This is a genomic window from Nostoc sp. FACHB-280 (assembly GCF_014697615.1).
Taxonomy (GTDB): Bacteria; Cyanobacteriota; Cyanobacteriia; order Cyanobacteriales; family Nostocaceae; genus Nostoc_B.
Genome location: NZ_JACJSD010000009.1, coordinates 115343 through 173013, shown reverse-complemented (window position 1 = coordinate 173013; position 57671 = coordinate 115343). Strand labels below are relative to the sequence as shown.

46 protein-coding genes (1 of these 46 cut by a window edge) are annotated in these 57671 nt (G+C 40.2%); 22 read left to right on the top strand and 24 right to left on the bottom strand.

Annotated features, from left to right (window positions below; genetic code table 11):
- A protein-coding gene (locus H6G75_RS09340; protein WP_190979662.1) for a hemolysin family protein crosses the window boundary here: on the top strand, window positions 1–221 show its 3' portion. The gene continues 1108 nt to the left of window position 1, outside the view; only the last 221 of its 1329 coding nucleotides appear in the window; the start codon falls outside the window, past its left edge; the stop codon is at window positions 219–221.
- 107 nt (window positions 222–328) lie between these two features.
- Here the strand turns inward: H6G75_RS09340 and H6G75_RS09335 are convergent, their stop codons facing one another.
- Entirely contained in the window at window positions 329–1450 is a 1122-nt protein-coding gene (locus tag H6G75_RS09335) for an aldo/keto reductase (RefSeq protein WP_242051490.1), read from the bottom strand.
- On the opposite strand from H6G75_RS09335, the gene H6G75_RS33495 reads away from it, so the two are divergent.
- Window positions 1449–1571: a hypothetical protein gene (locus H6G75_RS33495; RefSeq protein ID WP_277884084.1), complete on the top strand. Its 123-nt coding sequence runs from the start codon at window positions 1449–1451 to the stop codon at window positions 1569–1571. The genes H6G75_RS09335 and H6G75_RS33495 overlap by 2 nt on opposite strands.
- A gap of 425 nt (window positions 1572–1996) precedes the next feature.
- On the opposite strand, the gene H6G75_RS09330 is transcribed toward H6G75_RS33495, so the two are convergent.
- Window positions 1997–2230: a hypothetical protein gene (locus tag H6G75_RS09330; protein WP_242051489.1), complete on the bottom strand. Its 234-nt coding sequence runs from the start codon at window positions 2228–2230 to the stop codon at window positions 1997–1999.
- Between the two features lie 406 nt (window positions 2231–2636).
- Complete coding sequence (locus H6G75_RS09325; RefSeq protein ID WP_190979660.1) at window positions 2637–3860, bottom strand: HhoA/HhoB/HtrA family serine endopeptidase; 1224 nt, start codon at window positions 3858–3860, stop codon at window positions 2637–2639.
- Between the two features lie 602 nt (window positions 3861–4462).
- Here H6G75_RS09325 and H6G75_RS09315 point away from each other — a divergent pair.
- The 3 genes from H6G75_RS09315 (at window position 4463) to H6G75_RS09305 (ending at window position 6347) form a co-directional block, all read left to right on the top strand.
- Window positions 4463–4678, top strand: coding sequence for a hypothetical protein (locus tag H6G75_RS09315; protein ID WP_199337783.1), 216 nt, complete (start codon window positions 4463–4465; stop codon window positions 4676–4678).
- Between the two features lie 152 nt (window positions 4679–4830).
- Entirely contained in the window at window positions 4831–5214 is a 384-nt protein-coding gene (locus tag H6G75_RS09310) for a metal-sensitive transcriptional regulator (protein ID WP_190979659.1), read from the top strand.
- A gap of 896 nt (window positions 5215–6110) precedes the next feature.
- Window positions 6111–6347 carry a DUF4327 family protein gene (locus H6G75_RS09305; RefSeq protein WP_062297131.1) on the top strand — a complete coding sequence of 79 codons (237 nt, stop codon included), beginning with the start codon at window positions 6111–6113 and terminating at the stop codon, window positions 6345–6347.
- Between the two features lie 629 nt (window positions 6348–6976).
- On the opposite strand, the gene H6G75_RS09300 is transcribed toward H6G75_RS09305, so the two are convergent.
- Complete coding sequence (locus H6G75_RS09300; protein ID WP_242051488.1) at window positions 6977–8041, bottom strand: LacI family DNA-binding transcriptional regulator; 1065 nt, start codon at window positions 8039–8041, stop codon at window positions 6977–6979.
- 490 nt (window positions 8042–8531) lie between these two features.
- Here H6G75_RS09300 and H6G75_RS09295 point away from each other — a divergent pair, with 490 nt between their 5' ends.
- The 5 genes from H6G75_RS09295 (at window position 8532) to H6G75_RS09275 (ending at window position 15854) form a co-directional block, all read left to right on the top strand.
- Entirely contained in the window at window positions 8532–9557 is a 1026-nt protein-coding gene (locus H6G75_RS09295; RefSeq protein WP_190979657.1) for an ABC transporter substrate-binding protein, read from the top strand.
- 150 nt (window positions 9558–9707) lie between these two features.
- Window positions 9708–11261 carry a sugar ABC transporter ATP-binding protein gene (locus tag H6G75_RS09290; RefSeq protein ID WP_190979656.1) on the top strand — a complete coding sequence of 518 codons (1554 nt, stop codon included), beginning with the start codon at window positions 9708–9710 and terminating at the stop codon, window positions 11259–11261.
- On the top strand, window positions 11258–12256 hold the full coding sequence (locus H6G75_RS09285) for an ABC transporter permease subunit (RefSeq protein ID WP_190968003.1): 999 nt from the start codon (window positions 11258–11260) through the stop codon (window positions 12254–12256). The genes H6G75_RS09290 and H6G75_RS09285 overlap by 4 nt, the downstream gene beginning before the upstream one ends.
- Window positions 12257–12336: 80 nt before the next feature.
- Window positions 12337–13779 carry a sugar porter family MFS transporter gene (locus H6G75_RS09280; protein WP_277884083.1) on the top strand — a complete coding sequence of 481 codons (1443 nt, stop codon included), beginning with the start codon at window positions 12337–12339 and terminating at the stop codon, window positions 13777–13779.
- A gap of 455 nt (window positions 13780–14234) precedes the next feature.
- The gene (locus H6G75_RS09275) at window positions 14235–15854 is read left to right on the top strand and encodes an iron uptake porin (protein WP_242051487.1); all 1620 of its coding nucleotides are present in this window, start codon (window positions 14235–14237) and stop codon (window positions 15852–15854) included.
- Between the two features lie 202 nt (window positions 15855–16056).
- On the opposite strand, the gene H6G75_RS09270 is transcribed toward H6G75_RS09275, so the two are convergent.
- Window positions 16057–22296, bottom strand: a complete 6240-nt coding sequence (locus H6G75_RS09270) for a trifunctional serine/threonine-protein kinase/ATP-binding protein/sensor histidine kinase (RefSeq protein WP_190979654.1) — start codon at window positions 22294–22296, stop codon at window positions 16057–16059.
- 230 nt (window positions 22297–22526) lie between these two features.
- On the bottom strand, window positions 22527–22874 hold the full coding sequence (locus tag H6G75_RS09265) for a histidine triad nucleotide-binding protein (RefSeq protein WP_190979653.1): 348 nt from the start codon (window positions 22872–22874) through the stop codon (window positions 22527–22529).
- A gap of 77 nt (window positions 22875–22951) precedes the next feature.
- Between H6G75_RS09265 and H6G75_RS09260 the strand changes: the two genes are divergently transcribed.
- The 6 genes from H6G75_RS09260 (at window position 22952) to H6G75_RS09235 (ending at window position 31022) form a co-directional block, all read left to right on the top strand.
- Entirely contained in the window at window positions 22952–24481 is a 1530-nt protein-coding gene (locus tag H6G75_RS09260; protein WP_190979652.1) for a YifB family Mg chelatase-like AAA ATPase, read from the top strand.
- A 262-nt stretch (window positions 24482–24743) separates the two neighbouring features.
- The gene (locus tag H6G75_RS09255) at window positions 24744–25658 is read left to right on the top strand and encodes a YihY/virulence factor BrkB family protein (protein WP_190979651.1); all 915 of its coding nucleotides are present in this window, start codon (window positions 24744–24746) and stop codon (window positions 25656–25658) included.
- Between the two features lie 29 nt (window positions 25659–25687).
- On the top strand, window positions 25688–26194 hold the full coding sequence (locus H6G75_RS09250) for a DUF421 domain-containing protein (RefSeq protein ID WP_190979650.1): 507 nt from the start codon (window positions 25688–25690) through the stop codon (window positions 26192–26194).
- A gap of 23 nt (window positions 26195–26217) precedes the next feature.
- A complete protein-coding gene (locus tag H6G75_RS09245; protein WP_190979649.1) occupies window positions 26218–27081 on the top strand; it encodes a DUF6671 family protein in 864 nt (287 codons plus the stop codon).
- Between the two features lie 541 nt (window positions 27082–27622).
- Window positions 27623–30142 carry a cyclic nucleotide-binding domain-containing protein gene (locus tag H6G75_RS09240; protein ID WP_190979648.1) on the top strand — a complete coding sequence of 840 codons (2520 nt, stop codon included), beginning with the start codon at window positions 27623–27625 and terminating at the stop codon, window positions 30140–30142.
- Between the two features lie 169 nt (window positions 30143–30311).
- Window positions 30312–31022 carry a sugar transferase gene (locus H6G75_RS09235; RefSeq protein ID WP_190979647.1) on the top strand — a complete coding sequence of 237 codons (711 nt, stop codon included), beginning with the start codon at window positions 30312–30314 and terminating at the stop codon, window positions 31020–31022.
- Window positions 31023–31027: 5 nt separating this feature from the next.
- Here the strand turns inward: H6G75_RS09235 and H6G75_RS09230 are convergent, their stop codons facing one another.
- The 7 genes from H6G75_RS09230 to H6G75_RS09200 form a co-directional block, all read right to left on the bottom strand.
- Complete coding sequence (locus H6G75_RS09230) at window positions 31028–31867, bottom strand: carbohydrate ABC transporter permease (RefSeq protein ID WP_190979646.1); 840 nt, start codon at window positions 31865–31867, stop codon at window positions 31028–31030.
- 81 nt (window positions 31868–31948) lie between these two features.
- On the bottom strand, window positions 31949–32524 hold the full coding sequence (locus H6G75_RS09225; protein ID WP_190979645.1) for a 5-formyltetrahydrofolate cyclo-ligase: 576 nt from the start codon (window positions 32522–32524) through the stop codon (window positions 31949–31951).
- Between the two features lie 90 nt (window positions 32525–32614).
- Window positions 32615–33193 (bottom strand): ankyrin repeat domain-containing protein, encoded by a 579-nt coding sequence (locus tag H6G75_RS09220; RefSeq protein WP_190979644.1) that lies wholly within the window; start codon window positions 33191–33193, stop codon window positions 32615–32617.
- 96 nt (window positions 33194–33289) lie between these two features.
- Window positions 33290–34234 (bottom strand): GDP-L-fucose synthase, encoded by a 945-nt coding sequence (locus H6G75_RS09215; protein WP_190979643.1) that lies wholly within the window; start codon window positions 34232–34234, stop codon window positions 33290–33292.
- A gap of 26 nt (window positions 34235–34260) precedes the next feature.
- Window positions 34261–35340, bottom strand: coding sequence for a GDP-mannose 4,6-dehydratase (gene gmd, locus H6G75_RS09210; protein ID WP_190979642.1), 1080 nt, complete (start codon window positions 35338–35340; stop codon window positions 34261–34263).
- 499 nt (window positions 35341–35839) lie between these two features.
- Complete coding sequence (locus H6G75_RS09205; RefSeq protein ID WP_190979685.1) at window positions 35840–36598, bottom strand: sugar transferase; 759 nt, start codon at window positions 36596–36598, stop codon at window positions 35840–35842.
- A gap of 113 nt (window positions 36599–36711) precedes the next feature.
- Window positions 36712–37854: a glycosyltransferase gene (locus tag H6G75_RS09200; RefSeq protein ID WP_190979641.1), complete on the bottom strand. Its 1143-nt coding sequence runs from the start codon at window positions 37852–37854 to the stop codon at window positions 36712–36714.
- 288 nt (window positions 37855–38142) lie between these two features.
- Here H6G75_RS09200 and H6G75_RS09195 point away from each other — a divergent pair, with 288 nt between their 5' ends.
- On the top strand, window positions 38143–39075 hold the full coding sequence (locus H6G75_RS09195; protein ID WP_190979640.1) for an NAD-dependent epimerase/dehydratase family protein: 933 nt from the start codon (window positions 38143–38145) through the stop codon (window positions 39073–39075).
- 4 nt (window positions 39076–39079) lie between these two features.
- Here the strand turns inward: H6G75_RS09195 and H6G75_RS09190 are convergent, their stop codons facing one another.
- Entirely contained in the window at window positions 39080–39826 is a 747-nt protein-coding gene (locus H6G75_RS09190) for a Uma2 family endonuclease (protein ID WP_190979639.1), read from the bottom strand.
- 95 nt (window positions 39827–39921) lie between these two features.
- Between H6G75_RS09190 and rfbB the strand changes: the two genes are divergently transcribed.
- Window positions 39922–40995: a dTDP-glucose 4,6-dehydratase gene (gene rfbB, locus H6G75_RS09185; RefSeq protein ID WP_190979638.1), complete on the top strand. Its 1074-nt coding sequence runs from the start codon at window positions 39922–39924 to the stop codon at window positions 40993–40995.
- 135 nt (window positions 40996–41130) lie between these two features.
- Here the strand turns inward: rfbB and pgsA are convergent, their stop codons facing one another.
- A complete protein-coding gene (pgsA, locus tag H6G75_RS09180; protein WP_190979637.1) occupies window positions 41131–41643 on the bottom strand; it encodes a CDP-diacylglycerol--glycerol-3-phosphate 3-phosphatidyltransferase in 513 nt (170 codons plus the stop codon).
- A gap of 20 nt (window positions 41644–41663) precedes the next feature.
- Window positions 41664–42230, bottom strand: a complete 567-nt coding sequence (locus H6G75_RS09175; RefSeq protein ID WP_190979636.1) for a Uma2 family endonuclease — start codon at window positions 42228–42230, stop codon at window positions 41664–41666.
- Window positions 42231–42367: 137 nt separating this feature from the next.
- On the opposite strand from H6G75_RS09175, the gene H6G75_RS09170 reads away from it, so the two are divergent.
- Complete coding sequence (locus tag H6G75_RS09170) at window positions 42368–43786, top strand: aspartate ammonia-lyase (RefSeq protein ID WP_190979635.1); 1419 nt, start codon at window positions 42368–42370, stop codon at window positions 43784–43786.
- A gap of 149 nt (window positions 43787–43935) precedes the next feature.
- Here the strand turns inward: H6G75_RS09170 and H6G75_RS09165 are convergent, their stop codons facing one another.
- The 4 genes from H6G75_RS09165 to H6G75_RS09150 form a co-directional block, all read right to left on the bottom strand.
- The gene (locus tag H6G75_RS09165; RefSeq protein WP_190979634.1) at window positions 43936–47502 is read right to left on the bottom strand and encodes an eIF2A-related protein; all 3567 of its coding nucleotides are present in this window, start codon (window positions 47500–47502) and stop codon (window positions 43936–43938) included.
- Between the two features lie 351 nt (window positions 47503–47853).
- Window positions 47854–48234 carry a hypothetical protein gene (locus H6G75_RS09160; RefSeq protein ID WP_190979633.1) on the bottom strand — a complete coding sequence of 127 codons (381 nt, stop codon included), beginning with the start codon at window positions 48232–48234 and terminating at the stop codon, window positions 47854–47856.
- Window positions 48235–48401: 167 nt separating this feature from the next.
- Window positions 48402–49514, bottom strand: coding sequence for a hypothetical protein (locus H6G75_RS09155; RefSeq protein ID WP_190979632.1), 1113 nt, complete (start codon window positions 49512–49514; stop codon window positions 48402–48404).
- 175 nt (window positions 49515–49689) lie between these two features.
- Window positions 49690–50319, bottom strand: coding sequence for a response regulator transcription factor (locus tag H6G75_RS09150; RefSeq protein WP_190979631.1), 630 nt, complete (start codon window positions 50317–50319; stop codon window positions 49690–49692).
- 344 nt (window positions 50320–50663) lie between these two features.
- Between H6G75_RS09150 and H6G75_RS09145 the strand changes: the two genes are divergently transcribed.
- The 3 genes from H6G75_RS09145 (at window position 50664) to H6G75_RS09135 (ending at window position 53443) form a co-directional block, all read left to right on the top strand.
- Complete coding sequence (locus H6G75_RS09145; protein ID WP_190979630.1) at window positions 50664–51635, top strand: DUF362 domain-containing protein; 972 nt, start codon at window positions 50664–50666, stop codon at window positions 51633–51635.
- Window positions 51636–52477: 842 nt separating this feature from the next.
- Window positions 52478–52669 (top strand): hypothetical protein, encoded by a 192-nt coding sequence (locus tag H6G75_RS09140; RefSeq protein ID WP_190979629.1) that lies wholly within the window; start codon window positions 52478–52480, stop codon window positions 52667–52669.
- 411 nt (window positions 52670–53080) lie between these two features.
- Window positions 53081–53443, top strand: coding sequence for a KGG domain-containing protein (locus tag H6G75_RS09135; protein ID WP_190979628.1), 363 nt, complete (start codon window positions 53081–53083; stop codon window positions 53441–53443).
- Window positions 53444–53691: 248 nt separating this feature from the next.
- Here H6G75_RS09135 and H6G75_RS09130 read toward each other — a convergent pair whose 3' ends face one another.
- The 4 genes from H6G75_RS09130 to H6G75_RS09115 all read right to left on the bottom strand — a co-directional run bounded on the left by H6G75_RS09130 (window position 53692) and on the right by H6G75_RS09115 (window position 56992).
- Entirely contained in the window at window positions 53692–54480 is a 789-nt protein-coding gene (locus H6G75_RS09130) for an SDR family oxidoreductase (RefSeq protein ID WP_190979627.1), read from the bottom strand.
- Window positions 54481–54565: 85 nt separating this feature from the next.
- A complete protein-coding gene (locus H6G75_RS09125; RefSeq protein WP_190979626.1) occupies window positions 54566–55387 on the bottom strand; it encodes an NADPH-dependent oxidoreductase in 822 nt (273 codons plus the stop codon).
- Window positions 55388–55490: 103 nt separating this feature from the next.
- Entirely contained in the window at window positions 55491–56612 is a 1122-nt protein-coding gene (locus H6G75_RS09120) for a sulfonate ABC transporter substrate-binding protein (protein ID WP_190979625.1), read from the bottom strand.
- A 125-nt stretch (window positions 56613–56737) separates the two neighbouring features.
- Window positions 56738–56992, bottom strand: coding sequence for an RRXRR domain-containing protein (locus tag H6G75_RS09115; protein WP_190979624.1), 255 nt, complete (start codon window positions 56990–56992; stop codon window positions 56738–56740).
- Window positions 56993–57671 lie beyond the last annotated feature (679 nt).

Below are 57671 nucleotides of genomic sequence, written 5' to 3'. Positions count from 1 at the left end.
AACTATTTGAGATGGAAGAATGGGAATCTGACGAACGCGGTAGCTATCAAACCTTGGGAGGCTTTGTCATTACCCATTTAGGCCGCATCCCCGCCGCCGCCGATCATTTTGAATGGGAAGGGATGCGAATCGAAGTTATGGATATGGATGGTAATCGAGTCGATAAAGTGCTAGTTGTCCCGATGATTGATAAAGCAGAGGTGAAGAAAGAATCTGAGTAGAGGTTAGTGGCTAGAGGTTACAGGTTACAGGTTACAGGTTATAGGTTACAGGTTAAGTTGTTACATTAGTTCCTAGCCTCTAGTCTCCAGCCCCTAACCTCTAACTTCTAAGATTGAGATAATCGCTTCACTTCTTCACCGCCTAACATTTCATGGGCTTTTGCCAAAATTTGGGGAATTTTCTGGGCTTGGGGACTCAAGGTAAGACATTGGCGTAAATCTAATTCGTGGAGTTTATCTGCTTTGTTTCCTGGAAACCAATGACTAGCATTACCCATGAGGTTGTAACGAGTTTTGGCATAGTCTATCAAATCGTAAGCATGGGCTAAATTCCATAACCACAAAATCATTGGGATATTGATACCGCCGGGAGTGTGTTCCCAAGTGGGTAAGTTGAGATGCCAAGTTTTTACCCAATCTTCGCCGAGAGTAGCGATTGCTTCTTCTTCTAGTCTCGCTAAAATTGGCGGTAAAATTTCGCAAGATTCATCTAATAACGCTAATGTCTTTAAGTGTTCATCGAAATCTTGGGGTTTGGCTGCACCTAAACTCAAGGTATGCACCTGCGAATGACTCAGACAAAACAAGTCATTAAACACCATCGGACTCAACGGCGCACAAAGATTCACTAATTTTTGTGGTGGTTTATATAACTTTCCACCTTTATCAGAAGGACTAATAATAAACACACCCATATCCAGGCGAGTAGCAGCTAAAATAGCAGGCCAATTCCATTGATTAATGTAGTACCAATGCAGATTTACATAATCAAATTGATTGGTATTAATTGCCTGCACAATTAAATCTGTAGCACCGTGGGTAGAAAAACCAATAAATCTGACTTTACCCTCAGCTTGTAATTGTCTGGCAACATCCAAACAACCACCAGGACGAATACCATAGTCTAGTAACTCAGTATTATTTATTCCATGCAAACTAAACAAGTCTACATAATCTAACTGAAGATACTGGAGTGATTTTTCAAATGTTTTGCGAAATTCTTTGGCATCAGCTACAGGTGAAACTTTAGTTTGGACAATTAATTGTTCTCGCGGAAACTTGGGCAGAATTTTACCCAATTGCATTTCGGAGCTACCATAACCACGAGCAGTTTCAATATGATTAATACCGAGTTCGATTGCTCTGTGAATTGTGGCTTCGAGATTTTTCTGGTTATCTGAAGGAATATCTGGCCAAGCAACATCTTGCCATTTGAACTGATATCTCATGCCGCCGCAAGAAAACACCGGCATCTGTAATTCTGTGCGTCCAAATCTTCTGTATAGCATTAGTGGATTGTGGATTTTTGGTATCAAGTCTCAGTTAAGCGATCGCTATATCTATTTTTAAGTCCTGACACTGGTAATATCCATCGAGCCATAAAATTAGTCAGGTGTTTGGTTGTCAGATAGCGAAGTGTTTTCAGTCCCACAAGACTAATTACCACATCCTGCCCACTACTAGCAAGTGATTTTCAACTCAAAAACATCCCATTATTTAGGGACAAGGGAGACAAGGAAGACAAGGAAGACATGGGGGATAATACTTTTCTTTGGTCAATAAATTAGATAATTTATTTTTTGGATTAACTGTTTTATTTCTAACTATCTACTTCTACGCAAGAAATTAGACCAACATATCTCAAGGATTTGTTAGTCTAAATCTTTAAAAACCAACTATTTCAGCAATTGCTTATTGTTCTATCTAATTACGGTATTTGCACCCAGTTTCTATCTGCTATTATGCAACTTTATTACAGATGAATCACACATCAATTAATATCTTTCGTAGTGACCAGGAACCCAACGCCGACCGCGTGGTGTTCTTTCCCAGTGTGCTGGAATCCATCTCTGACGAACAACTTTGCGGACAACAGGTTTACGTACAACAACAGTTCTGTGGTTATCACGTCTGATAATCACTGGTGCTGCTGATGCTTGGGTTTGCACAGCAAATATTGAAAGTGGTAACGCTACTAAAGCTCCAGCAAGAATACGTTTTATCATCATCTTGATATCTCCTGAAGTTTCTTTTGGTTGAGTTATCTACAGCCTTATTGAAAAATTTGTAAATTACACCCATAATCAAAGTATTTATACTGTTAATTTAGGTATAAACTATTTTTCAAATCTCAATAAGATTGCTGATTAACTTTCATATTTAGTTTAGAAAACTCCGCAGAAATTCGGATGTGAAAAAAGTCGTGATTATAAGGTGACTAAAGTCATAAACAAATACGGATTCAGTTAAGAAAGTTTTCCTGTAGAGATGAGTGAACAGTAAAAGATAAAAAATGATTTACAAACATCTTTCTCCCTTGTCTCTTCCGTTCCTATATCCAAATCGCCATCACTCAAAAAAATACGGGGATAAGCCTAAGCCTATCCCCATTTTTCAGATATCAGAAATTAGCATTTACGAAGTCGCATTTTGTAACTCAGCAGTGCGTACTGATAGCTGTTGTGTTTGAGTACCTCTTTGGATTTTTACTTGTAAGGCTTGACCAAGGTTGCTATTTTCCACAAAGTTTTGCAGCTGTTCAGCATTGGTAATAGCTTGGCCATCTATTTGCAGGATGACATCACCACGGCGAATACCAGCTTTAGCGGCTGGGGAATTGGGGACAACTCGCATCACTAAAACTCCATTCACTTCTGGAATTTCAAATGTAGAGTTGGGGTCACTGTTATTTTGTTTCGCTAATTCTGGGGTTAATGTGACCATCTGCACACCTAAATAGGGGTGAGCAACTTTACCATCTCTTTCCAGTTGTGTGGCGATCGCTTTAGCTTTATCAATGGGAATCGCAAAACCAATACCCATCGCATCAGCACGAATCGCAGTGTTAATCCCAATCACTTCGCCACGTTCATTCAACAACGGCCCACCAGAGTTACCAGGGTTAATGGCTGCGTCAGTTTGAATGAAGTCTAGGCGTTTATCCGAAATTCCCACTTGGGCGCTAGAACGCTTGAGGGTGCTGACAATACCTAAAGTCACTGTGTTATCAAAACCTAAAGGATTACCAACTGCGATCGCCCAGTCTCCCACTTGTACAGCATTAGAAGAACCTAAAGGTGCAACGGGTAAATCTTTCCCAGCGTTAATTTTGACAACCGCTAAATCTGTCACTTCGTCAATACCTTGAACTTTGCCATCAAAGGTACGACCATCCTTGAGGCGGACTGTAACTCTATCGGCTTTATCTACAACGTGGGCATTAGTTAAAATCAAACCACTTTTATCAATAATGAATCCCGAACCTAAACCACGCATCTGTTCTGGTGGTAATTGTTGAGAATAAGCATCACCAAAAAACTGCCGGAAAAATGGGTCTTCCAAAAATGGGTCAACACGACGGCGCGTAATTGTACGTTCCGTGTCAATTCTCACCACTGCTTGTCCGACGCGATTCACCGCCGCAGTCACAAAACTACTATTACCGATAGCAGCAGTCGCTGGTGATTGTTTTTGGGCTATCAGTTCTGGTGTATCACCAACCTTCACTGAACTGGGTGCAGGTTCCGCTTGGGAAGGTAACACCCGCAAAGTGCTAACTGTGAGCAAAACTCCCAAAAATATGGCGAAAATATGGGTACTAAGTCTACGTATAGAAAGGGTTATTTTGGACAATCGCATAATCACAACCTAAATTTAACAAGCCGAATTTTTGCTTAGTCGTGACAAATCTATCTAAAGTTATTTTTACAGCTAGGATGAAATTCCTGTGTACTAACTTTATTGTTACTGCTTTAGATACTCCATACGGGTGCTAAAGCATGGTATAGGCTACCTGTAATTTAAATTAATTGAAAATTTCCCTTGAAAGCTATTACGGAGATTTACCCTATAGAGGTTCGGATATCACCAGGATTTACGCACAAAGATTGTCTGTGGAAGTTGGGTATTGGATGATTGCATATTGCTGCTATCGGTTCTAATTCCGTCACTCAGACAGTCAACTCTGGATTGACAAAGCTTTCAGGCATCAGTCAGCGATAATAGTTAGTAATTCTTTGGTCGGAGTAATTTTGTGATGACTGAACTACTGGAAAAAGTAATCGCCCAACTAAAAGCTCTACCAGCTGACGAACAAGATGCGATCGCGGTTCGTCTTTTAGCTGAAATGGAAGATGAACGCAAATAGAAAGCTCAGTTTGAATCTACGACAGATGCTCAGTGGGAGCGAATAGCTGACATGGTACGACAGGAAATTGCTGCTGGAGATATCACCCCTTTAGATGAGGTTTTTCCCTCTGAGTCTGAGTTATGCAATCTGGCGCTCAGATCCCTATCACAATAGTCTTCAGTTCAAACAAGTTAGCCAACGTCAACCAATTTATTCAGCTCGCGTAAGTTTAGACTATCGAGTCCTCGGTTTGTTGGAAGATAATCACATTTATTGGTTTTGGATTGGCACACATACAGAGTATGAAGAGTTACTTCATCGGTTATAGCACCCACCATCAACTTCATAGGAAAGTTACCGAGGTTGACGAAAATTTTTCTAACTACAATTTCCTACTGCGATCGCTCCTCAGAGTAAATAGAAATAACACCTACTCACCCCTCTAGGCTAGGATCTTAGTACTGCCAGTGCTTTAATACCATGAATGGATCAAACCGATTAAAGTCCGAATCCTTGTCTATCTCTCAGTCAACCGAACAAATCCACTCCCATGATATAGATCATCATGAGCATGGAGAGTCCCATCATTCTCATGTTCATAGTGAAGAGTCTTTACGCAAAATTGTCAATCGGTTGTCACGCATAGAAGGACATATTCGCGGTATTAAAACAATGGTGCAACAAAGCAGTCCCTGTCCGGATGTATTATTGCAGATTGCCGCAGTTCGGGGCGCGTTAGATCGAGTTGCCCGCATTGTCTTAGATGAACACTTAACTGAGTGTATTGCCAGAGCAGCCAAAGACGGCAATATAGATGTTGAAATTGAGCAATTAAAAGCAGCTTTAGATCGATTTATGCCTTAATCTGTCTTTCGCCGTTAGTCAGGTTGGGAAAAAACTGAAATTTCAAGCTTGTTACAAATCTCAATATATTCTGACTGCCAAGAATTTTCTGTCAGCGAAAATTAATAACTCAATAAAAATTCATCTTTTTGGGTTCAAGTATATATCTTGGGACTGACGCAGGAAGACGGAAAATCAAGGGTTTTGGGAAGAGTGTCAGGGCAAAATCAAGTCAAAAGTCAGAGAATGTTTGACTTTGAACTTTTAACTTTTGACTTCCCTATAGAAGTCTACTTATTCAAAACCCTTACATCCCACACCTTTTCACCCTGAAACCCCATCATTAGTGAGTGAATTACAGCCGTAAGTCTTGCCGTAGTGCTGCAATTAACAAGCATAACTGCGGTTATTTTTTAAGAAATGATTAATATATGCGGCTGTGCAAGTTTTCGTGGTGTACGTTAGCGCATATATTTTGCAACAGTTTATACTTCAATTCTTACCGAATAATTTTTCGGGTATTTAGCTATGGACTTACATCAGCATCTTTAAACAAGACTTGCTGGTTATGAATTACATAACTAAATTTACAGTATGAACTATAAGTGTCTGCTGAATTATGCTTGAAGGCCGTTGCAGTGAAGCTTTACAACTTCTTTAAGGCAGATAAAACAACCGTTACAAGAGGTTAATTTCACTACGATGGGATTTTTTGTATTAACTATATGGAAGACAAATGTCAGAAAACGTTGACTTTTGCAACATTTCTTTAGATAATTTGAGGGTATGTAGCGTCAAAATGAAATTAGTTCCGTATAGCAAAATACAAAACCCTAGCTACAAGTCTAATCTCTGTCATGTTTGTTTCCCATGATAAGTGGGAATACTATCTACGTATAAATGTGTGAGAACAAATCATGAGTGTGAATACGGTGCCCTCTATCAATTACTACTCTCTAGATGTAATCCAAGACGAAGCACGCCGACTGGTGCAGAAGGGGATGGTTAGCCGACAACAGCCAATATATACACTCTGCCAATATATCCCTGCAAGAGAGTGGGTGTGCGTTGAATGTGAGTTGGAAAAATGCGATTTTCTATTGCGCGATCGCATTGGCGACCTCATTGGTCGTGAACAATGGGACAATGACTAATCAGTCTATGATTTCGGATTTTGGATTGGGAGTATATTTTTTAGATGTTTAACTTGGACACAGAAAAGTCTACCGCCCACTTCACTGAAGCTATAGCTATAGTCTCTAGTTTTTTACTACAAATATTCCCTGATCCAGAGTCTTCTATTATTTTTCTTGGCAAATAAAGATTGCAGAACAATTAAAGTTTGATTTAAACAACTTTTCTCAGCAGCATTGACGAAATCATAGCCTAGAGTGAATTTATCAAGAAAAGTTGTTGCGTAAATCCACTTCCAAGACTGTGAATATTTTATTCAAATTAACTTACCGGGGCGGTGTTTTATATCTAACTGCTCCGGTAGTTTTTTTTGAGAGACGGAGTTTAACTTAGAGACAAGGAAGACAAGGAGGAGAGGGGAGACAAGGGAGAGATGTTTGTGAATCATTGAGAATTACTCTGTCACCTGTCACCTGTCACCTGTCACCTGTCACGAGTAGGAAGTAGAGAAAAATATTCTACGGTTTTTACATAGATGTTTTGATATATGAAAAATCGCCAGAACAAGATATTACGTACAAAGCTCATCAAAGCAGCTCACGAATAACCGTAAAGTTTTTGTTACATACTTATAAACTTTACCACCAAGCTAGATTTTTACCTCGATATAATTACTGGTTTTTTTAGCTTTACTAACTTTGGTGGTAGTACCCCGTTTGACTAAAAACGGAGATAGAAGAATATTATTCACAGCTTTTTCTTCAAATAAGTCAAGCAACATTGTCATAGCCAATTCGCCCATTTCTACCATACGTTGACTGACTGTTGTGAGTGGTGGTGTGATGTAACTGGCAAGGGCAATATTATCAAATCCCACAAGGCTCAAGTCTTGCGGGACGGAAATACCTAGTTCTTTACAAGCCAAAAGAGCGCCAACGGCAACCATATCGTTGTAACAAAAAATGCCAGTTACGCCAGCCGCTACTAATTGAGGTAGGAGTTGTTTCCCGATATCAAAATCGCTGATTGTTTGACTGTCTCGCTGGGGAATGGCTACCCAATCTTGATTTGACGGTAACTCTGCTTGAGATAGCGCCAGGTGATATCCTTCTAGGCGTTGTTGGTCTGCTTTGCTACCGTCACCTACTCCTAAATAGCCAATCCGAGTGTGTCCTAAATCTAGGAGATGTTCTACAGCTACACAGCCACCGAAGCGATCATCGATGGCGACGGAGTGAAAGGTTTCGTTGTGATCTTCCGTATCGATGTTAATCAGAACTGTTGGAACAGTCAGTTGGGTTAACTGCTTGTTGTGGTTTTTGCCAATGCGGGAGTCCGCGACTAAAATTCCATCGACTCGGCGGTAGTGAAAATTTTCAATAGCGGCTATTTCTTGCTCAAAATCTCCATGTGACGCATTTAACAACACATTTAAGCCAGCAAGTCTCGCAACTTGTTCAATTCCCTCTACCAGTTCGCCAAAAAAGGGATCAGCGATGGATGTGACAATTACCCCAACGGTATAAGTTCGCTGATTTTGTAAACTTTGAGCGATCGCATTTGGTACATAGTTCATTTCCTGCGCCAGTCTTTTGATTTCTTCCCGCACCTTAGAACTAATCAACGGACTGTCTCGTAAAGCGCGTGAAACCGTGGAATGAGAAACACCTGCTTTGCGAGCAATATCTTCAATGGAAATCTTTCGTTTACTCATGTTCAGCACTATCCTAAGCAACTTAAATAAAATTAACACAAATTTTATGCACAGGTGTGCAAGAATAAAAGACATCAGAAATGCACACCTGTGCATAACATCAGTTTAAACATTAAGAAAATCAGATTTAACAACATTTTCTCCCAAAAGAACCTGTTGCTGAAATTTGAATAAATGCTTGAAGTCTTGAGATTACAGGATTTTCACCAATAGTTACTTAATGCTGAAAGCCTTCAGAACAATATCAGGGATCAATCTAAAATTCATCTAAAAATGTTTGCCGACTTAAGTAAATTTTTTTCACACACAGACTCAACTTTTAGCAAAATCGAAAACAATGACAAATTTTTCAAGTTAAGTCTGAGTAAATATCTATCGTTAGGAGAAAGCAGAAAACAAAAGGCAGAAGGCAAAATTAAAAGATGATTTTAGCTTAGTTAATATTTCTACACATATTTCCGGTTTTACCAGCTTTTTTAAGAGGATGTGGATGAATGTGAAAAAACAGGCGATGGCAGCGACCTTATTAAGTATTGTCAGTGGTACTTTGGTCAGCTGTAGTAATATTTCTCCCAATGGCAACACAGCCATTGACACTGAGGTCAAGAATGTTACTGATATAAATACTCAGTCCAGCGTAGGCGATCGCAATACTAAATTACGATCTGTTGGTGTGACGTTGGGCGATTTAAGTAATCCTTTCTTTGTGGTCATGGCCAAAGGCGCGGAGAAAGAAGCGAAAAAAATTGGTGGTAATGATGTCAGAGTCACCGTTGTTTCTAGCGGATATGACCTAAACCAGCAATTTAATCAAATTGAAAACTTCGTGGCGGCGAATACTGACATTATTATTTTGAATGCGGCTGACAGTAAAGGTATCAGACCAGCAGTTGAGCAAGCCAGAAAAGAAGGCAAGATTGTGATTGCGGTAGACACAGGCGTAGACGCAGAGGTAGATGCTACCGTTACCACCAATAACTTGCAAGCAGGAGAAATTAGTTGTCAATATATTGCCGATCGCCTAAAAGGTAAAGGTAATGTCGTTATAGTCAACGGGCCGCCAGTAGCTTCTGTAATTCAGCGAGTTGATGGCTGCTTAAAAGTTTTAGCCAAATATCCCGATATCAAAATCCTTTCTAAAGACCAGAACGCCGAAGGTAGCCGGGATGGAGGACTGAGAGTTATGAGTGACTTGCTAGTAACTTTCCCCAAAATTGATGCTGTTTTTGCCATCAACGACCCCAGTGGCGTGGGAGTAGATTTAGCCGCCAACCAAGCCAAACGCAAAGAATTTTTCATAGTGGGAGTGGATGGTGCGCCAGAAGCAATTGAAGCGATCGCTGCTAACGATAGCTTATATGCTGCTACCGCCACTCAAAATCCTAGAGGGATGACTGCAACAGCAGTGCAAGTTGGCAACGATATTTTAAACGGCAAAAAACCCACATCACCGGACATTTTGATTCCTGCCAAGTTGATTACGAAAGAGAACGTTAGTACTTCTACTGGCTGGTAGAAGAGGCAGGGGACAAGGGAGACAAGGGAGACAAGGGGGAGAAATATTAACTCAGCACGTACACTTCGACTTCTCCTGTCGGAGACGCTGCGCGAACGCTCAGTGTACAACACTCAGCACTCAGTACTCTCAACTCAGCACTTAATAATCATGACAACAAATATTGAAACTGATTTTCTGCCGGCGGCGACTGCCAACCCTGTACTAGAAATGCAGGGGATTGCGAAACGATTTCATGGTGTTCCGGCTTTGCAAGGTGTAAATTTGACCATTTATCCCGGAGAAGTTCATGCCTTGATGGGTGAAAATGGGGCAGGTAAAAGCACATTAATGAAAATTCTTGCTGGGGCTTACATTGCGGATGAAGGGGAGATTCACATTAATGGTCAACCGGTGAAAATTACCGACCCAGGAACAGCCAGACAAGCGGGTATTAATCTGATTTATCAAGAATTGAACGTCGCACCCAACTTAAGCGTTACCGAAAACATATTTATGGGGAGTGAGTTGCAAAAGGGTCAGTTTTTAGACCGCAAAACGATGGAACTCGAAGCCCAGCAGGTGCTAGATAGTTTGGGAGCGACTTTTACACCACAAACTATTGTGGGTACATTAGCGATCGCGGAACAACAGCAAGTCGAAATTGCCAGGGCGCTGAAAGATAACAGCCGGATTTTGGTGATGGATGAGCCAACAGCCGCCTTATCTGACCGCGAGACGGAACGCTTATTTGAAGTAATTCGCAAACTCCGCAACGATGGCATTGCCATTATTTATATCAGTCATCGGATGGAAGAAATCTATGCGTTGGCTGACCGCATTAGTGTGTTGCGTGATGGTCAATATATTGGCAGTCTGACTCGTGATGAAATTTCGCCCCAGCGATTGGTACAGATGATGGTCGGTCGTTCCATGCAGGACTTTTACGAACATCAACGACAAAAGAATCCTGGTGCAGTAATGCTGGAAGTTAGAAATATTACTGACGGACGCAAAATTCAGCCAACGAGTTTTCAACTGCGGGCTGGTGAAATTTTGGGACTTTCTGGGTTAGTAGGTGCAGGACGGACAGAGGTATCGCGGTTAATTTTTGGTGCCGATCGCAAAGCTAGTGGTGAAGTATTCCTGAATGGCAAGAAATTAGAGATTAATTCGCCCAGTGATGCGATCGCCGCAGGTATTGGCTACGTCCCCGAAGACCGCAAAGACCAAGGTTTATTTCTGGAAATGAGTTCCCGAAAGAATATTGGACTGAATAGACTCAAGCAAGATGCCAACCTTGGCATTGTCAACTGGGGTTCAGTTAATAAGATTGCCACAGAAGCCGTCGAAAACTTCCATATCCGACTAGCTAACTTAGAAATTCGCGCCGTGGATTTATCTGGAGGGAATCAGCAAAAACTCCTGCTGGCGCGGTGGTTAGCCATTAATCCCAGAGTATTAATGCTAGATGAACCAACACGCGGCGTAGATATTGGGGCGAAAAGCGAAATTTACAGAATTATTAGTGACTTAGCCGCCCAAGGAGTCGCAATTTTGATGGTTTCTAGCGAATTGCCAGAAATTGTGGGGATGAGCGATCGCGTTTTAGTTATGCGTGAAGGAAAGTTAGTCGGTGAACTCGACGACAGCCCAGGCAAAGAAATCACCCAAGAAAACATTATGCACTATGCAACTGGAGCATCGGAGGTAACAGCATCATGAGTCAAACCTTAAGACCTGTCAACAATAGACCTAGCCAAAATTCCGCAGCCAGTCGCCGTAAATCCATCAACAACTTTTTGCAAGTTGCTGGTATTTTACCGATTCTTGTCATTATCTGTATTTTATTTTCCCTGCTAAGTCCCAACTTTTTCACAGCAGGTAACGCCGTCAATATCTTACGTCAGGCATCTATTAATATAGTGCTGGCCACAGGAATGACATTTGTGATTCTTACTGGCGGGATTGACCTTTCCGTCGGTTCTATCTTGGCTGTGTCTGCCGTAGTTGCAGTGTTAGTCTCTCTCATTCCGGTCTTGGGTTGGTTAGCTGTTCCGGCTGCTTTACTGACAGGATTATGTTTGGGTTTACTCAACGGTGCATTAATCACCTATTTGGATGTTCCGCCATTTATTGTCACCTTGGGTTCATTAACAGCCTTACGAGGTGCTGCTTATTTGGTAGCCAATGGCACAACAGTTATTAACCGCAACATCAACTTTGCTTGGATAGGTAATAGCTACGTCGGCCCCTTACCTTGGTTAGTTATCCTCGCCTTATTAATTGTGGCTGTGAGTTGGTTTGTCCTGAGACAGACAGTTTTGGGTGTCCAAATATACGCTGTTGGTGGTAACGAACGAGCCGCCAGATTAACAGGTATTAAAGTCAATCGGGTGTTGTTGTTTGTGTATGGCGTAAGTGGGTTGCTGGCAGGTTTAGCCGGAGTAATGAGTGCTAGTCGCCTGTACAGTGCCACAGGGATGTTAGGACAAGGTTATGAACTAGATGCGATCGCTGCCGTCATCCTTGGTGGAACCAGCTTCACAGGCGGTATCGGTACAATTGGCGGCACACTCTTGGGTGCATTAATTATTGCAGTCCTCAACAACGGTTTGACCCTATTAAATATGTCTTACTTCTGGCAACTCGTTGTAAAAGGCTTAGTAATAATTGCCGCAGTCATGATTGATAGACTCCGCAGACGTTCCCGACGTTAGGCACGAGTGCAAAGGTGCAGGGCGAAGAATAGTCAGCACTATCAACTATCCTTCTCCTCTCTGCGCCTCCGCATCTGGGCTTGAATAACTCATCATCTTATTCCCAAACACCAAATACAACCATGACATCTACCACAACTCGTCGTAAATCCAACACCTTCTATGTCATTTTAATTGCCGGTGCTGCTGCCCTCGGTGGCTTTTTGTTCGGGTTTGATACCGCCGTGATTAACGGTGCAGTGGCAGCTTTATCTACAGCTTTTAACGCCAATAGTGTACTAACTGGCCTTGCCGTATCCCTGGCATTGTTAGGCTCGGCGATCGGAGCCTTTTATGCTGGCAAAATTGCCGACCGATATGGCCGAGTCAAAGCAATGGTGGTAGCTTCAGTTTTCTTTACCATCAGTGCTGTTGGTTCCGGGATTGCCTTTGGCATTTGGGATTTTATCTTTTGGCGGGTATTGGGTGGGTTGGCTGTTGGTGCAGCCAGTGTCATTGCCCCGGCTTACATTGCTGAATGTTCCCCTAGTAATTTGCGAGGCAGATTGGGATCTCTGCAACAACTAGCAATTGTCGTGGGAATTTTCATCGCCCTGCTATGTGACTACTTTATAGCAGTATCAGCAGGTTCAGCCGAGTCACCGTTTTTGTTTGGGATAGACGCTTGGCGGTGGATGTTTTGGACGGAAATTCCGCCGGCGGTGTTGTATGGTATGGCTGCTTTAATGATTCCTGAATCACCCCGCTATTTAGTAGCCCAAGGACGAGAACCAGAAGCTGCCAATGTGCTGCATAAAATTATCGGGGGTAACGTCCTCGCCAAAATCGAGGAAATTCGCCAAACAGTAATGCGAGAACGGGAACCACAATTTTCTGACCTTTTACGCCGGAGTGGTGGACTTCTCCCCATAGTTTGGGTGGGTATTGGTATATCTTTACTTCAACAATTCGTCGGTATTAACGTCATTTTTTACTACAGTAGTGTTTTATGGCGGGCTGTGGGCTTTTCCGAAAAAGATTCCCTCTCAATTACAGTAATTACAGGTGCAGTAAATATTATTACTACATTAGTAGCGATCGCCTTCGTTGATAAATTTGGTCGCAAGCCCTTGTTAATTCTAGGGTCAATCGGTATGACCATTACCTTGGGAACAATGGCATCGATTTTCGGCACTGCGCCATTAGATGCTGCTGGCAACCCAAATCTCAATGGTAGTTCAGGTCTTGTCGCGCTTTTAGCTGCCAACCTCTATGTATTTTGTTTCGGTTTCTCCTGGGGGCCAGTCACCTGGGTACTCTTAGGCGAAATGTTTAATAATAAAATTCGCGCCGCAGCACTTTCCGTTGCCGCCGCGATGCAGTGGGTAGCTAATTTCGCTGTTTCCACATCATTTCCTCCCATTCTGCAATATTTCGGCTTGGGCGCAGCCTACGGACTTTATACAACTGCGGCCGCCATCTCATTATTTTTCGTACTATTTTTTATCAAGGAAACCAAAGGTATGGAATTAGAAGATATGTAATTACGCCAGGGAATAGGGAACAGTTTTCAGATTCTCTATTCCCTCCATACCCGAATTTCTCACGTATGGGTGGCGGGTGTGGAGAGAGAGGGGAGTGTGGGGGGAAAGATTTCTTCACCATCCTCCCACACTTCCCACCCCTCCCACCACCCTGGATTTCTCACAAGAGAGAAATCCAGGCATAGCGGTTCTCACTCCAGCCAGAATAATTAACCGCAGATAAAAGCTTTCACATCAATAACCTGTGCTGTTATTGCAGACATATAAATCAGTGAGAAATTAATAGAAAGTGGAGTTTTTAAGTCCAGAGAATCCATCGATTTACACAAAAACTCTGTGAAACTCTCTTTCCTCCGAGTCCTCTGCGCCTCTGTGGTTCGTTCAATTTGTCTCCTTCCTGCCATATCAGTCGAAACCTCTCAAGCTCAAACACAGCCAGAGGTTTCTAATTCGCCATGCAGATTTTTACTCCACAATACGCCATGTTGAAACATCCTTTGTACAGTTTTCTGCTTTTACTTTTAGCCTCTCCAACTGTCTTGGCAGAAACTATAGATAATACTCATACACTGCAAGAACAAGTCACCTCAGTGTCTCAATTTTCTGATGTACAGCCAACAGATTGGGCATTTACAGCCTTGCAGTCATTAGTAGAACGTTACGGTTGTATCGCAGGTTATCCGAATTATACTTATCGCGGTAATCGTGCCTTAACGCGGTACGAATTTGCTGTCGGTTTAAATGCTTGCTTAGACCATATCAATGAGTTAATTGCCACATCTACTAGTGAACTAGTTAACAAAGAAGACTTAGCGGTATTGCAAAAGTTACAGACAGACTTTGCCACCGAATTAAACACCTTACGAGGTCGGATAGATAATTTAGAAGCGCGGACAAACACTTTAGAACAACAGCAATTTTCTACGACCACCAGATTAAATGCTCAAATTATTACGGCTGTGAGCGATACCTTTGGCAATAAAGTAGGTGGTACAAAAGATGAAACTAACCCATTCTTAGCAACTCGCGGTCGTTTGAATTTAGAAAGTAGTTTTACAGGCAAAGATTTACTGCGAGTCCGGTTAGAGTTTGGTAACTTTGCGAATAACAATGGTTCTAGCCAAGTTGCTGCTGCCACAGGTACAGGGATGACACGCTTGAACTTTGATTTTGATAGTAACAATACGCTGTTTGTACCCCATGTTCGTTATTACTTCCCGGTGAGTGATTCGCTCTCTTTTGTAGTTGGCCCTACAGGTATTGGTTATACGGACATTTCCACTACGGTTACACCTCCAACAATTGCTGATGATGGTAATGGAGTACTTTCACTGTTTGGATCATATAGCCCTATATTCCGCAGAGGTGGTGGTGGGGCAGCTGCTAACTGGAATATTACTCAAGACTTGGTGCTGACTTTGGGCTATTTAGCCAGCAGTCCGAATACATCAACCGAGAAAAACGGCTTATTTGATGGCGGTTACAATGCCCTGGCACATTTAGCTTATTACGGTCAAAAAGGTGCTGTGGGTGTAGCTTACTCTCATGGTTATAGCCCTGGTGGAGTAGTTGATCTCACAGGTGGGACGGGAAGTGTTTTAGCAACTTCTCCGTTTGGGAATAGTATTACCACTGCTAACAGTATTGTGGGAATGCAAGGATACTATCGCTTTTCCCCAAATTTCCAGGTACATGCTTGGGGTGGATATATTTGGGCGACTGCCAAAAACTCTGGTTTCAGCGATATTTCTAATGGGCGGGGTAGTACAGATTCTTTGTTTGTCAATAGTGGCGACAATGCTAATGCCTGGTTTGGGGCAATTGGAATGTCATTTCCTGATGTGGGGGGTAAGGGTAATCTCCCAGGAATCATTTTTGGTTTACCACCGCGAGTTGCTTACAGTGATGTCCGTCAAGAAGGAGATAATTCTTACCACATCGAAGCATTTTATCGCTGGCGACTGAACAATAATATATCGGTGACTCCTGGTTTTTGGATGATTCTCAACCCAGAGAACAACCGCAATAATGATACTCAATATGTCGGGGTTGTTCGTACAACCTTTGATTTTTGAACTCAATCATGAACAAACATCTCTCTTTTGAAAGTGCTTAGTGCTGAGTTGAAAGTGCTGAGTAAATATACTAGTCGCTCTTTCAGACTTGGCAAAGAAATAAGTTTCATCAAACTACCTTATCTTCCTTGTCTCCCTTATCCCCGTTGTCTCCCTTGTCTTCCTTGTATTCCTTGTCCCCCTTGTCCCCCTTGTCTCCCACTTAGTTATTGTTAATAGTATCATCTGTAATAGGTAGGGAAATTATAAACTCTGTTCCCTCTCCTAAAACGGAATTAACTGCAATTTTACCCCCATGTTTTTCTTCGACAATTTGACGGGCGATCGCTAGTCCTAAGCCTGTACCTTTGCCGACTTCTTTGGTGGTAAATAAATAATCAAATATTTGGGATTTGATATCTTCACTCATGCCTTGACCATTATCAGCAATGGAGATTTGAACATGATTATTTTCAATGGCAGTTTTAACAATAATTTTGTAAGGATTTATTTTAATTTCTTCAAAAGTACGCCCAATGCTTGACTCATCTAAAGCATCGATCGCATTGGCAATGATATTCATAAATACCTGATTGAGTTGCCCAGGAAAACACGGGATTGGTTGTAAATTATCGTAATCTGTCACCACGATAATTTCTGGACGTTTTTCATTGGCTTTGAGGCGATGTTTGAGAATTAAAATTGTACTATCAATGCCTTCATTAATATTAAATAGCACTTTATAATTTTGATCTGCACGGGAGAAAGTTCTTAAACTAGTGCTAATACTTTTTAATCTCCCACAAGCCACCACCATTGCATCAAGGATTTTTGGCAAGTCTTCTAGACTATACTCTAAGTCAATTTCTGTGGCATGAGTGAGAATTTCATCTTCAGGATTGGGGAGGGCTTTCTGATAGAGTTGGAGGTGTGTGGTGATATCCGTAAACATCGGTTTAGTTTGTTCGAGACTAGCCGAAATAAAACCGAGAGGATTGTTCATTTCATGAGCCACACCTGCAACTAAATTACCCAGTGCAGACATTTTTTCTTGTTGCACCATTTGTAGTTGAGTTTGTTTGAGTTCGTTAAGAGCTTGTTGGAGTTCCAGTGATTTTTGCTCAATTGCAGCTTCAGCTTGTTTGCGATCGCTAATATCTCGAATAATGGTAGACAGATATTCAACTTCATCGGCAGCATTTTTATGAGCAATCACAACCTGAGAAACTGGAATTTCCTTACCATTTATGTCTAAGATGGCTGACTCACCACTCCAAGTTCCCTGACGGATAGCGGTTGGTACGGCGACGCTCTGCATATATTGCATTGCTTGAGGTGGTGTCAGGCTAGAAATATGTAATTTTGCGTTACTATCTTTCAATTGCCAAACTCTCTGCCCAGCAGGATTAATGTAAATATTATTGCCATTTGCATCAGTAATACCAACAATATCTGGGGTAGCATTCACAATTGCTAGTAGTTGTTGTTGCTCTTGTTCTGCACGTTTGCGATCGCTAATATCAATCACAATCCCATCCCATACCATCTCACCATCTTCGCTAATTTCTGGTCGAGAAACAGCTTTTACCCATTTGACATTTCCATTAGGTGTAATAATCCGCCATTCGTGTCGAAAGGTAGTGAGATTTTGTCCTGACTCCATAGTGGCGCGAAACAACTCAGCTTGATCATCAGGATGTTCAAAATCACGCAGACTATATTTTCCTGACATTAAATCTTCAGCCGTCACTTCGTAAAGAGTTTGGCATCCAGAACTCACATAAGATATTGAAGATGAACCATCGGCTTGAATCCGAATTTGATAAATTAATCCGGGAATATTATCTGCCAGTTTCTGAAAGCGGTTTTCACTCAAGCGTAATTTTTCCAGCGATTCTTCTAACTGGTGGGCATAAATTTGCGAATCTTCATAAAGTCGAGCATTTTCTAGAGAAATCGCGGCTTGGGTACAAAGAAAATTGAGAATCAAGACGCGATCGCTAGTAAACACATTACTGGTTGAGCGATTCTTTAAATACAAAATTCCAATTAAATTACCTTGATTGAGAATCGGTAAGCACAACAGACTTTTTGGTTGTCGTTGAAGTAAATATTCATCAATTACAGGTAGATCAGTTTGCAGTTCATTAACTACCACAATTTCTTGGGTATTTTTCACATATTGAATAAATTTGACAGGTAAATTGGGATTGTTCTCTAAAGGTTCACAAAAAAGTTCGGTGTTATCTAGTGTCGCAATTGCTCTTACCTGCCATTCGCCTTGACTATCAGGCAAAATTAAAGCGCAGCGATCGCCCCCAGAATGTTGCAAAATAATCTGAGTCAGTTTTTGCAACAGTTCATCAAGTTGAATTGTGCCGGAAATAGCTTGAGAAGCTTTGAGAATCGCCCCAAAATCCAACGCTACATTGATGTTGCTACTAGAAGAACGAGTTTGTTCTTTGGAACTATGAATCGAAATTTGAGGATTAACTTGTGTGGAGAGAGTTTCCAGCACATTCAGCGATTGTACTTTCTGCTGGAGAATAGGTTGCAGTAATTGAGGGTAGCAATTTTCTAAATCCTGGGTTTTGGCTTGGCTACCCCAACGAGCGTAACAGTAGTATGCCTCCTGCATATAACCTGCGGCTACTTTCTCTTTGCCCCAGTTCAAGTAAAATTTAGCCGCCAGTTCATTGCTGAGTGCTTCTTCTTGTAAATAACCGTGGGTTTTTGCGGCTGCAATAGCTAAATCATAATGTGCCATTGCATCATAATTTTGACCCAAAACCCGCAATTTTTCTGCTGCTACAAGTTGCCAGCGATGTTGATGATTAAAGGGGGCTAAATTTGCCCAGTTTTGGAGTTTTTCTTGATGACTATTGACTTGCTCAATAATTCTTGATTGTTGTTCAGTGTCTGCCGTTTCATACTGCATTAAATGAATTAAAGCATCATAGAAAAACCAAACAACGATTGTTAAACTGCCACTACTAGCATCACTATATTGTTCTGCTAAAGCTGTTTGTTGTAGAGCTAGTTCATCTTTTCCAAACAAGTAACAGAGAAATGCTTGATACATATAAACATAGAATAAACCCAATCGGTCACTCAAAACTTGCAAACTGGGTAAAACTTGGCTGACATCAAACACTGTGCCTTGTAAAAAATAGGGAACTTCTCCATTCCCCAACAAGTTGAGAATTGTTTGTTGACAACACTCATAATATTTTAACTGTGCCTCTTGCTTGATCTGACTGATTACTTGGCGATAAAGCTGCATTTCTTCTGCCAACTCAGTTAATTCTCTACCACTCCAATAGCAGTAATTTGCGTATACTAATAAGTTCAACGCTACACATTCCCAGTCTCCTGTTTCTAAACCAATCTGATAACCTGCCAACAAAGATGGCATAATATTTTGCAGAGGTTCTTTCCAGTGGTGAATAAAACTGTTAGTAATAAAGTAAGCTCTACTTTTAAAAGCAGTAATCTGATATTGTTCTAATAACTTTAATGAAAGTTGTCCAAATTCATAGCCAGCATGAATATCTTCCATAAGACCACAGAGAATTAATCCGTAGTCTGCATAGGAAAAAATGGCAATAGATGAATTACCAAACTGGATAGACATCTGCACTTGTTTGAAGGTGATGAGTGGTAATAGTGCAGGTTTAGCAGCGTAAACAGAAGACACCAGTTTAGTCATGATTTGCATCGCTGCTAGTTGATAGGGATCGTTCATTACAGGCAAATCCAGCAAACTTAAGGGTGTGCGTTCTTGCCATAATTGCCTTGTATATTCGGCTGCTGCACTAATATCTGCCATAGTTGGCTGTTCGGGAAATTCCACACCCAGTAATTTCAACACCTGTAATGCAGTCTCTACCACTTCAGCAAATTTGCTTTGAGAACGCAATGCTATCATGCGGGTTTCATGGACTTTAATAGTGTCGAGCAAAGAAGTCGCAGATTGCAATATAATGTCACCCCAGACTGCCAACTTATCAAAGTCGGTACTTAGACAAGCAGCTTCGAGACGCTGGTGATGCAGATTTAGAGTTAGTTCGTAGTTTGTTATCCAAGTATCAGCAGGGAGTAAATCAATTCCTAGGTTAAAGTAATTGATGGCTGCATTATAGGCGATCGCACTTTTAGCTTTGCATCCCGCCATGAAATTTAGTTGGGCTAACTTTAGTTTTTCATCAGGCTGGGTAATTAAATCAATGCCTTTATTCAGGTGATTGATAATTTCAAATATATGTTTATCTAGTTGAGTTTCTGGTGTATTGGCGTACAGTAATTTACCAATTGCCAAATGTGTGGATTGTCGTTGATCGGCTGCAATTAGTTTATAGGCGGCTTGTTGAATGCGATCGTGCAGAAAGCGATAAGTCAAATTCACAGAATTATCATCAATACTTTTCTGGGAATCAGTTTGTGCTTCATTCTCTGTCTGAAATAATTTGTAAGTTTGGCTAGTGGGTAGAATCAAGCCTTCTTGTAAAGCTTTCCATAGTGCTGTTGCCACATTAGTAACAGATTGCTGAGAAACTATTGCTAAGGTTCTTAAGTCAAAAGAGTTACCAATACAAGCAGCCAACTGTAAAATATTTTGTGTTTCTTGAGGTAATTTCTGCAATTGTTGAGCGACAAATTCCACTACATCATCAGTTAGAGATAGCGCCTGAATTTGTATAATATCGCATTCCCAATAACCTTCCTGATGGTTAAATGTAATTTCCCCATCTTCATATAATTTCTTGAGAAACTGGGTAATAAAAAAGGGATTACCTCTGGTTTTGCGCTCAATTAATTCTGTAAGGGGTTGCGATTGCTCTGTAGGACAACGTAAAGTATCAGCTATTAACCGATTTACATTTTGAGCAGCTAGAGGATTAAGGGTAATAGTATTAACGGTCTTACCAGCTTTCTTTAGTTCCTCCACCATCAACATTAACGGGTGCGCTGGTGACACTTCATTATCTCGATAAGCACCCAACAACAGCAGATAGTTTTCATCCTCCATTAACAGTTTAATTAATTGCAAAGAAGCCAAATCTGCCCACTGTAAATCATCCAAAAACATTACTAAAGGATGCTCTGATGTAGTGAAGATAGCAATAAATTTTTGAAACAAGACATTAAACCGATTTTGTGCCTCAGTTACTGATAGTTCTGGTGCTGGTGGTTGTTTACCAATCAATCGTTCTAGTTCAGGAATTACCTCAACTAAAACTTGCCCATTTTCCCCGACAATCTCTAAAATTCGGCTCTGCCACTTCACCAATTTGGCATCTGATTCTGATAATAATTGCCCCATCAAATCGCGCAAAGCCTGAACAAAGGCAGAGAAAGGTATATTCCGGTTAAATTGGTCAAATTTACCTTTGATAAAGTAACCTTTTTGACGGGTAATTGGCTTGTGAATTTCGTTAATTACAGCCGTTTTGCCAATTCCAGAAAATCCCGCCACCAACATCATTTCTGATGTGCCACTAGCCACCCGTTCAAATGCTTGTAATAAGGTGCTGACTTCTGCTTCTCTACCATATAATTTTTCGGGGATGAGGAAGCGATCGTACACATCCCGCTCACCAATTTTAAAATATCTAATTTTGCCTGTATCTTGCAGTTGTGTTAAACAAAGTTCTAAATCATACTTTAATCCCAAAGCACTTTGATATCTATCCTCGGCATTTTTCGCCATTAATTTCAGCACAATCTCTGTCAGTACTAGAGGAATTTCTGCCCTGTATTCTATTCCTGTTGGCATTTTTGCTAAATGACAATGTACCAACTCCATTGGATCATCGCTATTAAATGGCAATTCTCCTGTTAATAGTTCATAAAATGTCACACCCAGCGAGTAATAATCACTGCGGTAATCTATTCCTCGGTTCATTCTCCCTGTTTGTTCAGGAGAGATATAAGCTAAAGTTCCTTCTAAAATATTAGGATTTTTAATTTCTGAAGTTTCTTTTGGTAAGAGGGAAGCAATACTAAAATCAATTAATTGAACTTGTTTGGTTTGGGGATGAATTAAAATATTGGCTGGTTTGATGTCTTTATGAATCACGCGATTTTGATGTAATTCATAGAGACTGACACTTAATTGAATACCAATCCTCAAAAATTCTGTTAGAGAGAGGGTATTGCTTTGAATATAGTCCCGTAAAGATATTTCTCCGGTATCTGCCATCACGAGAATATAACCGTTGTTATATGTTTCTAAAGATAATGGCTGAATAATACCAGTAATGTTGAGATTTTTGCTAATGGTGTATTGATTGCGAAGTTTGAGTAATTCTTGAAAGGTAGGATATTCTGAGGTTAATAGCTTGATGACAACTGGCAGTTGATCTAATTCGCGGATAGCCCGATATACAATTGTTCTGGAGCCTGCGTACAGCTGCAAGCCAATTTTATATCCGGGAATGATGGGGGCTTTAAATGTCGCCATCTAAACGTACCTCATAGCACAAGTTGGTTTTTGCTTTTGATCAACAAGCAGTGCAGAACTTGTCTGGACTTTGTTAGTATTCCCACCAACTAGATATTGATTAACGGTACGCACAGAGATGATTTACATACAAAAGATAGTTTCAAAAGTCCAGGTTTGGGTTAAGGGGTCTAGGTGAACAAAAACCCTTACACCCCTAAACCCTTAAACCCTCATCCCAATTGAAAACATTAACCAGGAGGCCAAGCCATTGCTCTGCCGCCTAGAATATGCAAATGTAAATGGAAGACAGTTTGACCAGCATCAGCATCGGTATTGATGACAACGCGATAACCATTGGTTAAACCAGCTTCGGCGGCTACACGCTTGGCTGTTAATAATAGATGTCCTAACAAAGCTGCATCTTCAGTTTCGGCCTCAGCTAATTTCGCTATGGGTTTTTTGGGAATTACGAGGATATGAACTGGCGCTTGGGGATTAACATCTGTAAATGCTAAAGCTAAATCATCCTCATAAACGATATTGGCCGGAATTTCCCGCCGAATAATCTTACTAAAAATTGTGTCTTGATTGGTCATTGGTGATTGCGTGATTTGTCATTTGCCAATTGTTAATGATAAGACGGACGCATGACTAATGACTAAGGATTAAGATAATGCTTGCTAGAGTCTGGAGTGCATCAATTGTTGGCATCGATGCTGTAAAAGTAGGAGTAGAAGTTGATGTCTCAGGCGGACTGCCAAGTATTATTGTTTTAGGCTTGCCAGATAGCGCGGTGCAGGAATCGAAAGAAAGGGTGAAGGCGACTTTAAAAAATGCTGGTTTTGCCTTTCCCATGCGGAAAATTGTGATTAATCTGACTCCCGCAGATTTACGTAAGGAAGGCCCTTGTTTTGATTTACCGATTAGTGTGGGAATTTTAGCGGCTTCTGAGCAAATGAATGCTGATTTATTGGGAGATTATTTATTTTTGGGTGAGGTTTCCCTGGACGGGAGTTTGCGCCCTGTGGCTGGGGTTTTACCTATTGCTGCGACTGCCCAAAAAATGGGAATTGCCGGTTTAGTTGTGCCTGCTGATAATGCCCAAGAGGCGGCTGTAGTAGAAGGATTAGCTGTTTATGGTTGTAAAAGTATATCGGAGGTGGTGGATTTATTAAATAATCCTGGACGTTATCAACCTGTGCAGATCAATAATGTGGCAGATATGGTACAAGTACCTTATACGATCGCTGATCTGCACGATGTTAAAGGGCAAGCTCATGGACGACGGGCTTTAGAAATTGCGGCGGCTGGCGGGCATAACCTTATATTTGTCGGCCCCCCAGGTAGTGGTAAAACAATGTTAGCCAGACGCTTGTCAGGAATTTTGCCACCGTTAGAATTTTCGGAAGCCTTGGAAGTTACCCGGATTCACTCTGTCGCTGGCTTATTGAAAAATCGTGGTTCTTTAGTGCGAGATCGGCCTTTTCGCAGTCCCCACCATTCCGCTTCCGGCCCTTCTTTGGTGGGTGGTGGAAGTTTTCCCCGTCCTGGGGAAATCTCTTTATCTCACAGAGGGATTCTTTTTTTGGATGAACTCACCGAGTTTAAACGGGATGTTTTAGAATTTTTGCGTCAGCCTTTAGAAGATGGTTTTGTGACTATTTCCCGCACAAGACAATCTGTTGTTTTTCCCGCACAATTTACTTTAGTGGCGAGTACCAATCCTTGTCCTTGCGGTTACTACGGCGACACGATTCAACAGTGTACCTGTTCGCCCAGGCAACGAGAACAATATTGGGCGAAACTTTCTGGGCCGTTGATGGATAGAATTGATTTGCAAGTAGCAGTGAATCGCTTAAAACCAGAGGAAATTACCCAACAACCCACAGGAGAATCATCAAAGTCTGTCAGGGAAAGAGTACAACAAGCACGCGATCGCAGTATTAACCGCTTTCAAACCGAAACAAGTCTGCGGTGTAATGCTCAAATGCAAAGCCGACATCTGCAACAATGGTGTAAGTTAGATGATGCCAGTCGTTCTTTATTAGAAGCTGCCATCAATAAATTAGGTTTATCCGCTAGGGCAAGCGATCGCATTCTCAAAGTTGCCCGCACCATCGCAGATTTAGCCGGAGATGATGATTTACAAGCCCATCATGTCGCCGAAGCCATTCAATATCGCACCATCGATAGAATGCTGTAAGAAGGCAGGGGGACAAAGGCAGGAGGCAGGAGGGGAGGGAATTGCCATTTATAGCGGTAGCCAGAGATGTTAGGACAATTTCAAAGCTTGAATGCTAAGAATAGTAAGACTCTTCATTCTGCCTCCTGCCCCCTGCCTCCTGCCTTTTTTTATGTCTTCAGGAAGCTGCACAAACCTCTTGAGGAAGATGTCACAATTTCACAAATCATTATCAAATATATCAAGGGAGAAAGCGATATCCTCCAGCAAGGAGACTAGGTAAATGAATTTTTCAGCAATTGTGGGGCTGTTTCAAGAAACTTTTCAGGAATGGAGTGAAGATAAAGCTTCACGGTTAGCAGCAGCATTAGCTTATTACACAATTTTTTCCATCGCACCGTTGCTGATTATTGTAATTGCGATCGCTGGTGCAGTGTTTGGTGAAGATGCTGCCAGAGGTGAAATTGTCCGGCAAATTCAAGGTTTAGTCGGGCCAGATGGAGCCGAGTTTATCGAAATTGCCATCAGAAATGCTAGTCAACCAAAAACAGGTGCGATCGCATCAGTTATTAGTATTTTACTTTTACTTTTAGGTGCAACAGGTTTATTTACAGAATTACAAGATGCCCTGAATACAATTTGGGAAGTTAAACCGAAACCTGGACGTGGCGTAAAAAATGTTGTGCGTCAGCGTGCTTTATCTTTTGCCATGATTTTAGGTGTTGGTTTTTTACTCCTCGTCACACTTGTAATTAGTACAGTTTTAACAGCAATAGTTGGTTATTTTAGTAGTTTACTTCCTGGTGTAGATTTTATTTGGCAATTCCTTAACTTTATACTGTCTTTTGTGATTACTACACTCCTATTTGGACTCATTTTCAAAGTTTTACCTGATGTCAAAATTACTTGGAATGATGTTTTGATAGGCGCTGTGATTACATCTTTATTATTTTCTTTAGGCAGATATTTATTAGGGCAATATCTCGGTAATAGTAGTTTTGGTTCTACTTATGGTGCTGCTGGTTCTTTAGTAGTTATTCTTGCCTGGGTTTATTATGCTGCTCAAATTCTATTTTTTGGCGCAGAATTTACCCAAGTTTATGCTAGAAGATACGGCAGTGGGATTCGCCCCACACGTCATGCCATCCCCATGAATCAGAATGGTCAATCTAAGCGAATGAATAGCGATCGCAAATAAGTTATTTTCACAAAAGCAAAGACATTAATATGGATAAATGGTTATATATTGATTGGCAAGCAATTTTCGTTCCTAGTATTAGTATTTTAGAATTATTTATTCGGGGTTCTCTAGTTTACCTAGCGTTATTTGCTGTTTTACGCTTTCTTCCGAGTCGGCAAATGGGAACTCTAGGAATCACCGATTTATTAGTAGTGGTCTTATTTGCCGAAGCAGCCCAAAATGCAATGGCAAGTCACTACACATCAATTACCGAAGGTGGTATTTTAGTAGGCACAGTAATTTTTTGGAGTTATTTTCTTAACTGGTTGGGCTATAAATTGCCCAAGTTCCAGCGTTTTCTCAATCCTCCACCTCTACTGTTGGTGAAAAATGGACAAATGATTTCCCGACATTTAGACAAAGCCTTGATTACAGAAGATGAGTTGATGAGTAAATTACGTCAGCAAGGTGTAGAATTTTTAACTGAGGTGAAGTTTGCTTATATGGAATCTGATGGTGGTATTAGTATTATCACATCAGCCACTAACGATTAACAGCAAAGGAGATAATCACAACAATGCAAATTCAGCAATTATTTAATAACCGAGTGGGTGTAATTGCAACAATGCACCACAAAGAAAAAGTAATTGCTCCCTTAATAGAACAAGAATTAAATCTTAAAACGATTGTGCCATCTAATTTTAACACTGATGATTTTGGCACATTTACTAGAGAAATTAAACGCCCTGGAACTCAAATCGCAGCCGCTAAGTTAAAAGCAGAAACAGCCTTAAAATTAACAGGTGAAACTATAGCGATCGCCAGTGAAGGTAGTTTTGTCCCTCATCCAATGGTACCTTATATTTATTCTAACCGCGAAGTCGTACTTTTATTAGATAAAGAAAACGAAATAGAAATTATTGGGGAAGAATTTTCTATAGAAACTAACTTTAATCATCAAACAGTTGCAAGTCTCCAAGAAGCAGAAAATTTTGCTCAAAAAATTGGTTTTCCTGAACATGGTCTGGTCGTCTCTTGGGAAGATAAGGCGAATAATTGCCGCGAAATATTTAAAGGTATTATTACAGCAGCAAAACTCCAAGAAACCATCACAATCGCCCTCAATAATTCTGTTAATGGTCAGGTGAATTTAGAAACAGATATGCGGGCGCTGTATAACCCAACCCGAATGAACAATATTGAAAAAGCAACATTAAATTTACTAACCAAAATTAAAAGCCTATGTCCCCAATGTTCAGCACCCGGTTTTGCTATAACCGAAAAAATCGCCGGACTTCCATGTGAAATGTGTTCTATGCCCACTAGTTTGACACTTTCTGTAATTTATCAATGCCAAAAATGTGGGTTTAAACAAGAAAAATCATTTCCTCATGGTAAAGAATTTGCAGACCCAGCCCAATGTATGTACTGTAATCCTTAATAATCTATGGAGTAGGAAGTAGAAAAGAGTATGATTTAGTAACTTTATAACCTGTAACCTATCACCTGTAACCTCTAACCTCCTATAAAAAAAATCTCTCGTTACCAAAAAGCAACGAGAAGATTAAAAGTTGTAGTTCGTCAGGTGATCGGAATAGTATCTTATTTAGTACTTATTTTAGGTATATTTATTCCTCCATTAGATAGAGAAATAATCTAGCTGATTGCTAATGTATGTATATACTGACACTGCTAGGAATTGCATACTTTTGGATTAAATAAGCCCCAGTGCTATAAAACAGCAAAAGGGCAGACGGTATGGTGTGAGGAGCAAACTGTTTGTTTACTTAGATATTAAATTAGCAACGAGATGTGACAGTGTTATCACATTGATGTGAAAATTATGCGATCGCCTATAATTCTAGCTACGACTAAAAAACATTGCCGCCAAGATAATTAATCCCAAAAGCGCCAAGGGAACCCAAAGATTAGGCACATCAGACCAACTCATACAGCAGCCTCTCATATACGGAAAACCCACAATGACATTACAAGAAACAGTCATTTGGCTACAAGAACGTACCACTTTAGGAATTCTCTCATCGGCGGCGTTGAATGCGATCGCCCAAGTTTTAGAATTGCAAACGATACCTCAAGGTAGTTACTTAGTCAACGCAGGTACTCCGCCAGCCGCACTCTACATCCTCAAAGATGGGCAAATTGAAAGCGATACCAGTAATAAAAATAACTTTGCTTGTGGCTTTCTACCAGGGGCAGTTATTAACCTGCGACAACTACTATTAGATGAATTAACACCATCGACAATTATTTCCCTCACAGAATGCCATGTCTGGGTAATTCCTGCGGCTGAGTTTCGTGCTTTAGCCAGCCAATATCCCGAAATTACCCAAGCATTATCTCGCTCTTTAGCCCAAGAATTAGCCCAAGTTACATCAGCTTTAACTTACGCACAAGAACGTTCTGTGGCTTTACGTCCTTATTTAGTCACAAAAGCCCAACGGGGTATTGTGGGGACGAGTCGCTATGCAGTCCGGTTGCGGGAACAAATACGAGAAGCCGCATCTGACCGCAAGTCCACAGAAATCTTTGGCGAACCAGGGTTAGAAAAAGATAATATTGCCGCTTTGATTCACTACGGTTCGCCTCAACGCCGCGAACCCATGATTAAAATTAATTGTGGCATTCTCCAAACAAGTGGTGTCGATTTATTCGGCAGGGCTGGCGGTAGACCAGGGCTTTTAGAATGGCTGGGGGAAGGCACTTTAGTACTCAATAATATTCAAGAACTGCCCCCAGAATTATTACCCGCAATGGTGCAATTCATCAAAACAGGTACTTACACCCCAGTAAGTCGTGATGGTGAAATAGCAACTGCACCCCGCACCAGTGCAGCGCGAATTTTGATTGTTTCGGAAAAAACTGAATCTAAAATCGAACGTTGTGTTGGTCGTGTCATTAAAGTCCCGCCATTGCGGGTGCGGAAGGCTGATATTAAAGCCCAGGTAGAATATTACACTAGCCTGTATGTGCGATCGCGTGGACTGGCGAAACCGCATATTACCCCAGAAGCTTTACGCCGCTTGCAGTCCTATGATTTTCCTGGCAATCTCAAGGAATTGAAAAATTTAGTAGAACGGGCAATTGTTCAAGCCGGAGAAAGACAGGAATTAACCGAAGAAATTTTTTGGTCAGCCCAAACCAAGAAAAAAGAATTTCGCGTCAACTTATTAAATACTTATTCTGGGTTGCGAAAATTTCTCCGCAGTGACTGGTGGCCTGACAAAATCAACTATGGCTTTACGGTGATTGCTTTTCCGATCATTATTATGATCTTATTTTTGGGGCCGCAAACCCGCGATCGCAATTTTGCTTTAAATTTATTTTGGGCTTGGTGGTGGCCTTTCTTTTTACTAATTTTTCCCTTTCTTGGTCGCGTCTGGTGTGCCGTTTGCCCCTTCATGATTTACGGCGAAATTACTCAAAAATTATCTCTGTGGTTATTCCCTCGCCAACTCAAACGCTGGCCGCGAGAAACTGCCGAAAAATGGGGTGGATGGTTTTTATTTGGCTTATTTACCTTAATCTTCCTGTGGGAAGAACTCTGGCATTTAGAAAATACAGCTTACCTATCTGCCTGTTTGCTGTTATTAATTACAGCCGGGGCAATGATTTTCTCCGCCATATTTGAACGGCGGTTTTGGTGTCGCTATCTCTGTCCTATTGGTGGGATGAATGGTTTATTTGCCAAACTTTCCATGACAGAACTACGCGCACAACAAGGCATTTGTTCAGCAACCTGTACTACTTATCAATGTTACAAAGGCGGGCCGCAAAAAGGCGAAGGGATGGAAACCAATGGCTGTCCTTTATATTCCCATCCCGCCCAGCTAGAAGATAACCGAGATTGTGTTTTGTGTATGACTTGTTTAAAAGCCTGTCCCCATCGTTCTGTTGAGTTTAACTTACGTCCCCCTGGAATTGAATTGTGGACGACTCATGCACCACGCCAGTATGAAGTGGCATTATTGTTTTTACTTTTGGGTGGTGTATATCTGCATCGTTTACCAGAATTGCAATCATGGTTGGGACTGCATCTAGATTTAAATCAATTTTGGCAGCATTTAGGTTTATCGTTATTTGCTTTAATTTTCCCTGTGGCTGTGGCTGGGGCTGCTTATTTTGTCATACAACTATTCAATTTTCAACGCAAGCCGAAATCATTCAAGGAACTTGCATACGGCTACTTACCCTTGGTGTTGGGAGGCAACTTAGCCCACTATCTGCACTTGGGTTTGGCAGAAGGTGGAAAAATTTTACCTGTAACCTTAGCAACTTTTGGGTTAAATAGCGAACATTTGCCTGTAATGATAGCACATCCAGCAGTTATCAGCTTTTTGCAAGGTTTTACTTTAATTATTTCTACCTTGTTAACCATAGTACTCACCCAAAAAATAGCACGCCAACCACTGCGATCGCTCTTATGGCAACATCTCGCAACTATTGGATTTGCAGCTAGTATGTGGGTGTTAATCGTCTTGTAACTGGATTTACTTTATACATTCAACACGTAAATTTTACAATCCTCTTGTGAATTCAAAGATTGGGTAAATTTTGTAAGGGAAGTTCATTACTAGTGCAATTTTTGTTTATATTATCACTCAGTATGAAAGTAGCCAAATTTTAAGATACCCTGATTAACTTCAAATCTTTATGGTGTCACTACCAACTTTTCCTTCTCACACAGGCGGTTACACTGTGGATGCGTTAGCTTTTACTGATAAATATTCAGCCGCTAATGTTGTCTCACAGCCTTTACACCAATCAACCTCCAGCCTGACAAAAAGATTCATTGACATTTTAGGGGCTATTGTGGGACTCATCATTACAGCGATGTTGACAATTCCCATAGCAATTATTACCAAAATTACTAATCCCGGCCCGATATTTTATTCGCAAATTCGCTGTGGAATTAATGGTAAACCTTTCCGTATCTGGAAATTTCGGTCGATGGTAGTAAATGCTGAACAAATTAAGCATCTAGTAAAAAATCAAGCCCAAGGCCACATTTTTAAAGCTGTTGACGACCCTCGTATTACTCCCGTTGGTAAATTCTTGCGTCGTACCAGCTTAGATGAATTTCCCCAGTTTTGGAATGTGCTGAAGGGCGAAATGAGTTTAGTTGGCACACGTCCCCCTACACCCGATGAAGTCATCCACTATGCACCCCACCACTGGGAAAGGTTACGGGTTAAGCCAGGAATGACAGGAGAATGGCAAGTTAATGGTCGTTCTACTATTAAAGATTTTGAAACTATCGTCAAAATGGATGTTGATTATCAGCGCAAGTGGTCGATAGTTTATGACTTGATGTTGATATTTAAAACCATCTGGGTGGTATTGAGTAAAAGTGGCGCTTGTTAGGCAAATTAACCTTTCACACCACTACCAGTTTCAGTTGGGACAATGTAGCGTTGTAAAAATATAAATAATATTAGTACTGGGGCGATGGAAATTATCGAACCAGCAGCTACCAAGCGCCAGTCCAAAGAAAAAGTACCAGCTAATTTTGCTACTCCCAAAGGGAGGGTGTAGAGTTTTTCGTCTTGAATGACAATTAACGGCCAAAGAAAATCACTCCAAGACCCAATAAATACGAAAATTGCCAGTGTAACTAATGCTGGACTAACTGCTGGCAACATAATATGCCACCACAAACCTAACTCAGAACTACCATCCATCCGCGCCGCTTCTTCGATTTCTTTCGGCACACCCATAAAAGCTTGTCGCAGTAAAAAAATGCCAAAAGCCGAAGCCAAACTCGGAAAAATCATCCCCCAATAAGTATTTACTAAGCCTAATTGGACTGTCAAAATATACAGGGGAATCATCACAATCTGAAAGGGAATCATGATTGTCGAGACGATCGCAATAAATATCCAGTCTCGCCCCGGAAATGATAATCTGGCTAAAGGGTAAGCGGCTAAAGAACAAAATAGTAAATTCAACCCAACAGTCAGTGCAGAAACCAACGTACTGTTGTATAAATATTGGGCAAATGGTAAAGATTGCCACACCTTAGCAAAGTTACCCAGCGTCGGTTGACTGGGAAGTAACTGTGGTGGCGATTGTAAAATATTTTCTGTTGGTGATTTTAACGCAGTGCTAATTAACCAGAGTAAGGGAAATAGCGTGATAAGTGCGATCGCTCCTAATAAACTATAGGTAATCAAAATTTGCCAGCGCGAGTTTTTTAGTTGTAGCTTCATAAAATTTTCCTTACCTCTTGATAATTTAGGCTATTTAAGCCCCTCTCCGCGTCGGAGAGGGGTTGGGGAGAGAAGTGTATTTTAAGGATAAATAAGGAATTTAGTTTCTGTCGCAATCGCCTGTAACGGTTTATCCCAAGTTTCTACAGGTAGTTGCGGCAAGTAAGCAAAATCAAATACTATACCTACAGTTGGTTTATTTGCCCATTCAGGAGAACTGAGTAAGCGGTCATAATATCCGCCGCCATAGCCCAAGCGATATCCGCGAGAATCGCAAGCTACACTAGGCACAAGAATTAAATCGACTTCACTAGAATTGATGGTTGGTGCATCGAGATGAGGTTCGCTAATACCATAGCTGTTAATTTGCAGCGAGTCTCCAGGTTGCCAAACATGCCAAGATAGAGAATTACCAACGCAGCGCGGAAATCCCCATTGATATTGAGTATTTGCAAATAAGGGACTTAAATCAGGTTCTTGACGAAAGCTAAAATAAGCGAGTATTGTCTTTGCTTTATCATGGTGAATCAAAGTTTGTAATGTTGTACAGATGCGATCGCTTTTTTCTCTCCATTCTGCAATAGACATCAATTGCCGTTTTTTCAGCAGTGTACGACGTAACTTAACTTTATCTAATTGAATATCAACTTCATACATAGAAAGTTCTTTTAACAAATAAATACTGCTGCCACATTACAAAGTTTCAATACTTGTAAAAACAGAATGAAACTTTCTAAAACAAATTGATTAATGTGCTTGTTGGCGTTCACGCTTTTTCCTAGCTTTAGCTCCTGCGCCCTCAATAGCTTCTTTAATGGCAGCTTCTTTTTCATTAACTGAGGTATATGTAGCAAGGTATTCAACAACTTCTATGTAACCATTTCTTGCAGCATAGGAAATGGGTTTATTTTCATAAGAGTCGATAACATTTGTGTTTGCTCCAGCTTTTACTAGTAACTCTACAGCTTTCAAATGACCACGACTCGCAGCTTCAAATAAAGGAGTCCAACCATCTTCATGAACGAAATTAACATTAGCTCCTGCATTAATCAAAATAGATATGATTTCAGGACTTCCATTAGCGGCTGCTAAATGTAAAGGGGAAGATACACTAATAGAGTTAGCACTTACTCCACTACTCACTAGAAGAGAAACAACAGTTATTTTATTCAGGTGAGCCGCTAATTCTAATGGAGTCATACCCCACTTGTCATCATTCGATTCGAGAGCCATACCTGAGTTCACTATTAGTTTAATCTGTTGAATATCATCGGATTCTATCAATTGATGCAGCGTAAGATACTTTCGTTCTGGAAATTTGGACAACTGGGATTTCCTCTCACATAAATTATGAAATAAAATACCCGACTTTTCAAAAAAGTCGGGTATCTGAACTTCTGCATTACAAAGCCTATAAATATCCTATGCAGCGTTTTGACGATACCAATCAATGGTATTTTTCAGCCCTTCCCTAAAGCCTACTTGTGCAGTAAAGCCAAAGGCTTGCTTGGCGCGTTCTGTATCTAAACATCTGCGGGGTTGACCATTGGGTTTGTCGGTTTCCCAAACAATTTCGCCGTCAAACTCCATCAATTCGCAAATCAAGGTAATCAAATCACGAATGGAAATCTCATAACCAGTACCTAAGTTAACTGGTTCTGATTCATGGTAGTGCTGAGTCCCCATGACAATTCCCCGTGCTGCATCTTCAGAATACAGAAACTCGCGGGTAGGACTACCATCACCCCAAACAGGGAGTTGTTTATCTCCCTTGATTTGGGCTTCGTGGACTTTGCGAATTAAAGCGGGAATTACGTGAGAACTTCTGGGGTCAAAGTTATCTTCTGGCCCATATAAGTTTACAGGTAAAAGATAAATCCCATTGAAACCGTATTGTTGGCGGTAAGATTGCAACTGAACCAATAACGCCTTCTTCGCCACACCGTAGGGTGCGTTAGTTTCTTCGGGGTAGCCATTCCAAATGTCATCTTCTTTAAATGGCACTGGTGTAAATTTAGGGTAGGCACAAATTGTACCTACACAAACGAATTTTTCTACGCCAGCTTGGTAGGCAGCATGAATTAGCTGGGTTCCCATAATTAAGTTGTCGTAGAATAATTCTGCGGGCTTTTCGCGGTTGAGACCAATCCCACCAACGTGAGCCGCTAGGTGGATAATGATATCTTGTTGGTCAACTGCACGTTGACAGTTTTCCCAAACACGGATGTCACATTCACGCGATCGCGGTATTGTTATTTTTGCCTCATCAGCCCCAGCCTTACACAGCTGATCTATTACCTGACGACCGAGGAATCCCGCCCCACCTGTGACGAGAATCCTTTTGTTTTTCAGTTCTAAGGCGGTCATATTTTTATTATCCTCTGCGGTGTAAATCAGAAGTGGAGAGCGCCCAATTCTTGCCGAATAGTAGCAATATCTACAGGTACTTTTGAACCATTGCCATTAGGTGAAGTCTGACCCAAGGCTTGTAAATCTGCTTCCACCATGAGAGCGACTAATCCTTCAAAGGTAACAGAAGGTTCCCAACCTAACTTTTGTTTTGCCTTTGTAGGATCACCAATTAATAAGTCTACCTCTGCGGGGCGTAGGTAGCGATCGTCAAACTCTACGTAATCTTGCCAATTCAAATTGACATAACCAAAAGCTAACTCTAAAAATTCTCTGACTGAGTGAGTTTCCCCAGTCGCAATTACATAATCATCTGGTTGCTCTTGTTGCAACATCAACCACATAGCCCGCACATAATCTTTTGCGTAACCCCAATCTCGTTTCGCATCAAGATTACCCATATACAAGTTTTTCTGCTTACCAGCTACAATTCTCGCTACTGCTCTGGTAATTTTGCGGGTAACAAATGTTTCACCACGTCGGGGTGATTCGTGGTTAAACAAAATCCCGTTACAAGCAAACAAGTTATAAGATTCGCGGTAGTTTACTGTTTGCCAGTGTGCGTAAACTTTTGCACAAGCATAAGGACTCCGGGGATAAAATGGTGTGGTTTCGCTTTGTGGTACGGCTTGGACTAAACCATACATTTCGGAAGAACCAGCTTGATAGAAACGTACTTCTGTACCAGTGCGTCGCTGATAATCTCGAATCGCTTCTAATAGACGCAGAGTACCCATACCCACTGCATCAACGGTATACTCTGGTGAATCAAAGCTCACCCGAACATGAGATTGTGCGCCTAGATTATATATTTCGGTTGGCTGAACTTCTTCTAAAATTCGCCGCAGCGTTGTACCATCTGTCAAGTCACCGTAGTGAAGTAATAACCGCACGCCCTCTTTGTGGGGATCTTCGTAGATGTGATCAATGCGGTCTGTGTTGAAGGTCGAAGTCCGACGAATAATTCCATGAACTTCATAACCTTGCTCTAACAAAAATTCACTCAGATATGAACCATCTTGACCGGTAATACCAGTGATCAACGCTCGCTTAGTTTGCACCATGCTCAATTATCCCTTGTTATTTTTGATCTATAGAGTTTCAGTCCAACTGATACAACCTAGCAGCAAATGGCTAAATTGCCTAATGGGAAACTTACGGGTCTTAATTGATAGCAGAATTTTGCCGTAAACAAATATACTTAATTAAGAATTCCTTAACAAGTCGAACTTGAGTAGGTTAACTCAATGAATGGATGGAATTTCTGAGATGTTGCGTAATTTTTACAAAAACTTTATATAATCTTGACTTTTGTTAAGTAGAAATTAATTAAAAATTTAGAGAGATTTCTTTATTAGGTATCAATAAAAATATTAAAGCCAAAGACTGAATCAATGGTTAACTAGGGGCAGTAAATTCCCTGTAATAATTCAGTAGTCAGGATTCAGAAGTCAGAATTTAAAAGCGATTCAGTATACTTAGTGGAGAATAATTTGACTGAATTTTTCCATATTCTGACCCCTGAATTCTGATAATACACCCACGACTAATGTTAATTTTGAATCAATAAGCTCCGTTATTTTTAGGCATAATCACCACATTAATCGTTTTCAGTATTATCCACAAGTCAAGCCAGAAATTTCTAAATTTGACGTAGTGTAGGTCTATTTGCACTCTTCTGGGGTAAGGTATATCATTACGCCCAGAAACTTGCCATAATCCTGTAATTCCTGGTCGAATTGTTAATACTTGTCCTATATGATGACCGTATTTTGGTAATTCTTCAGCTACCAGGGGGCGCGGCCCAACAACGCTCATATCTCCTTTTAAAACATTCCAAAACTGAGGAAATTCGTCCAAGCTGGTAATGCGGAGAAATTTACCGATTGTGGTAATTCTTGGGTCATGTTTCAGCTTAAAACTACTTTCAAATTCATGCCGCAATTCGGGTGATGTTTCCATCATTTGCACAAGTATTTCGTCGGCATTGCTCACCATTGTGCGGAATTTAATACAATTGAAGCGCCTGTAGTTTTTACCTACCCGTTCTTGGACGTAAAAAATGGGGCCTTCTGAGCTGCAAGCAATCAGCAAGGCCAAAATTAAGTAAAGGGGAAAAAACAAAATCAGTACTGAGAGCGAAAACCCGATGTCGAATAGTCGCTTAACAAACTCTCCGTTTAAAGCCTGAGCAGACAGCGCCTGGGGTTTTACCCTAGGTGTCTTGGTTTTTTTGCTACGTTTTAAGAAAGTACGCCTAGACGAGCTAGCGTCTTGCCGTAGGCTTCGCTTGCCGGAGAGGAGTGAGCTCTGGGCAGTCATCATACTCCTTAATAATCCACACCACACATAGTCCCAATCTTAAAGCCAAAATGAGGTGCTTCTGGAGGGAAGTTCCAAAAGCATACACAATTTCAGTACACAAATTTCAACCATTACGCTAAGTATGGTCTGGTTTTGTGGCACTGGTTGATGAAATCTAGATAACGCTGTGCAAAAATTTGCGGTGAAAACTGTTTGCTGTGCGATCGCAAATACTCAGGATTGATGACATTGCGATACACTTCAAATTGTTCTACTGCTGCTGTTAAGGCCGCTACTGTTTGCTCTGGAAAAAAGATCCCAGTTCCTTGCTCTTTGTGCGATCGCACATCCTGGACTGTTTCTAATGCACCTCCAGCCCCATAAGCAATTACTGGTGTACCACAAGCTTGTGCTTCTACTAAGGCGATGCCAAAATCCTCACAAGCGGCATAGACAAATGCTCTGGCTTGCGCCATGTATTTTTTGACTACATCATCAGGCTGCCACCCCAGTATTTTGATATTGGGTTTGGCTATTTGGCGAATTTTTTCCATTTCTGAACCTGTACCAATTATGACCAATGGTAACTGCAATTTATTGAAAGCTTGGACAATTAAAGATACTTGCTTATAGCTAACTAAACGGGAAACAGTCAAGTAAAAATTTTCTTTTTGGAGAAAAAGCGGAAATGCCTCCACATTTACAGGTGGATAAATAACTTTGGCCTCTCGTCGATAACAACGCCAAATTCGTCTAGCTGTATGCTGGGAATTGGCAATAAAGTAATCAACACGATTGGCACTTAAGACATCCCACTGGCGTAGCTGATGTAGTAGATACTTGGTTAGCCACCCTGGTAAACCACTGCCAAGTTTACTTTGCCGCAGATAATCAAAAGTCAAATCCCAAGCATAACGCATAGGACTGTGACAGTAGCAGATATGCAACTGATCAGGGGTAGTTAAAACTCCTTTTGCTACAGCATGAGAAGAAGACAAAATTACGTCATATTGCCGCAAATCCAGTTGTTCAATCGCTAAGGGCAACAAAGGCAAGTATTTTTGCACTCCGTTACGCGCTAAGGGAAAATGCTGAAGAAACGTTGTACCAATTTGGCGTTTGTACAAGTAACTTTCAGGATTGCTGGATTCAAAGTCAATCAACGCATATAAATCGGCATTAACATGATTCAGAATTTCTTGTACGACTAATTCTGAACCACCGGTGGCTTTGGGTGTTAACCACTCATGAACCAGAGCATATTTCAAGGGCACAGTTAACTTGAGTAGATGGAAAATATAGTCAGACAAATTGTGAGGAAGCGCCCCAGATTTAACCCCAGACGGAATTCTGCCGCAAGTGGTTCCAGAGGGATACAGCAACCTGATAACCTCTAAGGGGGAGTAGGGAGTGGGGAGTTAGGGACTAGGGGCTAGGGGCTAGGGATTTATATCAAAGATATTTAAGTAATCTGATATATCTAATCCTCTAGCCTCTAACCCCTAACCTCTAGCTTCTAGCCTCTAACCCCTAGCCTCTCATTACATATAAAAGGGGAATTGATGCGAATTTTAATTATGGGTGGCACTAGGTTCATTGGTGTTTACCTAACTGAAATACTTTTAAAGCAAGGGCATGAGGTGGTACTGTTCAATCGTGGCAACCGTCCGGTACCATCCAAAGTAGGACAGATTATAGGCGATCGCACGGATGCAGCCCAACTGAAAGAAAAGTTGTCACAAGAGAATTTTGACATCATTTTCGACAATAATGGTCGAGAATTAAGTGATACTCAGCCATTGGCAGAAATTTTCCAAGGACGAGTGCAGCAGTTTGTTTACATGAGTTCGGCAGGGGTTTATCTGAAATCTGACCAATTACCCCATGTGGAAGGCGATGCTATTGACCCCAAGAGTCGCCATAAGGGTAAATACGAAACGGAAGCTTACTTGGCAGAAAAAGGCTTACCCTTTACTTCGATTCGCCCAACGTACATCTACGGGCCGAGTAATTACAACGATTTAGAAAGCTGGTTTTTTGATAGAATTGTGCGCGATCGCCCAATACCAATTCCGGGTAATGGTTTACATATTACCCAGTTTGGTCATGTAAAAGATTTGGCAACGGCGATGTCTTTGGTGATTGGCAATCAAAAAGCGATTGGGCAGATTTATAATATTTCAGGCGATCGCTTTGTGACTTTTAATGGTTTAGCCCGTGCTTGTGCTGTAGCTGCTGGTAAATCACCTGATGCAATTAAAATAGTTCACTACGACCCGAAAAAGTTTGATTTTGGCAAGCGTAAAGCTTTCCCGATGCGCCTTCAACATTTCTTCGCATCAGTACAAAAAGCCCAAACAGAATTAAATTGGCAACCAGAATATGATTTAATTTCTGGGTTAACAGATTCTTTGAAAAATGATTATCTAGCCAATGGACGGGATCAGAAGGAAATAGATTTCTCTGTGGATGAAGAAATTTTACAAGCCGTATAAATTTTTATAGCTGATTTGGGTCAATTCCCAATTCTCTTAGCTTTGCCGCTAATTTCTCAACCTTTGTAGCTAATTTCTCAACCTGTTGGCTTTCCTGCTCCACGGGAGTAGGAATCCAATTTCCATCTGCATCATACCAGCGTAACCAGAATCGCTCAATTCCTTGATAAGAGCCTTGCCAAAGTCCTAAACCCAACTGTAAACTCGGCATCCAAATTCTTGGCGTAGTTAAATTCATTTCGCTGTAGCGCCCTGCAATTATTTGGAAAGCTTGTAATTTATCAGTGTAGCGGTCAAAGACAATATAGTAAGGAACTCGCAAAATTCTTTCGTAAACTTCCCATTTTGTAGGCGGTTGGTTAACCTCTCTTAGAGTTTGTCCCAAATCTTCTTTTTCTGTCCCTAGAGATAGTAATTCAACTACAACAAAAGGTGCAATACCTTCTTGCCAAATCACATAACTTAAACGTAAATCTTTTTGTTCGTAGAGACGAGAACCACCTACAACCGCAAACCAATCTGGGCGCTTGTACCATAGTGGATGCTGAGTGTCATAGTAGAGGTTTAAATCACTAGCAGTAAATACCTCGTCTGTTCGATAGTTGGGTGGAGAAAATGTCTCGCGTAGCAGTTGGAGTTGGAAAATATGAAATTCGTCAGGCAAGCCAGGTTCCTTGGGATCTTCGCTAGGAAGATCATACATTGTAGGTAGAGATTCTTTCGCAGGTCGAGGCGGGTCTGTTTGATACATAAGGAACATCCAGATGATAAGCTAATTATTGGTTTTTGCTCGTGTTAGCTTAAATTATTCGATTATTTTTTGAATTTTATTATAGATTAAATTGTATGCAGACAGTATTAGTAACAGGTGGAGCCGGATTTATTGGTGCTAATTTTATTCTTTTAGCTCGGCAAAATAATTGGTTTAATATAATTAATTTAGATAAATTAACTTACGCTAGTAATTTAGAAAATTTAGCCCAACTCCAAGCTGACCCAAATTACCATTTTGTGCAAGGAGATATTGGTAACGTTGAACTAGTGAGTTATTTACTAGATAAATATCAACCAAATGCAATTATTAACTTTGCTGCCGAAACTCATGTTGACCGTTCTATATTTAGCCCCCAAACATTTATTCAAACTAATGTAGTCGGTACATTTAATTTATTGGAAGCAACTCGTTTTTATTGGCAAAAGTTATCACCGCAAAATCAGCAGCAATTTCGGTTTCTACACGTTTCTACAGATGAAGTATACGGCTCATTAAGCACACAAGACCCAGCCTTTCGAGAAGATACTCCTTATGCACCTAATAGTCCTTATGCAGCATCTAAAGCTGCATCTGATCATTTTGTCCGAGCTTACTATCACACCTACGGTTTACCTAATTTAACTACCAATTGTTCTAATAACTATGGGCCGCGTCAATTTCCCGAAAAGTTAATTCCTTTGACTATTCTGAATGCTTTAGATGGTAAGCCTTTACCTATATATGGTGATGGGCAGAATATTCGAGATTGGCTTTATGTGATTGACCATTGTGAAGCTATCTATCTGGTTTTGCAAAAGGGGACAATTGGTGAAACTTATAATATTGGAGGACTAAATGAACAAACAAATTTAACAGTAGTAGAAAAAATTTGTACCATTCTTGATGAATTAGTGCCGAAATCTGATTTGCGACATTCATCTTTGATGACTTTTGTTCCAGACCGCCCAGGACATGATAGAAGATATGCAATCGATTGCGATAAAATTTTTAGTGAATTAGGTTGGCAACCAAAAGAAAATTTTGATAGTGGATTACTAAAAACAGTGCAATGGTATTTAGATAATTCTAATTGGGTCAATCAAGTACGTTCAGGTGCTTACCAGAATTGGTTACAACAAAACTACGAAAATCGCCAAGCCAAATGAAAGGTTTAACTTTAGCTGGGAGCTAAGGAAATCAATGGCAAAGTAAGTAAAGTTGCAAAGAGATTTACAAGGTTAAATTATCTGATATGAATACGAGGTTGCGAGATACTTTCCACCTCTTTGCGTTAACTTTGCTTATACCTCAGCCTTTGCTGGTAAAAGATAAATTAACCCCGATATTAAAGTCAATGCTACAGAAACCCAAAAGGCGATTAATGCAGGAGTTTGCCATTCTGATGATAAAGGTGCAATCAAAAATGCGATCGCTACTATTTGACTTACAGTCTTAAGCTTACCCCAAATATTTGCCCCCGAAATTTTTGTTTGGTTAACTCGCCAACCTGCGATCGCTAATTCTCGCGCTAAAATCAAAAACACTCCCCACGCTGGCACTTTCCCTAATTCAATCAACACCATCAACGGTGCAAGTACCAAAAATTTATCTACCAAAGGATCTAAAAATTTACCCAAATCACTAATTTGGTTGAGTTTTCGCGCCAAATAGCCATCTAACCAGTCTGTCAGCGCCGCCACAAGAAAAATCGCCAAACATATCCATCTAGCTTGGGCTGTTGGGTTGTACAAACCATAAAGCAAAAATGGGACACCGAGAAGGCGAGAAAAAGTAATCCAATTAGGTAGAGTCATGATGTAGGTTGAGGAATTATTTATAACTTTAACCAACCAAATAATTGCCCCAATGTCAAATTTAAATCACTGACTAAATCGAGAACTGGCAATATATCTTCTTCGTTATCTAAATATATAATTTGCTGGTGTGGCGGATAAACTAAAACACAATTTTCTTCTGGATCAATTAACCAACCTAAGCTAGTACCATGATTTAAACAATGTAAAATGTTTTTGGTAACTTTGGTGCTACTTTTTTGTTCAGGAGAGATAATTTCAATTGTCCAATCTGGGTATGTATTAAAAACATTGGCGATATTGCCTTTTTCATCTACAGGAATCCGATTCCAAGCAAATACCGCGACATCTGGAACAGTGGAACGTCCGCCAAAAGTACAACGTAATTCTGGAAAAGCTAGGGCAATTTTTTTGGGTTCTGTTACATGATTAATCGCAGTTGCTAATTCACCTTGAAGTCTACTATGTTTACCTTGTGGCATAGGTTTTTGAATAATTTCACCATCGATATATTCACTTGCTGGTTTAGTTTCTGGTAATTGTAAAAATTCCTCTAAAGAGAGTCGGCGAGTTGGTGTTTTAATCATAATATTTACCTGTGCGTGTTTAAACTTAGGTTAACTTAAATAAATTGATTTGAGTTTGGAAGATTGTACATAGTAAAAAGGGCGTGAGTGCCATTTACGTGGCATGATCTGTATTTCGAGATCATCCAGACAATACTATGACTGACAATATAAATTTTCGCATTGAGCGCGACTCAATGGGCGATCGCCAAATTCCTAGTAATGTTTATTACGGCATCCAAACTCTACGGGCTACAGAAAATTTCCCAATCAGTGGTTTAAAGCCCTTACATACTTACGTAGATGCTTGCTTACTCATTAAAAAAGCTACTGCAATTGTCAACGGTGAATTAGACTGCATTTCCCCAGAGATTAGTCAAGCAATTGTTAAAGCCACCGATGAAATCTTGGCTGGACAATTACGCGACCAATTTGTGGTAGATGTTTATCAAGCTGGTGCGGGAACTTCCCACCACATGAATGTTAACGAAGTCTTGGCAAATCGGGCGTTAGAAATTCTCGGTGACGAAAAAGGTAATTACAAAAAAGTTAATCCTAACGACCATGTAAACTATGGGCAGTCTACCAATGATGTCATCCCGACAGCAATTCGCATTGGTGGTTTATTAGCACTGACTCATACATTACACCCAGCTTTAGAAAAAGCGATCGCCGCCTTAGAAAGCAAAGGGGTAGAATTTCAAGATATCGTCAAATCTGGCAGAACCCACATGCAAGACGCTGTACCTGTGCGTTTGGGTGATACTTTTGCAGCTTGGGCGCAAATTCTCACAGATCATCAAAACCGCATCTACACCGCTTCTGGAGATTTGATGGTGCTGGGTTTGGGTGGTAGTGCGTCGGGTACGGGGATGAATACCCATCCTTTATATCGCGCCCGTGTGGTGGAAGTTCTTTCAGAATTACTGAATATGCCTTTAGAACCTGCGCCGCAGTTAATGGCAGCAATGCAAAGTATGGCACCATTTGTCAGTGTTTCTGGGGCTTTACGCAACTTAGCCCAGGATTTAGTCAAAATATCCCACGATTTGCGGTTGATGGACTCCGGCCCGAAAACTGGTTTAAAAGAAATTCAACTTCCCCCAGTCCAACCAGGTTCCTCAATTATGCCAGGAAAATATAACCCAGTCATGGCAGAGATGACATCAATGGTGTGTTTCCAAGTGATGGGATACGATAGTGCGATCGCTCTTGCCGCCCAAGCGGGACAATTAGAATTGAATGTGATGATGCCGTTAATTGCCTATAACTTGATTCACAGCATCGAAATTCTCGGTAATACCATCGCCGTGCTGACAGAACGCTGCATTCAAAATATTACTGCCAACAGGGAACGCTGTTTAGCCTACGCCGAAGGTAGTTTAGCTTTAGTCACCGCACTCAACACTCATATTGGCTATCTCAATGCTGCGGAAGTCGCCAAAGAATCATTAGCAACTGGTAAATCCTTGCGACAGATTGTTTTAGAAAAAGGGCTAATGACAGAAGCGGAATTAGCTGAAGTGCTAAATCTAGAACAGATGAGTAGCATTGTACCCTTGAAGACAGAATCTTAAAGTAATGAGAAGCGATCGCTTGATATTGCAGATATTTATCCAAGGGCGATCGCTTTTAACATGATATGAATATTCGGAGTTCAGAGGGGTTCTACTTTGTGTTGTTCAGATATCTGTCTGATTCAAGTATTAAATGCGTAGACGTAATGTTAACTTGGGTCGCTTAGACGCTTTGTATAATCACTAATTTGGTTGTTGCTATTACTTAATAATTCATCTAAGCTTAAGCTCCATAAACTAATTCTATTCTCAGAATTAGCTACAGCGATCGCACTTTTATCATTCTGTGAGCTAAAAATACAAGCAGCACTAACTGAAGAGTTATTATTTCCTTCAATACTCTTTAGTAACCTTCCATCAGCAGTATTCCAAAGTGTTATAGTTTGATGTTCGCTAATTGACGCAACAATATTACTATCAGAAATAAAACCAATACTCATCACCTTTTTGTCAAAATTTCCTAGAGGTGTTTGCTTATAAATATTATTATTATTAGCCTTCCAAATTTCTATTTGGTGAGTTTTATTAGCTGTCATATTAGCTGTGGCAATTAGTCCACCATCATGACTAAAACTAACATAATAAGCATAATTTTCATACTCTCTATGGGCAAGTGATTCACCGTTAAGATCCCATAGCTTTATAGTCTTGTCAGCACTAGCTGTAGCAATCATTGTTCCTTGAGGGCTGAAAGTGAGCATATTGACTTGCTCAGTATGCTTTGCTAAAACTCTATTTTCATCATCATCAATATTCCAAAGTATTACCGTTCCATCAACATAGCCTATTGCAATCTCTGTTCCTTCTGGATTAAAGTTGATGCTCCTGACAAGGCTGTTATATTCTGAAAAGCTTTCTTGCTTCTTGCCTTTAAAATTCCAAATTTTTACTTCATTTTGACTAGCTGTAGCAATAATGTCTCGTTTTGGGTTTATTTTAAGATCAATACTGTTATCGTTAACTGGAAAGCTACTTAGCAGTTCACTATTACGCTGCCAAAGTTTGACAGTTCCATCTGCACTAGCTGTAACAATTGTCTCACCATCCAAGCTAAAATCAATCTTGAAAATTTCACTAGAATGTCCATTAAATTTTCTAGTACAATCCCAAATTTTTATAGTTCCATCAAGACTACCAGAAACAAGAGTTTTGCTATCAGCACTAAAACTAACTTTTGTGACGCTTTTTTTATTTCCCTTAAAAATTATTTTAAAATTACAATTTTTGTCCCAGAGAGTAATCAGACCATCTTCGCTGGCTGCGGCGACTGTTTCACCATCTGGGCTGAACGTAACATAATTAAATTTTTCTATGTGATATTGTTTATTTATCATTGATGTAACATTTCCATTACGCTTCCAAAACCTAACATAGTTATCCCAGCCACATGAAATTAGAGTTTTGCTATCACTTCCAAAACTTACTGCTGAAACTTCGTGAGAATGCTCTTTAGGAATGCCCTTTAGCTCTTTTTTTTCTAATAAATCCCAAAGTTTTATAGTGTGGTCTTTACTAGCAGAAGCAATCAGCTTACCGTCTGGACTAAACGCCACATTGATCACACCATCTTCATGACCACTAAAAATATTTAACAAAGTTCCATTTCGGTTCCAAAGCCTGACGGTTTTATCTTGACTTGCAGAAGCAATTATTTGACTGTCTGGGCTGAAGCTAACACCAATCACCCGATGACTATGGCCTTGTAGAGTTTTATCTAGTATCCACTGGGTAGTAGCGTCTGTGGTTTTTTTCCAAAGTTTAATGGTTTTATCCCGACTTGCAGAGGCAAGCATTTCGCCATCGGGGCTAAAACTGACATCCATCACCTCATCTTCATGTCCATTTAAAGTTTGTAACAAATCCCCATTAATGCTCCACAGCTTGACAGTTTTGTCATCACTAGAAGAAGCAATTATTTGACTATCGGGACTAAAGCTTACCCCTGAGATACAATCTTTGTGTCCCTGAAAACTATTCTTTTCTGCAATTTCGTTAAATATTTGCCCAAAAGTTATTAGAAAATGCAATTTTATATCTGCACTAATTTTACTATCGGGTGATTTTTGCAGTATTTTTCCTACCTCTATCAGTTTAGTTAATGCTTCCAGATTATTGTTATTGCTTAAATCGTTCCGTGAGTTAGCAATTGCAGCAGCAACCTCCTTTTCTAAATTAACTTGCGTTAGATGTCTTTCACGTTCTTGGTTTTCTTGTTCCTGAACCAGTTGTCGATTGCGATCATCAATACTAGCTTTAATAAACTCATTAATATAGGGTTCTAATTCTCCAAAAGCTTTTTCTTTCTGTAACTCTAAAACTCTTTCTAATTTAAAGCCACGCCATAATTCACTAACTGCTTTTTTTTGATCAGGTTTAAATTTTTGCCAAATAGTCGCCGATTCTTTTAATTGTCTTTCTAAAATAATCTGTTCTTCATGTTTTGTGATCCAATCCTGCAAACGTGACCAAGAATCAATCAAAGCTTCATGAGCAATTTCTACCGTGTCTTTTTGACGACCACTAATTAATAAACGATGGTCATTAATTAGCTCATTAACAATTGTTGCTAAAGCTTCATCTTCACTGATAAATTTAGACTTATTTTCCCGTTTACTAACTCTCTTTCCATCCCCTGTAATGGTGATTAACTTAATAAAAATATCTTCAACTGCTTTCCCTTGTCCTTGTGATTCAAATAGTTTATATATTTTCTCCGCTTGCTGTTGTAATGCACCCCCAACACGCCCTAAATTTTTATAGGTTTCTTTATTGAGAAATCTATCAGATAAATTATGTTTTTGCCACAATAAATCAAGCGTATATTGCAACAGAGGCAAAGACCGAGATTTGCCACGAAAATCATTAATAATTTCTTCAATCAATTCCTTATCAACGTTTACTCCATGAGTCGCAGCCGGATTCCTTATGACTAACTTCAATTCTCTATCTGTCATTTCTGTTATAAAACGTATATTACCTTCAATTGCCTTTTGGAACTCTGGAAAAGGAGTGAGATGATCTAAAAAGTCTGTTCGCATTGCCAAAATAATTTTCAGGTAATTATCTTGTCCTTCTGACTGTAAATTAATTAAAGAATTTAAGTTGTTAATAAAAAGTATCCGCTCATTTTCATCAGTCGTTTGGCTAAATATTTCTTCAAATTGATCAATAAAAATTATCCAAGAATCATTTTTGCCATATCTTAATTTTTCAATAATACTAGACGAATTTAATTTGAGGTTGTCAACCGTTTTAATAATTTTTTTGATTTCAGATTTATTATAAAATTTTAATTGTTTAGGAACGGATGTTTGTAATTCATCAAAAAAAGCGTCAAATGGATCATCGCCAGGAACAAAACTAAGTTCAGCAAATAGTTTGGTTTTCTGAGAAAATTTAGGAATAATTCCTGCTTTTACTAAGGAAGATTTACCACTACCTGATGCCCCCAATAGGAAAATTAAATTATTATTTTCTAAGTGTTCTAATAACTCAATGATGAGCTTTTTTCTACCATAAAATCGATTAGAATCATTAGCAGTAAATGACTCTAACCCTAGATAGGGAGAATTTTCATCGATAGTGTCAGATACTTTCTCTTCTTCCGGATCATCACCATAAAATATGTTTGTTTGTCTATTGTTATCACCTACTTGAAATGCCGTTGATTGCGTGACTTGTATACTATTTGTTTGACCAATATTAGAAGTGTTCATAGGGTAAGTGGCTCTTCTAAATTTGCCTTTTTATCACTGAATATAATGGATAAATCTGTGAATAAGGTTGAAACTTTTACTAGACAATAACAACAGTCGTTAGTATTAACGTTTGAGCCTTAGTTTTAAAATTAAGGCGGTAAATGTCTGTAAGTGTTGATGTACAAGCCAATTTCTGGCCTTTAAATAAAATTTCAGCACCACACCTACGGAAAATTACAAAGTTTAAGGTTATTCCCACAACATAGGTGCTTTTCAAGCGACCATCAAAAGTATAAGAAGATTGCTTGATTAATTGAAGTCAAAGTTCACACCTTACTCACAGATATTAAATATTAATTGATATTAACTTTAGGCATTGTGTTGTACGTTGTTATCCCCAACTTGAAATTGCCTACTGCCTTGTACATTAACTTCATATTTACCAGTTGAACCTCCTTCAGGATTTTCTTTTTTCATGATTTCCCTAATTTCCTCTGCTTTTTTTAAAACGTCATCATTTTTATCAACACCAGCTTTGATAATTTTGTCTTTTAAAAAACGTTCTATTTCCTGAATTTCTTCTGGTTTTGCATCGACCATTCCTTGTGCAAAGGGATCACCTGCAAACTGATTCTTAATCAACGTCTTTAAACCTTCATAGGCATCCTTCACGGCTGTTCCTGCTGTATCTTTAGCAGCAGCAGTAGCCCCAGCAGCTAAAGCAGTGAGAATAAGTGTAATTGGTTCCACGATTTTTAACTCCTGAAATTTAGAAAGTGAACTTCTGACTGTGAATTTGCTTGATGAGAAAGTACTTTTTGAATGAATACTTTTGGTCTGTTGATGTTGCGATCACTTAATTGGAGAGCGATCGCAAACAATTACGCTATGATTCCTACAAGGTAATTTGTGAGAGTCTACCGAAGCCAAGGAAGCCCTTTTGCTATTTTCCATACTTCGGGCAGACTCTCTGCCGCATACTTCGCAGCCTTACCAGCTTCCGCCGGAGGAAGCTCATCAAGCTTTGTTGCTACCTCTGATGACAAATTCGCCACCACCTGTGTACCTTTAAGTTTAGGTAATTGAGGAAAATATCTTCTTGCAGCTTCTTTGATGATATTAGAAGCTTCAACCATCTCTGCGTATAGCTTCTCGTCTATCACCTTTCCACTGTTACTAAACTTCTCAATAGCAGCATTAAGTACATTCCTATCTTGCGTGTTACCCGTAGGATGTTTTCCTACATAATCTATAACTCGTGGTATGTATTCAGGAGGTAGCCCAGTCATTGCCATTGCCATATCCCACTGAGTATCGTACATTTTGGTAAGGATGGCTGAAGTTTGAGCGGGCAGATCCCCTGTATTGGCCGATCTTTGAGAGTCTGAGACAAGTTGAGTAACCTTTGTATCGTATTCTCTGATTTGTGATAGGTATGGTTTTTCACCAATACCTAACGCTACAGGTTTATAATCACAAGTCCACTTTGTGCCTGTACCCTGATTCAGCTTAGATGTTATTACTCCAAAAGTATTACTGGTCTTGTCATAAAAAGAAACATCATAGACCGTTTTCTTTTCCTGAGCATTCAAACTGACTCCCCACTTGTTACTATAAGTGTCATAAAGTACTCTTGCGCTACAGGGTTGAATGTTTGCATAATTATTTGGCTCATTGGCGTTAGGTCTATACAGTTGTACCAATGCGATAAAAGGGGTATTATTGACAATAATCAGTTTCCCTTTTTGTTCTTTTATTACTTCAGGTTGAGCTTCAGATTGGGTATTTTGGACAAACTGTAGCTTGCTATCTTGCGGTACAGCCTCAGCTTTTAAATTAGATGAAGATAGGGTGTTGCTTATACTACTTAAGAGGTATGGTTTTGCTTGACCTTCTTTGTGTACACTATTTGAGGTAATCTGATTTTTTTGATTTAAAAAGTCAGTTGATACTAAAGCCTTAACTTGGGGTACGCTAACCGTCGCTATTGATAATCCAGCAATCAAAGCAGAAACTTTTACAGATTTCATGGTTATTTTTTTGTTAAAGGTTGAAGTGCGATCGCTATTCCAGCACATAATTGCAGTGATTTAGCAATGTTCCTGATTAAGTGAATATACTGAGCATAAAAAATAAGTCCAACATTGTCCCTAGCGAAATGTTGGGTTTTAAACCTGTCAAAATGTGAGGTCAACAAGCCGCAAACTACAGCCTAACAATCCCCCGCTTCAGAGCGGTGACTAGGGCTTGAGTGCGATCGCTCACTTTTAATTTGCCGAAAATATTATTAATATGAAACCTGACGGTACTCTCAGCAATATTCAGGATGCTGCTAATTTGCTGGTTATTCTTCCCCTTGGCAATTAGGCGCAGCACTTCCAACTCGCGATCGCTCAATTCTTCGTTGCTCATCCGTTCGGCTAACTTGGCCGCTATACTTGGCGGAATGTACTTTTCACCTCTATGAACGGTGCGAATAGCATCTAAGAGTTCCTTTGGCTTATTTCTTTTGAGGAGATAGCCTTTTGCGCCAGCCCGCAATCCACGATAGATATCTTCGTCACCATCATAAGCAGTCAACACAATGATCCGCGCTTGTGGGAACTTAGCACAAATGGTAGCGATCACATCAGCACCTCCCTTCTTTGGCATTTGCAAATCCATCAAAGTTATGTCAGGCTGATGTTGCTGAAAAAGCCGTATGGCTTCTCGTCCGTCGCCAGCATAGCCGACTACTGTCATATCTAGCTCAAGTTCGAGAAATGTTGTTAAAGCTTGCCCTAAGATTGGATGATCGTCTGCAATCAAAATGCTAATAACATTAGATTGGCTCATGCTAGTTTAGTTTGGGTTTGGTGAGACAGTATTTGTAGCTAAATTAAATGATTGCCTTTACGGAGTTTGCCGCAGACAAGCCGAAGAATCTAAAACTAGATTTGGATAAAATTTGCTATCCAAGGGAACTACGATATATATCTAGAAAACACAATAAATTTATGCAAATTACAACTAAGTTTTATCTTGACTAGTAAAAACAGAAAAATCAAGCTAATTTCCACATTTTCAGACGATGAAAGTGATAAATGCTGATTTTAAGCTTCCTGTGGAGAAAATTTAATATCATGTAATGTGTTATTCAATATTCATACCTATTCCATTTTCAACGCAATTATTTACCTATGCAGACATACAAACCATCAGTTAGCTTAATCAGGGCGACATCTTACGACAATGAAGCTTTACGGGAATCCCTAACCACTGTGCTAGAACCACTGGGGGGAATCGCAGCTTTTGTCAAACCAGGACAAAAGGTATTACTCAAGCCGAATCTTCTCACAGGCGCACGTCCTACCAAAGAATGCACTACTCGTCCAGAACTGGTTTACGAAGTTGCCAAAATGGTTATCGAAGCTGGTGGTCAACCATTTTTGGGGGATAGTCCGGCTTTTGGAAGTGCGAAGGGAGTCGCTATTGCTAATGGTTATCAATCTTTTATCCAAGAACTCAATCTTCCCATCGTCGAATTTCATGGACAGCGTTACCACACAGTCAGCGAAAATTTCAACCACCTGCTACTGTGTAAAGAGGCAATGGAAGCCGATGTAGTGATTAATCTGCCCAAAGTTAAATCTCACATGCAATTAACTGTAACCTTGGGTGTGAAAAATTTGTTTGGTTGTGTTCCCGGTAAAATGAAGGCTTGGTGGCACATGGAAGCCGGGAAAGATGCTAACCGGTTTGGTGAGATGTTAGTAGAAACGGCTAAAGCAATCAACCCTGATTTAACTATTTTAGATGGCATTATTGGTCATGAAGGTAATGGCCCTAGTGGTGGCGAACCTCGGAATTTAGGAATTTTAGCCGCCGCATCGGATGTGTTTGCTTTAGATAGGGCGATGGTAGAAATTCTCAATGTTTCACCCCAGCAAGTTCCGACTGTTGCGGCTTCCCAAAGGTTGGGGGTTTGTCCCGAACTAGATGAAATTGAATTTCCGCTGTTACATCCTGATTTATTACAAATCTCAGATTGGCGCTTACCTGATAAGTTAATGCCAATAGATTTTGCTATGCCCCGTGTGATCAAATCTACGTTTAAACATCTTTACATTCGATTTATCAAAGAACCGATGAATACATATAGCAGAGGATAGTTTAAATAGGCAATTTTCGAGAATTATTAACTGCAAAGTCAGCTACAGCAATCACTAAGTTGAGAGATTAAGCTTTAATTACCCTCCGATTGCTTAACCAGACAACCGCCATTATCTATTGGCGGTTTTTTATGTCGGCAATTTGTCATGAAACTTTAATTATTTGTTAACAAATAGATCCCTGACTTCTGGGAAAAGTCGGGGATCTAAAACTTTATTCTCAAGGTATTTTTACTCTACCTATGTATAGATTGACAAACCCAAATTAATGTTACATAACACTAGTATGGTGAATTAACAAGGCGGCTTTTTGTGCGCTCAATGAATATGTCTATCCTGATTCGGAGCGTTTGTTATCGAATCATTTACTAATGATGCGATTGCTGTTGAGGCTGAGTTTGATAATAAAAAGTATCAAAGTATTCAGTGAGATTTCGGTAGACATTGCTTATGGGTAAAATTATCTAAACCTGTGAAACCAGCCTATCTAGAGTATTTTCAGATGTTATAATCTCAACAATTGTTTTAAGATAAGTTATCAATTTATATCGGCACAAAATAAAAAATGTAGTTTTTGATGCAATTTATTAACCTGTGCTTAACCCAAAGTTGGCAAATCTTTGCAAGGAATCGTAACATATTATTCACTTAGATAATTCCGAAATGTTTTTCTGTAACTTTGTATCAATCTTGTCGGAGATAAAATTGTTGTTATGACACCTACCAAACTGGTTGACTTTTTTGACTGCTACACAGTAGTCAGTAAAAAATCGTTAAAATAGCATCAAGACTCTCTCCGAGAGAGAAAAATTATCAAGTGAGTTGAAGAATTTCAAATTTGTATGGATTCAAATAGTCAGTCTGCAAACACTACCGATACATATTCCCATCGTTTGGCAGACTTTGTGGGAACCGCGATCGCACTGTTAACCTTAACCCTACCTCTATTTGTCATCGCCCATTATTCCTCTAATGATGTAGTCCCAAATAATCAACAATCCCTGACATATCAACTACAAAAACCCTCAGAATAATTTCCAGTCCCCGTTAGTTAATGATATGAGAATTCAGGAGTCAGAAGAATAGTTTCTCTAACCAGCCTTGAGAACTAAATTCTGTAATAATCTGCTACAGCATTGAGAAAAAGCGTCACTAAAAAAACTAGTGGCGCTTTTTATCTGCAAAACTGAGCTATAAACCAGGAAAATTAAGAGTTTAGGAAAATATTTAGGTGAAACTTCTGAGTGAAGGCGATCGCATTCCCCAAAAAAGGATAAAGTCAAGCGGAGGTTATATATCTGAAGTTGGGGTTTAATTTGGCATTATTCTCTCCTATGGCCAATGAAAGCTGCTTTTTAGATAGCTAAATTGAGAACGTGAATCAGCTAAAAGTTTTTACTGACTGTAACAGTCAAAAACTATAGTTCATAACCAGGAGCAATATTATGTCAGATACAAGTAAACGTGGCTTTGCTTCTATGGATGAAGATAAGCAACGCGAAATCGCCAGCAAAGGTGGACACGCTGCTCACGAAAAAGGTACAGCTCACGAATTTACTTCTGAAGAAGCCCGTGAAGCTGGACGTAAAGGAGGCGAAACCGTCAGCAAAGATAGAGAACACATGGCTGAAATTGGTCGTGAAGGTGGAAAACAATCTCACGGTGGTGGTCGCAAAAAACAAAAAGATGATGCTGGCGATATCGAAGATTCTGACGATACCGAATCAAAAGGTACTCAAGGTGGTAGCAAAGAGCAACATGCTGAAGCTGGTCGCCAAAGTCACAAGAACACCAAGAAAGATAAATAGTCAGGACTTATCTTTGTCGAGATAGGTGTAGGAGTTTTTCATATCTATACGGGACTTAAGTCCAAAGGTTATCTGTTAAGAAGACGGTAATGGTGTAGGTATGTAAAGGTTTTGAACACCTATACCCCTTTACCGTTCCTTAAACCCTTGATTTTCCGGCTCACTGCGTAAGTCTGATTATATTTTTACAGCCTCCATTGTTGTAGAGACGTTGTATACAACGTCTCTACTATGACAACGGCTAAGTTCTAAAATGTACCGGCATTCATTCCGCCATCAACTTGTAGCATTACACCATTCACAAAAGAGGCGGCGGGGGAACACAAAAAGACCGCAACGTTAGCAAATTCTTCTGGTGTCCCCATTCTTCCTAAAGGCACAGATGTATTAATACTGGCGATTTCTTCGGCTTTAGTTTTGCCACTTTTAACTACACGAGCGTTGAGTAATTCTTCTACTCGTTCTGTATATGTCCAACCAGGTAAAATGCTGTTGACACGAATTTGCTCACTGCCTAATTCTTGGCTTAAAGTTTTAGTTAAACCAATGACTGCCAAGCGAATCGAATTAGACAAGACAAGATTTTTGACTGGTTGTTTTGTAGAAGATGAAGTAATAGTCAGAATTGCTGGTGCAGTAGATTGGCGTAAGTAAGGCAAAGCCGATTTGACTAACTGCACTGCACTCAGCAGATTTAAGTTAATTGCATTTTCCCACGCTGTAATATCAGTATCATCAAATGTGCCGGGGGGTGGCCCACCTGCATTGGTGACGAGAATATCTAAGCCGCCAAATTTCTCGACAGTAGCATTAATCACCCGTTCTATATCTGCTGGTTGGGTAACATCTGCACGTAAAGCCAAAACTTCTGTACCTGTTTCCGCCTCAATTTCAGCAGCAGCTTTTTCTATAATTTCACTCCGCGCACAAATGACAATTTTTGCACCTTCACGGGCAAATTGCCGTGCTGTAGCTTTACCTAGACCTTTACTAGCTGCTGTCACTAAGGCTATTTTGCCATGTAGATGCAAATCCATAAGCTTTGTTGTGTAATGATCCAAACATAATTCAGGAGCCAGAATTCAGAATTTACTAGATTTATTCTGACTTCTGAATTCTTGATTATCGTAACTGAAAACCGAGATTATTTAAGGCTTCACGCAGGCGATCGCGTCCTCTTAAAGATTCTACTGTGGCAATACGCTCAGAGGAATGTTGTGACCAATCACCAGCAACGTTCATCTGTTGTTCAGTATAAAACTGTTTGATGATGTCGTTGTAGTGGGCGATCGCTTCATCTTGTTCAGCTAATTTATAAGTTTCTCGATGCAATACGGCTGATTGTGGTAGACGCGGTTTGATTGCGGCATTTACTTCGGGGTTAGGATAACCCACACATAACCCAAATACTGCATATACAGAGGAAGGTAAGTTGAGGATGCGTGCTACTTCTTCTGGGCGGTTGCGAATCCCACCGATGTATACTGTTCCCAAGCCTAGAGATTCAGCTGCGATCGTGGCGTTTTGGGCGGCTAAGGTAGCATCAACGGTTGCCATAACAAACATCTCTAAATAGTCTAAAGCTTCATGGTTGATACCGCGACTGTCGGCAACGTAACTCAGCCGTGCCAAGTCTGCTAACCAAACCAAAAATAGTGGTGCTTGTCGAATATGTGCTTGATTACCCGCTAGTTTTGATAGTTCTTCTTTGCGCTGGGAATCTTCAACTGCTACTACACTCCAGGTTTGCAGATTAGAAGATGTCGATGCAGACTGCGCGGCTGTCACTAAAATCTCTAATGTTCCTGGTGGTAGAGAATCACTGAGATAAGAACGGATGGAACGGTGAGACAGTAATGTTGTCAGTGATTCATTCCAATCAATTTGGGAATTAAAAGGAAGTTCACCATAGCGCGAGTGTAATAGTTCTGTAGGATTGCTCATAGATAATGACAGAGTATAGAATTGCGGTTTTTGTTAAATCCAGAATTGAAGAAGAGTATATTCCATGATGAATTTTGGCTTCCCAACTCTGGATTCTTAATTATTACGTCTTGGGTGAAAAGGCCGCGTATTGTTCTTTGGTTAAGAGTGCATCTCTGACATTCACCTGTTTAGGAATCAACTTTAGTTGATAATAGGTATCGGCAACTCCTTGTTGTAAATTGATGAGATTTTCATCAATCGGCACTACACCAAAACTACGCCTACTAGTTGCTTTTTTCATGGTTTCTAAATCAATACCCAACACAGGTGCAAGAGTTTGAGCAACTTCATCTCGATTTTGTGCTGACCATTCTTCTAGTTTTTGAATCTCTTCCAGAATTGCTTTCACACTTTGGGGATTTTCGGTAACAAACTTACGGCTCCCGATATAATATCCCCCTTGTTTATTAATGCCTGTACCATCAACAAGTACACGCGCATTCGTGGCTTTTTGGGCTGCTGCATAAAACGGATCCCAAATTACCCAAGCATCAACACTACCTTTGACAAAAGCTGCCCGTGCATCTGCTGGTGGTAAATATTTTGGCTCAATTTCACTATATTTTACGCCACCTTTTTCCAGAGCTTGAACTAGTAATAAATGGGCGCTAGAACCTTTTTGAAAAGCAATTTTTTTACCTTTCAGGTCGCTCAATTGCTTAATTTGAGAATTTTCTGGGACAAGAATTGCTGAACCTGCTGGACTAGGTGCAATACCAGCCACATAAGTCAATGCGGCACCTGCGGCTTGGGCAAAGATTGGTGGTGATTCACCGACATGACCAAAGTCAATACTACCGACATTCATCGCTTCTAGTAGTTGTGGCCCGGCGGGAAATTCAATCCATTCTACAGATTTTCCTTCTGGTGCAAATCGCTTTTCTAATACTCCTTTAGCCTTGAGCAAAATGAGTGATTTTTGATAGCCAAATCTAATTACTTTAGCTTCTTGAGGTGCTGAATTACTAACTGGACTGGCGCTAGTATTAGAAGTACTAACATTCGATGGTGATGAGCAAGCGGCAAACAACAAACTCAAACAAAGACCTGTAATGAAAGCTCCTGCTATGGGTAAAGGTGCAGTATAAAAGCGAAATCCAGGAGATTTTTGTAAGGGCAGATTGAGAAATTTAATTAGCGATCGCCACCTAGCAATTAAGTGGCGAAATATCAAGCTAGTCATGAGAATATTTCTCCAAACCTTTTTAAATACTATAAATCTATAGAGTTACAGTTGTATACTATTAATTCAGGGGAAGTTGACACGATAATCAGGAGTGATCACTTGCAAATCTCCCCTGTTTTCTGTTAACGATAACCGCGCTTGCCAAGGTAGCTCATCTCCATCCCCACTTTTTTGTGTTTGGTAACAACCGTGCTGAGTTGGAGTTTAAAGCCGAGTTGTTCTAGTTGGATTTGCGATAAAGACTCTTTCAAAATAATTGTGAAGGGATATCGTTGAAAGACAGTCGCTTTACCTTGAGATAATAATGCTCTGGCATGGCTGATACGTACCGGAGATAGCGGTTGTTGATTGGCATCAAGAATTAAAACTTTAGTCATAAGTCAAAAAATACTGTTAGTTCCACTGATTAAGCGATCGCATTTGCTGATTTCACCTCTGAACTATCAAAATTGCGATCGCATCTATACTTTTACTCTTCATAAGAAAGATGAGAGCCTAGAGGTGAACTCCAGCACTCTCCTATAATTACCGCCCATTTAGCTGTGATATCGTGTCCTTAAACATCGGTTTATCGAGCGACTTACCGTTGTTTAGAGTACAAACAAAACTTAACACAGACAAATTAAAAAAGCAAGCTAATTGCTGGAGCTTTTTGACAGATAAGTTTTTATCAAACAGAATTCAGGAGTCAGAATTCAGGAATCAGAATTTACCTGAGTTTAAAACTCACGCTCAATCAGTGGTTGGACTGAATCTCCCACTGGTTGATTTTGACTGCTAAATTCTGCAACTTTTTCCAAACTCATACTCAGAACCAAGTTATATAAACTTTTGTAACTGAGAAATCTGGATAACTTTCTGGTAGAATCTACGGTAAGTAGACAGATTTATCGTATTTTGTAGAAGAGGTATAGTACTATTACTCGATAACGCTGTAATTTATCGGTTGTCGTAGAGAGGTTGTGTACAAAACTCTCTACAAGATTTATGGAATGCAGTTTCTCATATAATTGGTAGCAAAAATAGGCTTAAATAAAAGCCATTTATCTTGATATG

What these genes read in the sequence shown, in the direction of transcription:
- H6G75_RS09225 (WP_190979645.1), bottom strand. Translation starts at nt 32,524, where the DNA reads ATGTATGAAGTTGATATTCAATTAGATAAAGTTAAGTTACGTCGTACA.
- H6G75_RS33495 (WP_277884084.1), top strand. Translation starts at nt 1,449, where the DNA reads ATGCCGCCGCAAGAAAACACCGGCATCTGTAATTCTGTGCGTCCAAAT.
- H6G75_RS09120 (WP_190979625.1), bottom strand. Translation starts at nt 56,612, where the DNA reads ATGACTAGCTTGATATTTCGCCACTTAATTGCTAGGTGGCGATCGCTA.
- H6G75_RS09170 (WP_190979635.1), top strand. Translation starts at nt 42,368, where the DNA reads ATGACTGACAATATAAATTTTCGCATTGAGCGCGACTCAATGGGCGAT.
- H6G75_RS09260 (WP_190979652.1), top strand. Translation starts at nt 22,952, where the DNA reads ATGCTTGCTAGAGTCTGGAGTGCATCAATTGTTGGCATCGATGCTGTA.
- H6G75_RS09155 (WP_190979632.1), bottom strand. Translation starts at nt 49,514, where the DNA reads ATGAAATCTGTAAAAGTTTCTGCTTTGATTGCTGGATTATCAATAGCG.
- H6G75_RS09300 (WP_242051488.1), bottom strand. Translation starts at nt 8,041, where the DNA reads ATGAGTAAACGAAAGATTTCCATTGAAGATATTGCTCGCAAAGCAGGT.
- H6G75_RS09165 (WP_190979634.1), bottom strand. Translation starts at nt 47,502, where the DNA reads ATGAACACTTCTAATATTGGTCAAACAAATAGTATACAAGTCACGCAA.
- H6G75_RS09325 (WP_190979660.1), bottom strand. Translation starts at nt 3,860, where the DNA reads ATGCGATTGTCCAAAATAACCCTTTCTATACGTAGACTTAGTACCCAT.
- pgsA (WP_190979637.1), bottom strand. Translation starts at nt 41,643, where the DNA reads ATGACTCTACCTAATTGGATTACTTTTTCTCGCCTTCTCGGTGTCCCA.
- H6G75_RS09190 (WP_190979639.1), bottom strand. Translation starts at nt 39,826, where the DNA reads ATGTATCAAACAGACCCGCCTCGACCTGCGAAAGAATCTCTACCTACA.
- H6G75_RS09315 (WP_199337783.1), top strand. Translation starts at nt 4,463, where the DNA reads ATGAGGTTTTTCCCTCTGAGTCTGAGTTATGCAATCTGGCGCTCAGAT.
- gmd (WP_190979642.1), bottom strand. Translation starts at nt 35,340, where the DNA reads ATGGTGCAAACTAAGCGAGCGTTGATCACTGGTATTACCGGTCAAGAT.
- H6G75_RS09205 (WP_190979685.1), bottom strand. Translation starts at nt 36,598, where the DNA reads ATGACTGCCCAGAGCTCACTCCTCTCCGGCAAGCGAAGCCTACGGCAA.
- H6G75_RS09230 (WP_190979646.1), bottom strand. Translation starts at nt 31,867, where the DNA reads ATGAAGCTACAACTAAAAAACTCGCGCTGGCAAATTTTGATTACCTAT.
- H6G75_RS09150 (WP_190979631.1), bottom strand. Translation starts at nt 50,319, where the DNA reads ATGAGCCAATCTAATGTTATTAGCATTTTGATTGCAGACGATCATCCA.
- H6G75_RS09310 (WP_190979659.1), top strand. Translation starts at nt 4,831, where the DNA reads ATGAATGGATCAAACCGATTAAAGTCCGAATCCTTGTCTATCTCTCAG.
- H6G75_RS09140 (WP_190979629.1), top strand. Translation starts at nt 52,478, where the DNA reads ATGGATTCAAATAGTCAGTCTGCAAACACTACCGATACATATTCCCAT.
- H6G75_RS09275 (WP_242051487.1), top strand. Translation starts at nt 14,235, where the DNA reads ATGCAGATTTTTACTCCACAATACGCCATGTTGAAACATCCTTTGTAC.
- H6G75_RS09145 (WP_190979630.1), top strand. Translation starts at nt 50,664, where the DNA reads ATGCAGACATACAAACCATCAGTTAGCTTAATCAGGGCGACATCTTAC.
- H6G75_RS09330 (WP_242051489.1), bottom strand. Translation starts at nt 2,230, where the DNA reads ATGATGATAAAACGTATTCTTGCTGGAGCTTTAGTAGCGTTACCACTT.
- H6G75_RS09215 (WP_190979643.1), bottom strand. Translation starts at nt 34,234, where the DNA reads ATGACCGCCTTAGAACTGAAAAACAAAAGGATTCTCGTCACAGGTGGG.
- H6G75_RS09175 (WP_190979636.1), bottom strand. Translation starts at nt 42,230, where the DNA reads ATGATTAAAACACCAACTCGCCGACTCTCTTTAGAGGAATTTTTACAA.
- H6G75_RS09305 (WP_062297131.1), top strand. Translation starts at nt 6,111, where the DNA reads ATGAGTGTGAATACGGTGCCCTCTATCAATTACTACTCTCTAGATGTA.
- H6G75_RS09265 (WP_190979653.1), bottom strand. Translation starts at nt 22,874, where the DNA reads ATGACCAATCAAGACACAATTTTTAGTAAGATTATTCGGCGGGAAATT.
- H6G75_RS09335 (WP_242051490.1), bottom strand. Translation starts at nt 1,450, where the DNA reads ATGAGATATCAGTTCAAATGGCAAGATGTTGCTTGGCCAGATATTCCT.
- H6G75_RS09295 (WP_190979657.1), top strand. Translation starts at nt 8,532, where the DNA reads ATGAATGTGAAAAAACAGGCGATGGCAGCGACCTTATTAAGTATTGTC.
- H6G75_RS09135 (WP_190979628.1), top strand. Translation starts at nt 53,081, where the DNA reads ATGTCAGATACAAGTAAACGTGGCTTTGCTTCTATGGATGAAGATAAG.
- H6G75_RS09235 (WP_190979647.1), top strand. Translation starts at nt 30,312, where the DNA reads ATGGTGTCACTACCAACTTTTCCTTCTCACACAGGCGGTTACACTGTG.
- H6G75_RS09255 (WP_190979651.1), top strand. Translation starts at nt 24,744, where the DNA reads ATGAATTTTTCAGCAATTGTGGGGCTGTTTCAAGAAACTTTTCAGGAA.
- H6G75_RS09245 (WP_190979649.1), top strand. Translation starts at nt 26,218, where the DNA reads ATGCAAATTCAGCAATTATTTAATAACCGAGTGGGTGTAATTGCAACA.
- H6G75_RS09115 (WP_190979624.1), bottom strand. Translation starts at nt 56,992, where the DNA reads ATGACTAAAGTTTTAATTCTTGATGCCAATCAACAACCGCTATCTCCG.
- H6G75_RS09285 (WP_190968003.1), top strand. Translation starts at nt 11,258, where the DNA reads ATGAGTCAAACCTTAAGACCTGTCAACAATAGACCTAGCCAAAATTCC.
- H6G75_RS09270 (WP_190979654.1), bottom strand. Translation starts at nt 22,296, where the DNA reads ATGGCGACATTTAAAGCCCCCATCATTCCCGGATATAAAATTGGCTTG.
- H6G75_RS09130 (WP_190979627.1), bottom strand. Translation starts at nt 54,480, where the DNA reads ATGGATTTGCATCTACATGGCAAAATAGCCTTAGTGACAGCAGCTAGT.
- H6G75_RS09240 (WP_190979648.1), top strand. Translation starts at nt 27,623, where the DNA reads ATGACATTACAAGAAACAGTCATTTGGCTACAAGAACGTACCACTTTA.
- H6G75_RS09195 (WP_190979640.1), top strand. Translation starts at nt 38,143, where the DNA reads ATGCGAATTTTAATTATGGGTGGCACTAGGTTCATTGGTGTTTACCTA.
- H6G75_RS09290 (WP_190979656.1), top strand. Translation starts at nt 9,708, where the DNA reads ATGACAACAAATATTGAAACTGATTTTCTGCCGGCGGCGACTGCCAAC.
- rfbB (WP_190979638.1), top strand. Translation starts at nt 39,922, where the DNA reads ATGCAGACAGTATTAGTAACAGGTGGAGCCGGATTTATTGGTGCTAAT.
- H6G75_RS09125 (WP_190979626.1), bottom strand. Translation starts at nt 55,387, where the DNA reads ATGAGCAATCCTACAGAACTATTACACTCGCGCTATGGTGAACTTCCT.
- H6G75_RS09250 (WP_190979650.1), top strand. Translation starts at nt 25,688, where the DNA reads ATGGATAAATGGTTATATATTGATTGGCAAGCAATTTTCGTTCCTAGT.